The sequence below is a fragment of the Planctomycetota bacterium genome (assembly GCA_016207825.1).
GTDB lineage: Bacteria > Planctomycetota > MHYJ01 > JACQXL01 > JACQZI01 > JACQZI01.
The window spans coordinates 1-57,671 of record JACQZI010000007.1; the positions used below are offsets into that span (position 1 = coordinate 1).

The following is a 57,671-nucleotide window of genomic DNA, read 5'->3' on the forward strand; positions in this document are numbered from 1 at the left end:
GAAAGCTCCTATGTTAACGGCGCGGTGTTTTTTACCCATATAAATCCTCCTTATTTATTGTTTGATACTATAACTTTTATTAATCTCTTTGTCAAGGGCAATTTCATTTATTGCCAATATTTATTTTTCCTATGCCCAACCCCGACGCCCTGTCGGGATAAATAAAAAAGGGCAAGGAACTACTTGCTGGGTTTCGCCTTTCATCCGTCAAGACTCCAAGCGTGACCAGTGTCGCAGCCCCTGCCCAGAAGGCAGAGCCGCACACTTGGAGTGTGTCTCAAATGACGGATGAAAGTACTTTATTTTTACTTAGCCGGATTATATAAGTACAGCCTAAGATTGTCAACTAAAATATTGGCAGGTAAGAGAAAATAATTGCCTGTCTTTATTTCTCCTCAACCGTGATAATGTGGTCGACTGCGGTGGTCAGTTCCTCGACCTTTCCGCAGGGCCAGCGGACGGAAACGGAGACCGTGTCTACACCCTCGCCCAACCCGAAGTGCTGGACCAGAGAACTCTGGCAGGTGGTGCCCGTGCCGCCCTGGACTTCGCGGGTGTATTTCGCCTTGCCATTACTTATAGTCACGCGCGCGCCGATGGCGGACCGGTTGCAGTCTTTACCGACCAGTTTCACCTCCAGCCAATGCCGCTCGGGCAAAAGCTGTTTGGTCTCGTTGCGGAAAAGGAAGATACGATATCCCTTTTTATCTTTCTCCTTGTCCAGGACAATTTCCTTTCCTGACACCGCCAAATCCATATCGCCGTCGTTATCAAAATCCGCCCAGGCACAGCCCCAGCCGTCCATCAGTCTGGTGCCGGTAATCCAAGTGGCATCGATAAAGCGCCCGTTCTTTCCCTGCTTATAAAGGAAAGAAGTCAGCCCTTCATAAACGCACGTAATATATAAGTCAAGCAGACCGTCGTTGTCATAATCGCACCAGGCGGGATTGGAATGGGTTTCCTCGTAACGGATGCCGAGCGGTTGCCTAAAATCGCTGAATTTATAATCGGGCGCCCCGCTGTTCTTTAAAAGATAACTCATATTGGAAAACTCCATATATCTCGGATGCGCCAGGTTCCCGACAAAAAGGTCGAGGTTGCCGTCGTTATTGAAATCGCCGAAATCCGCACCGATGCCGTGCCCAAAATAACCATATTTACCGGCGACGCCTTCCGCGCCGGTTTCGCGGGCGACATTGGTGAAAGTGCCGTTGCCGTTATTCTTCCATAAGAAATCCGGGTCAAGCCGGTAATTGGCGACAAAGATATCCGGGAAGCCGTCATTATTATAATCGCCCCAGACCACCCCGCGCCCGCACATCGGCTCAAGCGAAACAGTTCCGGCATCCAGGGTGACATCCCTGAACCATTTGCCCCGGACGTTTTCCAGAAGCCTATCGGGCGTGCCCATAGAAAGCTGTTTTCCGGGCTTTTCATAATTCGCCATATAAATATCAACAAAGCCGTCGCGGTTATAATCGCCCCAGGCGGCGCCTTCGGTCAAGGCATTATCGTTGGCTATTTCGAGGTCCGCCGTGATATTCTTAAAAGTCCCGTCCCCGTTATTTTTCCAGGCGACATCGGGCCAGCCGGAGGAAAAGAAATCCAGCCACCCGTCATTATCGATATCCGCCCAAGCTCCGCCGCCGCAAGCCATATTGATTCCGGCTTTGGCGGCGACATCCTCAAATGTCCCGTCGCCTTTATTGCGCCATAAATCGCCGCCGTCGACCAGCAAATCCTGGAAGCCATCGTTATCGAAATCCCCCCAGGCAACGCGCCGTCCGCCGGATTTGGCCAGCCCGGATTTTTCGCTGATATCCACAAAGTAAGCCGTATCGTATCCGGAAGCGAACGCCTGGTAAAAATTCCCGGTCAATTCATCACCGGTCAGTTCGGTTGCCTGCGTCATCATCTTGGGAAGTATTTCCTTTAACGCCTCATGGACTTCGGGCATATCGCCCCGGCACATCAAAGAACGCGCCATGGCGTTAAGCGCGTCGCTTAAACGCCCGGTCGCCTGGTAAACCCTGCCGAGGTGGTACCACAAGACATCATTAAAATCGTTTGATTCCAATCCGCGTTTCAAGACCTGCTCGGCCTTTGCGTAATCACCGGACTTATAATACACCCACCCCAAAGCGTCGTAAGCCTGGTACAACATCACGGCATCCTTGTATTGCCATTCATCATACCATGAAGGCTTGGGGGTTTTATCGTTTTTTATAAGCCGGACGCACTCCTCGGCCCATTCCATCGCCTGCGGCAAATCTATATCCATTTCCGCATGAACACGGCTTGACATATAAAAAGCCATCGGGTCTTGCGGGCATGAAGCAATCCATTGCCGGCAGAGCGATTCCACCTTGGTTTTAATCTTAACGTCTCTCCAATAATAAGTAAGCGCGATGCGGTAAGCGGTGCCGGTCATTTTGTGATGGGGAAACTCTTTGACGAATATCTCGCAAAGCGGCGCCCGCTTTGAGAGCTCCGGGCTGACTCCAAGAATCCGCTCAAAGCTTTCCTGTCCGACATCATCCAGTTCCTTGCTTTTCGGGTAGGAAGAAATAAGCAGCTTTTTCATCTCGTCCGCTTTTGGGTAATCCTCCAGCTCCATAAAAACCATAAAAGCCATGCTGTATAATTTATCGCCGGGCGAATCCGTCTTGAGAAGCGATTCCAGCTTGGCTTTAACCTGTTTTTTGCGGTTTTCTTTTGATGCATCATCTTCGGCAACCGCCAGCATGGTATTCCAGAGCCCGTAATACGCCTCGTAGCAATCCGGGTGCTGGGCAATGATTGCGTTAAACCAGTTGATTGCATCCTCATTTTTCTCTATCCGGCGGTAAAGCCAGGCGATTTTCAGCTTGATTTCCGAATCGCGCGGCTTTGATTCCAAGGCCGATTGATAATGCATCAAAGCCCTTTGATGCTCCCGGAGATTCGCCATCTCGTCGCCGTTTTTGACCTCCTCTTTAGCGAACTCCAGATAACTGCAGCCGGCAATGATAAATATGCTTAAGGATAAAAATATTTTATACATGAACTATCTCCTTATATAAATGGGACGGGGTGATTATGCCCTTTTCCGTTATAAAGCCTTTAATAAATTCGGATGGAGTAACATCAAACGCCGGGTTGTAAGCCGGCACGCCTTTGGCGGCGACGGGTTTTCCGGCAATGCAAGTGACCTCCGTTTCCGGGCGGAATTCTATGGGTATTTCTTTGCCTGTTCTCAGCTTGAAATCAAAGGTGGATAAAGGCGCGGCAACATAAAAAGGAATACGATGATGATGAGCCATAAGCGCAACCTGATAAGTCCCTATTTTATTGGCGGTATCACCGTTTGCGGTTATGCGGTCCGCGCCGGTTACAACCAGTTTTATCTTTCTTTCAGACATCAATTTCCCTATCATATTATCGCATAACAAAATCACATCTAATTTATTCTGCTTCAATTCCCAGGCTGTAAGCCGGGCGCCTTGTAAAAGAGGTCGTGTTTCCGGTACATACACCTTAAATTTCCTGCCTTCTTTCTTAGCCTGATAAAACACCGCCAGCGCCGTACCGCTTCCGGCGGTTGCCAGCAAACCGGCATTGCAATATGTAAGGACTCCCATTCCATTCCTGATTAATCCGGAACCGCTTTTACCTATTTTATCACAGGTAACAATATCTTCACGGTGTATGGCTTTGGCTTCCAGCAATATTTGTTTCTTTATTTCGCTGACTGATGAACTATTCAGCTTATGGACTGATGAACTGATTCTATTGACCGCCCAGGCCAGGTTAACCGCCGTGGGTCTGGCAGAGATGAGCTTTTGCGCTATTATTTCCAGTCTTTTAAGAAATTCTCCCGGTGTTTTCGCCTTAATACACCGGGCACCCAGATACAAACCGTATCCGGCAGCTACGCCGATGGCCGGCGCACCGCGCACCGCTAAAGCTTGTATTGCCCGGTAAACTATATCCGTATTTTTACAGATTATATACCTGACTTTATGCGGAAGCAGGGTCTGATCAAGCAACTTTAAATACCCGTTTTCCCCTTTAATCCATTCCAGAGATTTAACTTTCATAAAATCAATAAAATCATTACACGATAACTTTAATGTGATTTTTAGTCGTTAGGGCTATAGTCCTATACCATAAATCATTATTATCCTAATCGGTCTAAAGTTTCAAGTAAAATCAACCCCATTAGAAATCACGAATAAGCAAAGATTACGCCTTGGTCATTCCATAATCAGTATTATAAGTGCGGATTTCTAACGGGGTAAACCGATAATATTAATAAGGAATAACTATTGACATTTGAGGGTTTCTTTCTATAATATTACATATTATGGGGTAGTTATATGAAATATATAGGGTTAGGGGGAAAAATGAGTAAATTGTTATGCGTGGGTTTTCTTTCATTGCTCTTATGCCCGATTATGGTTATTTTTACAGGCGCCCAGGAAAAGCAGCCGCCTACTTCGGATGAAGGGGTAACCATGGTAGTGGAAGGGGCAAAACTGAGCTCTTTGCTTGAATATATCGCCCGAAGAGAAAATAAACCGCTGGTCTATGATGACCGTTTCCCCAAGGATTTGCCTATCAACATTATATCGCCGAAAGGGGTAACCATTCCCCCTGACAGGCTACCGGACGTCATCGAATCCATTTTAAGAATGAAAGGATTCACTCTTATCACCACCGGGCCGGTTATCAAGGTGATCCCTGCCGCAGAAGCAAAAGAACACCCCACCGTAATCACTAGCGCGGATGACATAAACAAAGCCGAATGGGCAGATCGGATTGTCACCCAGATTATCCCGCTTAAATTCGCCAAAGCGCCTACGATGGTAAATCTATTGGTCCAACTAAAAAGTAAGGAAGGCAATATAATACCGGATACCGACACCAACTCTTTAATTATTACTGAATATGCTTCCAACATCAGGAAACTGAATACCGTTATCAAACAGCTTGATGAAGAACCGGCTGAATATAAAAGCACCACAAAACAACTGAAGTTCGCTTCCGCCGCAACAATGCGTGCTACCCTTACCGAATACCTTAATATAATGCAAGCAACCCGCCCGCAGAAGAATATAACAAGAAGGCCTTTTATCTATGCTGATGACAGAACTAATTCAATTGTCATTGTTGCTATAGAAGAAGACTTAAAACAACTAAGCGGTTTGATAGACACATTTGACACGGAAACGGGCAAAAAAGAAACAAGTGTTTACACTTACAAACTGTCAAATATCAATGTCGAAGATGCGGCAAAAATACTGGAATCTATTTTTGTAAAGCAAATAACGGCTATGCCCGCTTCTGTCAAAAAGCCTGAATTATCCATCACAACGGAAAAATCAACCAATGCACTCATTATCAACACCGCCCCTCTAATATATGCCGAAATAGAAAAACTCCTGAAAGAACTGGATGTCAAAAAGATACAGGTGTTAATAGAGGCGGCAATTGTAGAGCTTAACATGGAAAAAATGGTGGAACTCGGCATTGAATTAGCCACGGCGACAAACCCCACGGACAACGGAACCGGTTTCGGGGGGACGACTTTTGGGATGTCCACCACGACCACTGACGGGAAAATACCGCTTCAATCCGACCTCGGAGGCTTGACACTCGGCATCTGGAAAGGAAGCAACGGCAATATCCCATTCCTTTTACAAGCCGCCCAGAAAGACGGCGGGATAGATGTCAAAGCCGCTCCCAGATTGCTTACCAACGATAATTCCGCCGCTTCGATCAATATCTCCGACCAAATTCCCTATGACCAAAAAACAGTAGGACCGGACGGTACGGTAACAGGCATCACTTTCGGCGGATACCAGACAGCCGGCATTGAGTTAAAAATCACCCCTCATATAAGCGAGGATAATTATTTGCGCCTCGAGCTGGAACAGAAAGTTGGACAATTCTTTGACAGCGCCTATTCAGAAACCAGGCCATCTATAACAGACCGGACCGCCAAGACAACCGTAACCGTCCCAGACCGCCAAACTGTAGTAATCGGAGGGTTAACCAGGGATAATAAGATTAAAACAGTATCTAAAATCCCGCTATTAGGTGATATCCCTTTGCTCGGGTTATTATTTAGAAAGACCAAAGATGAGGTAAGAAAAACAAATATTTGTATCTTCATCAGCCCGAAAATCATGCGCCAGTTTTCCGAATTAGTGGAAGAAACTGAATGCCAGGATAAAGAAATAAGAGAACAAAAATAATATTTAAATTTATGGTTTCCAACAGATTACTTCCCAAAATAAACTGGATTTTCCTGGTATTGGCAATAGGAACCCTAATATTCGGAATAACATCTCTTGGCTCGGGCAATAACCCCCAAAACCTAGAGGTAAGAACCCCGACCGGCCTAGAAACGGACAACAACCCCAGCAGCACCAAACCGCTTGATTTTTATAAGAATATAATTTCCAACAGGAATATTTTCAGCCGGACCCCGGACCTGCCGCAAACCAAACCTGAACCGGAAAAACTTTTCCTGTTAAAAGGGATCATCTTTGACCCTAAAAACAAACTTCTTTGTTCGGCTATTATTAATTATCTCCCTCTTAACAAAGAGAAACCTTATTATGAAGAGGATGATATCTACGGCTGGAGCGTTAAACTGATAGAGAAAAGCAAAGTAATCCTGATTAATACCAGGACGAGAGAAGAATTGATATTAACTACGGCCTCGGATACTTTGGCCTCCGGATCAGGCAGCGGTAACACGCCTACCCCACTTAAACCAGAAGAATACAAAAGCTATCCGATAGACAGGGAAAAACTTTCCAAGATGCCGATGGAGCAGATAAAACAAGAAATAAAAACGATGCTGAAAGACTTGCCTCCGGAATTTATTTATGAGAAGATCGAAGAATTTACCGGCATCACCAAAACGGAAATCACACCAAATATAAAACTAGACGATTATGCCACCAACCTTTTCATGATAAGCCAGGGCGGCACTGTTCCCGGTGACGGGGAAAAAATAGTTTTCGGCGCACAGGTAAATCCGGACAATACCCCTCTAAACCAGTCAACTAATTTCAAAACCACCGACACCCGCATATACGCTTCATTCCCTAACCAGGGCGGGCTTGCCGGATTATCCAAAGTCATTGTCCGCTGGAGCAATACGACCGACGGGACTATCGCCTACCTAGGCACTAAACCGATTAATCCGAATAGCACCCATAATTACGTATACGTTGAAAAGAGAAAAGGCTGGGCAAAAGGAATTTATCTCGTAGAGTTATTCAAGGTTGACACAACCGAAAAAATCGCCCTGGGAAGATTTGAAATAAAAGATTAATCGAACTTCACCCCTTCATCCTAAAAACCATTTATACGGTAAATGAATTACCTTGACCGCGTGCTGTTTACCGCTATAATATGCCGATAATATATTTTGTACCTAGTGCCCACAGCATAAGAGAAAAAATAATCAAATGGAAACAAAAGATTTTAATTCGATAGAATCCAAATGGCAGGCGAACTGGGCAAAGAACGGGCTTTTTAACACACCCGCTTCGCCTAAGAAAAAATTCTACTTACTTGAAATGTTCGCCTATCCATCCGGAGATATCCATATAGGACACTTCCGCAATTATACTATCGGGGATGTATTCTGGCGATATCTTAAAATGAAAGGTTTTGATATTCTCCATCCTTTCGGGTGGGATGCTTTCGGCCTGCCCGCGGAAGAAGCCGCTATCAAACGCAAGCTGCACCCGGGTGATTGGACCATGAACAACATCAAAACATCCCGCGAAACCTTAAAACAACTTGCCATAAGTTACGATTGGGACAGGGAAGTCATTACCTGCACCCCGGAATATTATAAATGGACACAATGGGTATTCCTTACCCTTTATAAAATGGGGCTGGCTTATCGCGCCGGTTCCTCGGTCAACTGGTGCCCTTCCTGTAAAACTGTGCTTGCCAATGAACAAGTAGAAGGCGGTATCTGCTGGCGTTGCAAAAGCGAAGTCACCAAACGCAAACTCGAACAATGGTTCTTTAAAATCACCGATTATGCCGAACGTTTGCTTAATGATATCGATAAACTCAATGGTTGGCCTGAGAACATTAAAATCATGCAGAAAAACTGGATCGGGAAAAGTGAAGGGACTGAGATTAAATTCCAAATTCCAAACCCCAAATTACAAGTTTCGGTTTTTACCACAAGACCTGATACTATTTACGGCGTGACTTTTATGGTCATGGCTCCGGAGCACCCGCTGGTTAAAGAACTTACCACCCACGAACATAAAAAGGAAGTTGAAGAATATATAAGAAAAGCCGCTCTTAAATCTGAAATGGACCGGACAACTACCGGTGAAAAAGACGGGGTCTTTACCGGAAGTTATGCGATTAATCCCCTGTCGGGTGAAAAAGTCCAGCTATGGGTGGCTGATTATGTCCTATTACATTACGGAACGGGAATAGTCATGGGCGTCCCTGCCCATGACCAACGCGATTTCCTTTTTGCTAAGAAATATAATATTCCAATGAAGGTTGTCATCAATCCAAAAGACAAATCTCTTTCCACGGAAACCATGACCGAAGCATATAACGATCCTGGAACTATGGTTAACAGCGGTCCTTTTAACGGAATCAATTCTGTAGAAGGCATCAAGAAAATAACGGAATACGTTAAAGAAAAAGGACTGGGAAAAGCCACTACCCACTACCGTCTGAAAGACTGGCTATTATCACGCCAACGTTACTGGGGTGCGCCGATCCCAATGATACATTGCCCAAAATGCGGCGTGGTGCCGGTGGATGAAAAAGATTTACCGGTTCTTTTACCGCCTGACGTAAAAGATTTCATACCGAAAGGGCGCTCCCCACTGTCAGATGTGCCTTCGTTTATGAATACAACCTGCCCGAAATGCAAGGGGCACGCCCAACGCGATCCGGATACCATGGATACCTTTGTCTGCTCCTCATGGTATCATCTGCGTTACAGCGACCCTAAAAACAGTAACGCCCCTTTCGGCAAGGATAAAGTGAAAGAATGGCTGCCGGTTGATTTGTATATCGGCGGCGCCGAACATGCCTGCGGGCATTTGATATATTTCAGGTTTATAACAAAGGTATTACACGATGCTGGCTGGCTGACATTCGACGAACCGGCAAAGAGATTATTTAACCATGGAATGGTATTGGATGCAAACGGCGAAGTAATGTCCAAGTCCAAAGGTAACGTGGTTTCTCCGCGCCAACTGATGGAAGAATGGGGAATAGACGTTTCACGGTTTGCCATGCTTTTCTTTGCTCCTTCGGATTGGGAAATCAAATGGCATGAAAAAGGTTTAATCGGAGCCAAACGATTCCTCGTAAGGGTATGGAATCTCATTAATGCCAGCATAGAATCCCGCCAAGACGGAACAAACAGCAAAGAGGAAACGGCAAATAACAACCTGATTGCGTTAAAGAGAAAACTCCATCAAACCATTAAACGTGTGACAGAAGATATTGATCCTAAATTAGAATTCAATACTGCAATAAGCGCGATAATGGAACTGGTGAATGAGCTTTATGCCCAAATCCCAAATCCTAATTCTCCAATTCCAAACCACGGCGTTATTAAAGAAGCCATTAAGACCGTGGTTGTTTTATTAGCTCCGTTTGTGCCGCATTTGTCAGAGGAAATGTGGCAAAAACTAGGAGAAAAAAACAGTATCTTTACACAGCCCTGGCCTTTGTATGACGCCGATATGCTGGTGGCGGAAAAAATCGAGCTGGTAATTCAGGTCAACGGCAAGGTAAAAAGCAAGATAATTGTTTCCACGAATGCTGCGGAAGACGAGATAAAAACCAAAGCTCTTGAAGACGATAAGATAAAAGAATTGCTGGACGGAAAAACCCCTCGCAAGATGATTATTGTCCCCAAACGATTGGTGAATATAGTTCCTTGACCGGATTTTAGATTTTTGATATACTGTTCTTTTAAAATGGCAGGGTAGCTCAGCTGGTCAGAGCGAGAGATTCATAAGCTCTAGGTCGTGGGTTCGAGCCCCACCCCTGCTATTACTCATCAAGAAGGCATTTGGGAACGGATAATATACTTGAAAATTTTATCCTGGTCTTCGCGCGTAATCTCCTTGAATTTCAAGCCCAGTATACAAGTATGTGTTTTCTCGTCAATCGCCTCTATCCAGGCAACACGGGTGAGGGCCTTTAGCGGTTCCTGTTCGGTCGGCAACATCATATTAACCCCGATAACCGTTTTCTGCATTAACAAATCCGGTATCCAGTTGAAATCCGGCACCGGGCCTTTAAGCAATATTCCTCCTCCGCTGAGATTGGAAGTATACCCTTGGTGAATCTCTTCAAAGATTTTATCTTCCTTATAAGTGCATAAAAATTTATACCGGACTAGTATTTCTGTTTTTACCCGGACAAATTCACGGCGTTCGCTTTCATAAGCACCTGACATAGCTATCCTCCTAATTAAATATAATATTATGTATCTTCCTTACGGTTTTGGCAACGTCTTTATTCCCAACCGTAAAAGCCATATTGGTTTTCAAGGGGTTATAAGACATCATTTCCGGTTTTACGCCGAGCACGGGTAGGGCGGTGAATATCCGGCCGATTGCTTTCTGGTTATTTTTTATCCCTTCGCCTATAATACAGATAATGGCTTTATTTTTCATGCTATCCACGCGTGCAAATACTCCAATTTCTTTCAATGCCTTGTATAAGGATGGCGTTTCCGAACCCGCAATGAACGACACGCTTATTTCAGATGAAGTAAGAAGATGGAAAAACACGCCATGCAGGTTGAGTGTTTCAAATACTTTTGTCACGAAGCGCCGGTGGTGGAATATTTCCGGAGAAACCACATTAACAAGCACTGCATTCTTTTTATAAGCAATCGTTTTTATCTTTTTATCGTGCCTCCGGTTGGAAATAACCGTCCCAGGCTCTTTAGGATGCATGATATCCAATATCCGCACCGGTATCCCTTTATCAACGGCCGGTGCAAGCATATAAGGATGAAGCACACCGGTCCCGTAATAAACGAGTTCACTAGCTTCGTTAAGGGAAATAGATTCCACAACCGAAGCTTCTTTTACCAGGCGAGGATCGGCGGTCATGACGCCGGGCACATCGCGCCATATCTGGATTTCTTCCGCTTCAAGCGCTGCCCCGATAAACGAAGCGGTGTAATCGCTGCCGTCACGCCCAAGTGTGGTAATTTCACCGTTTGCATCCTTGCCGATAAATCCGGTGATGACGGGAACCGGCCGGACAGTCAGGCGCCATTTAAGCTTTTTGCGGATGGACCGGGCGGATGAATCCAAAGGGCGTGCGTTACCGAAATTGGAATCCGTCTTTAACCCGATATCGTAAGCATCAAGAGGAAATGTCGGGATATCCGCCTTCTCTGATAAATAACGAGAAAACAGCCGGGCCGCCATGCGCTCGCCGAACGACATGATATAATCAAGCGTCCTGGGAGTGAGCTCCTTCAACAGGGAAACGCCCCTACCGGCCATTTCTAGATCACGGGAAAGGTCGTCTAAAAAATACGGGTCAAGGCCGAGTTTTTTAAGCATACGTTCATGCTTGTGATAGACGGGAATAAAATTCACCTTGCCTGAGGAAACAGCCTGCAATGCAAAGCGTTCTAAGAGGTCGGTTACCCCTGCCAGCGCGGAGATGATAACCACGGGATTTTGAGGGAGCCTTTGTTTGATTAACCCGGCGATATGCCTGATGCGTTCAGGAGTGGCAAGCGCTCTGCCACCGAATTTCATTATCAGCATAGAAAAAAAGGTTATTAACCGGTTTATTTCAAGAAAACCGCTTTGCGATAACTTTCGGCCAGAGAAGAATTTGTCTCTGGCATGACAATATGATTTTCAATGGTTAGGACTATAATCCTATACCATTAATAACGAAAACTCAAGGCGAAAGAAACGCCATAACGCTCTTTTATTTCCTCTGTTTCCGTTCCGGATTCTATTGTTACTTCCTTATCTGCTTGGGCAACAGCTAAATCCAATTTAAACAAAAGCAGATTAATGCTTGTCCCGAGCGTATAAATCTTACCCGAACCGGAAATCGCCTTGTTTTGATACATACCGGCCCTGAGGAAAAGAAATCCTATCAGGTTTATTTCTGCGCCTAAGCCCATCATCTGGGATTCATAACCTTCAAGAACCTGGCTTTTGGTTTTGTTCAAATCGTAATCGAAAGAAAGTAACAAAAGAGGCACTTTAAGCGAAGCGCCGAACCTGTATTGCGGGTCCAATTTATAATCACCCGGGCCGTCCCAGGTAAATTTGGGACCATTGATATTACGGCCGGTTAAACCTAATTTAACCATCTCACCAACTTTATACAAAGCACCGACATCAAGCCCAAATGTAGTTGATTTTTTAGTGCTGTTATCATCTGTAAGTTCATTGAGGAAGTCACTGCCTTCCTCCATATCGTCAAAACGGTATAATTTGTAAACGGTTTCTCCCTGTAGGAGTTTCAGGTTGCCGCCTAAGGACATCTTACCATCCATTAATTTACGCCCGTAAGTTACGCCTAATTCCGTCACACTAATCCCGCTTACAAGGACGCCGGACGAATTGGTAGAAACCGTTGAACTGCCGGTTCCGGTAGTCGCGGTTGATTGCGCAATGGTGGTCAATGTGCTTTGGACTATCGGGTCGGACGTATTTACTCCGGCTAATTCCGCCTGGTAAACTAACTCTTCTGCCTGATTTTGCGTCCCGCCGGCGGTGGCAAATATCGTTGCAATCGAATCTGCCAAAGCCTGGCTTCCGGGATTGGTAAACACTCCTGAACGGTCATTACCGGCACCGACCAAGTTGTTTATTGAGCCTATAGCCGTGGCGCCGGCGTTAAACGACATCATTTCATTCACATTAACCGTTGGGTCAACTCCGATATTGCCTATTACATTACCGAACAAACCGATATTCCCACCAAACAATTCCGTTTGCCCCAATCCAATATTCAATCCGCCGTTTAAACTCAGGAGGAATCCCTCGCCTTCTTTATCCATGGCGGGAATCTTGGTTGTAAAAAGGTCAAGTGCGGTTTGCAATTCAGCCTGACTCAGCGCTGCTCCGGTATCCATTTTCGTGGATATGGAATTCCAATCAGAGGAATCAATAACATCGACAACCGCATCAACGTTCTCCATGATATCCCCTTCAGCGCCTATGGATGTCCCAAAAGGGATATACAAACCGAACTTGTCATTCAAGGTAATACCAGCCGGATTCCAGTAAGAAGCGGTCGCCCCATCCTCTATCGCTACGCCCGTACCCCCCATCCCTTGAGCCCTGGGACCGTATATCGTCCAGTCCTCGGCATAGCCAACTACTCCGGAAACCGAGGTGATTAACACTGCCATCAAAACCGTTTTTATCAGAATCTTCATATATTTCCTTTCTTATTAACTTATTATGATAGCTTATTATATAACATTAAATTTCTTAAAGGGTCAAGAGAAAATTACAAATAACTCCTGTATCATAAAATATTTACATAGAGTGCTGTTTAATGTATGATACTTGTATAATGATAAAATTACGGAACAGCAGTGGAGTCCCGACCCAATCGGGGAGAATTGTTTATTGGCTGACGGCCTTCCTATTTTCTCTTTCGTTTTCGGCCTTTTCCGATGATTACGAACTGGATGCCCGTGCATCGATCGACGAATCCGAAGGCGCTTATAATATAACCGTCAACATCAAATCCAGCCTGCCGGAAAATTCAGTGCTCGAAATAAGCGTCTGTTACATCAAGAAATATCTTATTCCTTCAAGCCTGCGCAAGCATGACCAACCCGAATACGAAACCGAGCCGGCTGAATTAATCACCGAAACCACCTCGCTGAATAACGGCGCATGCGTTCTAAAAGCTGGTAATTACAAAAGGAGGCCTTATGTAGGCGATTACCGGGTAAAAATAATTTTTAACCCGAATAGCCAGCCTGCCGGAGTAAAACAAAAGCTTCCGGCTGATATAAAACCTATTGAAAAGGAGATTTCTTTCGCCTACGGTAACCCCGATGAGCTTGAAGGACAGAAAAAGAATATCCGCAAAGAAATTTATATCGAGCTTGAAGAAATAAAGAAATTATACGATTCCCTGCGTGCCAAAACAGCTTCATACGCCAAGGAGGGTAAATTTGATCAGGCAGACTGGGAAAAATGGCAAAGCGATTTGAAGGTAAAAACAGATGAAATAAAAAAGGCCAATGAATCACGACTGGAAGGCTGGGTTTACCGGCTGGAAACCGTGGGCAAGCACTCCATAGATGCCATGTGCGCAGAGCTTATAAAACTCGCCGCGGATTACGAAAAACTTGCTTTATCAACCGCGGATATGCAAAAAGTATCTGCCGGGTTTGTCCCCTTTACTGACAGCTTTGACATGACATTTGATTATGAACTGCAAAGGCTGGGTTTCGGCTCCATCCCGGATAAGCCGCTGGTCAAATCAGCCGTAGAGGAAACGGAAAAGAATCTCGGCTTGATTGAGGTGCTATTTAGCGAAGCGGATAAAGAAAAGTGGGCGAAATTATCCGCCGAATATAAAGACGCCATCCAGAAAGAAATATTCAAGCTGTCCAACGCAACTTCGGAGTACATATATGCTACTTACCTTGCGCCGTTTACCCAGGATTTCGTTAAGTATATTGAAACCTGCTCTAAGGCCGTAGAAGAATCAGTTGAAGATAAAATGGTTAATCAGCTAAGCGCTAAGCTTAAGAAAACCATAAAAGAGCTGAAGGAAACACTGGAAATAGAATGAAAGCAATCATCCTTGATCGCGACGGAACGATTAACACCGGGCAAAATTATATCATCTCTCTTAAAAGAATCAGGATTTACCGCGACGCCCCCAAAGCGTTAAAGAAACTTCAGGATGCCGGCTATAAGCTGGTTGTTTTTACTAACCAGGCGTGCGTGGCTCGCGGGATAATTACAGAGAGTTTGCTCAAAAAGATAAACCAAAAGATTATTAAGCTATTCAGGGCCAAAGGCGTCAAATTAAGCCGGATATATTACTGCCCACACCATCCGGAGGCGCAAATCCTAAAATACCGGAAAACCTGTTCCTGCCGCAAGCCGGCAACCGGAATGCTCCGGCAGGCAAAGCGCGATTTCGGGATAGATTTCAGGAAGTCGTTTGTCATCGGCGATGCCTTAAAAGACCTTCGGGCTGGTAAAAAGGTCGGGGCAAAAACGATACTTGTCCTCACCGGAAATGGCAGGAAATCATTTAAGGAAATGGGCTCAAACACACGAAAACCGGCTGATTATATCGCGCCAAATCTATTATCCGCTGCGAAATGGATATTAGGCAAAGCCTGATTTCTTACGTCGAATACGGCTATGCCTGCCATCCTAACCAAGCGTATGTATGAAAATGCATACGGCGTATGTATAACCATACGATATTTATACGATTTTGACTGGTTTTAGCCCTCTCAATCCTTTCTTATATCGTATCTCCAACTCTAAGTAATTCAATCGATTAGCTAACAACTAACAACTATTATCTAAAAACTAATGAACCTGGCACGATATTTGCTATATATTCCTTAATGGAATAACGAAAGGACTAAGAAACAGAAGAACGGAAAACAGTTTGGTTTTAAGTTTATTAGTTTATAAGTTTTTCAGTTACTTTTAAGAAAGTAGTTGACAAACGGTAATTTATCGTTTATACTATTATGGAGGGGTGGAATATGAGAAACCATATAAAAGTAATTGCTGTATTTCTAGTCCTCGCCTCTGCTTGGCTGGTAATCGGAGCGAAGGGATGTTCGTGGTTTAATTCAGATAATGACGATGAGATTATAACAGGCAGTAGTGAAAGTAATGATGTTAAAATTTTTAATTCCATTGTTGTAGATACAACTAATAAAATACATATTAGTTTTGATGATACTACACACAGATTGCTCAAATACGCAACAAATATCACAGGCACATGGAATATCACAACAATTGATACGATTGGTGCCGCTGGTGGATTGAGCTCTCTTGCCATTGATAATAATAATAAAGTGCATATTAGTTATCAGCATTCCGATATTAAAAGTCTTAAATATGCCACGAATATTACGGGCACATGGAGTACTTATATAATTGATACTCCCGCCGAGGGTTTAAGAGGAACCAAAACTTCTCTCGCACTTGATACAAATAACAAAGTTCATATCTGCTATGTAGCGAATAGTGCTTGTGAACTCAGATATGCGACGAACATTACCGGTGCTTGGACTGTCACAACATTAGACGGTGGCATAATAGACCCTGATGGAGCAGCATCTATTGCATTGGATTCTAATAATAATATCTATATTAGTTATTGGAAAGGAAACGACCTTCGGTATGCTACTAACTTATCGGGTAGTTGGGTTAGTTCTGTGATTAATAGCGGACCAGCGCAGACTTCTGAGGGGAATAATATGGCTTCTATCGGGATAGATACAAATAATAAAGCACATATTTGTTATTTCGTAAACTTACCTTATAGTGATATTAGATATACAACTAATGTGTCGGGAGATTGGGTGTCGTCCACGGTCGACGGCACGGGAGATGTGGGCCGCTGGAATTCTATCGCTTTAGACTCTAATAATAAAGTGCATATTAGTTATTGGGAAGGATCGGATACTCACTTTCAGAGCCTTTCGACCAACCTTAAATATGCTAGCAATGTTTCAGGCAGTTGGCAAATTGATACAATTGATTCCCAAGTCGGTATGTGCAATTCTATTATGGTGGATACTAACAATAAGGTGCATATTAGTTACTTTGGTCTCACCAATAATAGCCCCAAATACGCTACTAATGCCTCCGGTTCCTGGGTTATTTCTACAATTAATCAATAGAACATCAAAATTACGGTTGTGCCCATCCAAATTTTTCTGCAATTACATCAAGTTTTTTCTCTACGGTCTTTGCTGATTGCCATTTGGTTTTCCATTCTGCTAATTCTTCTTCAGGCGTTTTGCGTTTTTGTTCTATCCAATCAAACTCGAATTCGTATGATTTATCGCCCAAATCCTTTAACGGGATAATAATCCCGTTTCCCAAGTCCATCTTGTAATCCTTGCCTTCCTTGAGACTGGAAAGGCATTTAACATTCTTCAAAGGGCTCCTTCCTAAACTGGTTTGACCCATAATCCTTGTTGTTACTTTCATTTTTATATCCTTCCGTCTATAATATTTTTCTGCAACGAACCGCCTAATTGGTTTTTACTTTATATATCCATATATCCAAATTTCTCTGGAACAACTGCCAGCGTTAGTTACTACTTTATACTCAATTATCTGATTAGCATCACATGCACAAATACAAGCGTTATAGTACCAACTGCCACCCGATGCCGCAACTACATTGCCCCATGTTTCGCTGCTCCCGTTTTTTCTTACCTCCAAATACTCGTAAGTTCCATTACCTTTTTCAGCACCGAGATTTAACAAAAGATATTTTGCGCCTGGAGCCTGTGCCGAAAAATCTAAATCAGCCCAATCTACTGACCCTCCGCTTGTATTTAATTTTAAAACGCCCGGTTCCAGCCAAGTTATCCGGTCAGTCATATTGGCAATGGGCAATTCGCCGGTAACAACACCTGCCCCGGATGACAAATCTAATTGCCCTGGTTTCCATTTAGAATTAGTGTTGTCCCAGATTAAAGGATATTTATCCGTTGGAGCAACTGAATCAACTGCTCTATTCTGTATTTTCGCCACGGTTGGATTTGGATAACTTCCGCTCAAATCCCCGCCGGCTGATTGACCTTTTCCAATCGCATCGCCATTATCAGTTACCGCAGGAAGGCCTTTAACCGTTTTGCTATTCTTAAACGTTAAATCGCCGTAAATCTCGCCGCCGATATCAAGCGGGTTAGGCGCAAATATGAAAGGCGCTTCTCCCATAACTAAACAGGCGCCATCAAAATAAGCATATACAGTCGTAGCACCTCTATCACAATGCAATTGAACATGAATGTTCTCGCCAGAATCTATGTCAGACGCGTCTGCTGTTACTGTTAATAATTCCCAATTACCGCTACCTGAATGATAGTTTGAGTAGGCAATAAAACCACCAGTCAAAGCTATTCTAACTTTATTAGCGGTATCGCATTTAGCCCAACAACTTAGTGAAAACTTTCCAACATATGGTTTAAAAGATGTAATCTCTTGGTGTAAATAATTATGCTCAGTAGCCCCAATTGGCACATTAAGAGCGGAACAATAAGAATCAAAAGTATGGACACCACCGCGTGAAACACTTGCGCCAATACTTTCAAGCGTCCAACTATCTGGAGCGGAAGATGTTCCGGCACTCCACGATTCAAAAGAACCATTTCTTAATAGATTTGCTGGATTTATCGTTTTAGATTCAATTTCCTCATTTAGAGAATCAGCCGCTGGGTCTTTTACTATAGCCATATTTTTTCTTCCTTTCCCCCGATGCGAAATCGGGATTCAAAGCAGAAAACAATCCGGGCGTAAAAACTGAAGCCACTCAATGATGCGAAATCAACCGGTGCGTACGGGTTCAACTTATTCAGGATAATTTTATCTTCTTACAGTATATAATAGCACTAGGGGGGGGCGTCAAGAAAAACAATATTTTATAGGATATTTTATTTAATGGACTTGACATTCGCTTAATATGCGGGTATACTTTAAGTGGGAGAGATTGCCCCGCTCCACTTTGTTTCGGGGACACCCGATAATCGGGACCTTCGGCAGAATGGGGCTTCGTCCCGCCCCGTTCCACGGGACCCCAATTAATAGGGAGTCCCCGAAGGGGGCAAAGCGGGACTCGCAATGACGCTAATAAACAGGAGAAAGATAAATGCCCGCGAAAAAGCCCAAGCCTGATTACGGCTACCAGTTCTTCCTCGAAGGCTTAAAGGAACTCTTCGCCGAGAATTACCAGGCCGCCGCCAAGTTATTCAACTCCGCTTTGTGCGATTACGAAACCTTCTGCCCGGCAAGCAAAAAAGATGAGACCGTCCATCTCTTTTTCCGGTTCTTTAAGGAGTGGACAAACGCCTTTGCCGATTACCGGGCAGGACGCCTTGATTCCGCCGAGAGCGGGTTTTCCCATGCCGTGGAAATCACCCTGGAATTACCCCAGCCCTTCCGCGAAGATTTCCTTTTCCCCGCCCAAATATTCCTGAAGCTGGTTCCTCTGCAGGACAGGCTGGAAGATGTCCTGGCGCAGTCCAAGGATTTCACCCAGCTTTCCGAAGAGCTGAATAATTTCATGGGGCCTTTGGGCGAGCTCCAGGATGAGATGGGACTGGAAAACGTTTCCGACACATTTTATATTATCCTGACGGCGCAGTTGAATATCTGCTTTGTGCTGTTATATCTCCTGGGCAAACTACCGTCGGCGGTTCTGGAGGGAATCATCCGCACCGGTCAACCGGCAAAACCGGGAACCGCCTCGCCCGCCCGTTTAGTCCAATGGGCGCTGGCGCAGGAGCAACTGTCCCTGATAGAAATCGGTTTTGAGCGCGCCGCGGAAATTATCCCCCAAGTAAGCCGGTTTGCCATGGAGCTCGTTCATGCCGAGGCGCCGGAGAAATTAAGCGCCATCAGCGCCGAGCGGCAAAAACAACTCCTGAAAATCCTGGAACCGTTCAACAGCTTCGGCGAGGCTTTCGCCCAATCCGAAGTCCTCAAACCCGCCGTGGAACATTCCATTGAGGCATTCAAGAATTTCCTCTGGGAATACGAAACGAAGTTAGGCGATATAGTCAAGAATTTACCCGGACTGCCCGGAAAAACAGACGCATCAATAAAATTCCCCGCGCCGTCCGGGGCAAAATGGGCTGATGTTATTATAGATTTTATCAATACCCATTGCGTCAAGATTACCATCGGTCCGGTTTCCAAGCAGTATAATTACGCGGAGCTGGGCTTTAAGAACCAGCGTAATGGACTGCCGGATTCGTCCTGGAAGCTCCTGTGGGATTTGGCGCACAGCAACGGCAGAATTACCTGGGATTCGCCTGCCGCGCGGCGCGGCTTGAAAATGGCAATTTCCCGTTTAGCCTTGAAACTTAAATCCATCATGAATATCCCATCCAGCCCCTTTTTCCATTATAAAGCAACCTATTCATATACCGCGAAATTCAGGATACTGCCTTCTTGCGCACAGGCAGGCGACGCGGAAGAACCGCGTTTCATGCCGCTTAAATTTGACCCGGAAGATCAGTCAAGCCGGGCGGATGGACCGGCAGGAAACACCTTTGAGAAAAGGCCTCCTGGTTATCCGGAACCAGATGACCCGGCGGGATAAATCCTGATACTCCCTGATTTAATCCCGCCAAACCCATATCGCCGCCTGTTCAAATCCGTATCTTCATCTTATTGGAGCTGTATTTTAATCCTTTCAAACCCATATTCCGGTTGCCATAGCCCCACACCCTGATTACTAATATGCCCCGATTTAATCCATTAAGGGTAATATTCTCATCCGCTTAAATCCATACTTTCATCAATACGCGCCGGTATTTTTATCCGTTTGGGGCGGCGTCCCGGCCATTTGGGGGCTATGCTTTAACCGGCACAGAGCCATGCCCACAATATTCAGGGGTAGCGCCCGCGGGGGTATCCCCCCTCTAAAAAGTGAATTAAGGATAGCGCCAATTGTAACCGCTCAAAGCCCAATTGTAACGGCTCGTTTGGAAAAACCAAAATCCCGTGAAAAATCAGCAAAATATTTTCTGCCCTAACGTCTTGAATTAATAGGCGTTATAAACACAGCCGCCAAGATTTCCGGAAAATCATGCTTTTCAATTGTAACCGTTACCATTATAGGGTGGAAGGCGCGGGTGAAAAACCCATGCGGGATAGGCGGGCGCTTAGGAGTTCCAGACTTACCCCGGCCAGGTAAGCACGGGACGGCAACCGCCAGGCTAACGCAAGGGATAAATCCCGCGCTTAACGAAAGGAGGTGACTAAGATGAGTATAGTAAGAAGCCATGTGATTCTGGCGGTGGATTTCCGCGTCACGGCGCCTTTGAGAGTCGTCCAGCAATGGGCGGATGGCTTAAAGGCAAACGCGGAGCGAATCAACGAGAAACGCAAGGCCCGGATTCCCAATGAGGAAAAGTTCCAGGCAAGAGTAGCCAAGATTTCCAATCTCTTCTACGCGCCGACGATGAACCCTTCGTTCATCAGCCGGGCGGGGTTAAAAGCCGGCGATATCGTTATCAAGCAGGGCGCTAATCTCAGGCGTTCATTCAGGAAATACAACGAACGTTTGGATTACGTCTTTGCCACGGTGGACGGTGTTCCGGCCAAGAGGTTCAAGGAACTGGTGGATCTCGCCCAGACGGATTTCTCGGAAGGAACAGCCGCACGGCTCCTGCCTTTCACCGGAGTTAAGGTGGAAGAATTAGGACCGGCGCCGATAACCGTTCTCTGGTTGACCGCGGATCCCACCACGGAAGACTTCATGCGCTCAGGTGACAAGATTCTGGAAGGCGGACCTTTCTTGATGACTATGCTGGAAAAACGCTCGGCCTTTAAGGCGGCGTTGGCCGGCCGGTTAATCCAGGCAGGCGCGGCGATTGTCCGGTCAAATTTTGACCCGATGGTAATCGCCCAGCAAAACGCCCTGACCAATTCGATTGTTCAGGGATTTGTGGACCCCGCGCTCGGTTTAGAATCTTTCACCACGGGCGGTGCTTCCAAGGTAGATTACATTATGCAGAATAATGATCTATACCTGGAAATCAAAGTCTCCCAAGTGTAAACCCAAGCCGGAAAAGGATTGTCCCCCGATGCCTTCGGTCGGGGGACGCCTTTTTTATTTATCCATCGTTACCTGATTCCGCCCGTTAGATTTGCTTTGGTACATAAGCTTATCCGCCCGCTTTATAAGAGAGCTTATTGTGTCATCGGGATGCGCAAGCGTCGCCCCGGATGAAATCGTTACCGTCAGGTTTTCCTTTTGAAGCTTGAGCCCTGATTTCTCAACCAAATGCCTCAGTTTTTCCGCAATTCCATATAACTCGTTTTTATCCACATTCACCGCTATTGCCACAAATTCTTCTCCGCCCCACCTCCCGAGGAAATCAAACGACCGCAAAGCGCTTGACATGGTCTTGGCAACCATTTTTAGAATCTCGTCTCCCGTATCGTGCCCGTAAGTATCGTTCACTTTTTTGAAGTGGTCGATATCGGAAAAAATCACCCCGAAGCCCCATTTATACCGCTTAAGTTCATCCAGTTTGGCGCGGATATTTATTTCCGTATAGCGCCGGTTGCCGATTCCGGTAAGCTCATCCAAGAAGGCAATCTGCTGAAGCTCCTGGGCCCTTTTCAAGGCAATCATCCTATCAGTATTATCGCTGAAGAGTTCGACCGCGCCGATAATTTTCCCTTTTTCATCATTAATAGGCGAAACACGCACTGAAACTGGAATCCGATATCCTTTTTTGTGGTGTAGATACACCTCATTGGAGCAGGCGCGCTTACAAGCCATGCATTCAGCCAGCGGACATAAACCCACACACAGGCTTTGCCCTTTTCCATCAACGTGCATCAGGATGTTATCCGAACACTGCTTACCGATAACTTCCTCTTCCGAATAACCGGTAATCTTTTGGGCGCCTTTGTTCCAGTAGGTTATTTTACGGTCGTTATCCACGAAATAAACGCCTTCGGAAAGGTTATCCAAAAGGTTCTTATAAAACTCTGCTCGTTCCATAGAGGAAGCTAATTTAATCAAAAACAATCGCCAAGTCAAGCTAAAGCGAATTACGTAACTTTCTATATTTATTTGACGATACGCCCTTTTTATCTAATAATACCTTATCTCAAAATGGAGGGTTTTTATGAGAAAGCATCTGGCTGTCATTTTGGGGCTCATTTTATTGGTCAGCGGATTGGTGACACGCGCAGAAGACAAACAAAACCAACCTGAAAAACCATCTGTCCAATGGAGCATACAGGATGCGGAGCCTTACTGCCCTGAATGCACCCTGACCGTAGAGATCGGAACAACCAAATGCCAGTATTGCTCTGCCGAATTTTCCTGGTCTGAACCAAAATTTGATAATAAGCCTGAGGGGGCATTATTCAAATTCCGCTGTTCTATAAAATCCAATAACATAAAACTCTTTAAGGAAGTTTCTGTTGAGGAAAAGATAGAAGCCTATAAAGATAGAACTCTGTCTCCCTGCGTAATCATAAAGACAGAAAAAGGCGATAACGACCAGAACATATCCCTCTATTTCGTGGTAAGTGAAAAAGAAGGATGCCGGCACCAAAAAGCAAGCCTTATAAAGGAGAATGAAACATGGAAGGTAGCGGCTATCGCCGATACGAAAGCGCCTAAAAGGTCAGACAGAATGGAAGCTAATGAAACAGTCGCTATCGGCAGCTTAAAAGCCATTCATGCTGGGGAAGCAACATGGAGACAAACCTCCATGTCCGGCACCGGCAAGACGGATTACTGGACCTATGATGTCTCAACATTATACCGCATGCTAAAAGGAGGAACCCCGTCTGCTTATATCACCCTTGACCTGGCAAAAGCAGACGTCAATTGCCATCCGGATGATTCAATTGCAAACGGTATTACACAGGATTGGAACGTAATCAAAAGCACTTGCGGACCAAAGGCAGGCTATTGGATCAAAGCCTTGAAAGAATACGAACCGGGCAAGCCTTATAACCAAAATTTCTATGCGGGAACCAATGTGGCTTGCGCCAATGATTATCGCTTTGGCTTCTGCGCTTTCCCTGCGGAATATGGCGTTTCCGGTATTCGTACTTTTATTCTTAATGAACAAGGCATAATTTATTATAAAGATCTCGGCCCCATCACCGAAACCAGGGTTAACAGGAAAGTAAAAACCACCCCTGAACAGGAAAAAGCCCTTAGCGCGCTTATCAAACAGTTGGGCGCTGATGACTGGGAAGTGCGTGAGAAAGCCCAGGAAACCCTGACTAAAATGGGAAAAACCGCCAGGGAATTATTAGAGAAAGAAAAGGATGCAAAAGACCCCGAGGTAAAGATGCGCGTTAACCTGATACTGAAAAACATAGCGGCGTTCGATAAAAAAGGAATCCCGGGAGGGATAGATTGCTGGCCCACGGCAGACCCAACTACAAAAGGATGGAAACCAAGCGGAAACTAACATAATATGATTCATCATTCGCAACCAACGATAACATTGCGTGATATCAAAGCCTCCGGGCGAGCGCTGAAAAGCGGATACTTGAGCCAGGGCAAAGTTACGGCTGAATTCGAAAAAGCCATGGCTCGATATATCGGAGTGAAATACGCCTGCGCGGTTAATTCAGGAACGAGCGCTTTACACCTGGCGCTGCTTTCTTTGGGAATAAAAGACGGCGATGAAGTTATCTTCCCCTCTTATGTCTGCACCGCGGTCCTTAATGCCGTAATTTATTGCCATGCCAAACCCGTCCCAGTTGATATCGCTTCTTCTGATTTCAATATCTGCATTGAATCTACCAAGCGGAGAATAACCAGGCGCACCAAGGCGATTATCGTGCCGCATATATTCGGCTTTGCCGCCAATATCCATAAATTCCTGCAAACAGGCATTCCGGTTATCGAAGACTGCGCCCATGGCATCGGCGCCGACTATGACGGCAAAAAACTCGGCTCTTTTGGGACGCTTTCCATTTTCTCTTTCTATGCCACAAAGATGCTGGCAACCGGTTACGGAGGAATGGTTATGACTAACAACAAAAAACTGGCGGAAAGGATAAAAAACCTGCGTGAGTTCGATAACCGCAACGACTACATCACACGTTATAATTACCAGATGGGCGATTGGCAAGCCGGGCTGGGCTTAAGCCAGTTAGCCCAACTGGATAGCTTCATTAAAAAGAGAAGGGAATTAGCCCGCCTCTATGATAACGCTTTGTCCGGGCATCCCGATATAATTTACCGCCAAGCGGTGCGCCGGAATAGCAATCCATCCTGGTTTAGGTATATCATAGGCATCAAGAACCAAACTGCTCTCTTCAGCCGCCTACGTAAAAAAGGCATAGAAACTAAACGCCCTGTTTTTAAGCCTCTCCACCGCTATCTGAGGCTATCACCCAAGCAATTCCCAGTAACTGAACATATTCACAAAACCGCTGTTTCCATCCCGATTTATCCGTCCCTAAACAACCAATCCGCCGCTTATATCGCAAAATCAATTTAGCCACGGAGACTCAGAGTTCACAGAGACAGAAATACTTTTATCAGCCATTTACTCCGTGCGCTCTGCGCCTCGGTGGCAAAACTTCCGCATGGTGATTTTACTTGACTTACGGCTTAATTTATATATTATATAAAACTTTCAAGAATATAAACAATCAATTCAAGGAGTTGATTATGGCAAAAGAAATTAAAGATATTAATTCAAAATTCGCGGTTATCAAGGATGGCGGCAAGCAGTATGAAGCAAAAGAAGGCATGAAGCTTAATCTGGAGCTTAAAAACGCCAAGCCGGGCGATGAAATAGAGCTTAAGGATGTGCTCCTTTATGCCGACGGCAACGATGTGAAAATCGGGGCTCCGCTGGTAAACGGCGTAACCGTAAAGGCAAAGGTGGAAGGCGAGATGCGCACACCCAAGGTCACCAGCATAAGGTTCCACAGGCGCACAGGAACAAGAGTGGAAAGAGGCCATCGCCAGAAATATACCACGGTCAAGGTTACCGGCATACTAACTGCGTAACACTATTTAAATGACCAGATTCCCGCTCATAGTCAAGCGGAACTTCTTCAATCTTTTAATCACATTAAGTTCTGTAGCTTTAATATCACTATCTCTGCCATTTTTCAGCGCTAATTCTCAGCCTAAAGCAGAGCAATTTAAGGATTACCAACAGGTTAACGCCGTGATTCACCTCCAAACACCGGTAAGCGGAGGAACCCGGACATTCGCAGACTATATCCGGTTAGCCAAAGAAAATAATATCCAAGTCCTGATTATTAACGACCACGATAACTTGAGTTATGAGTATTCCATATACCCTTTGCGCTGGCTGGCTAAAAAGACGGTAACAAAAAGTTCTGTCCTTACTTATGGAGCAGCTGATTACCTGGAATTATTCACTAAAAGCTCAACCGATGTCATGCTTGTTGATGGCGTTGAATCCACTCCTTTTTATTACTGGACGGGTTCATTCCAGATGAAAACGCTCGCCACGGCAAAGATGCCCGTTATATCCGCTCCGCGTGAACTGACACTGCATGACCGCGGCAAACACATGCTGGTAATCGGGCTTAACAAGCCGGATGCGTACGAGAAACTCCCGACACTGGCAAACGGGTATTCCTCGTTTGACGCCTATCACGGGAATATCGGCGACAAGCCTTACCAGGAAGTGATAGATTACGTCAGGCAAAACGGAGGCCTCACTTTTTGGGCACATCCTGAGGCAGAAGAAAAATGGAATACCGGCGGCGTGGCGATTGAGACCAAACCTTATACGGAATCGCTTCTCAACACGGTCGATTATACCGGCTTTGCCGTATTATCCGATGGCTACCAAAAAGTCGGCCGTATCAACGGCATTTGGGATACTGTCCTAAAAGAATATTGCGATGGCAAACGCAACTCACCTGCCTGGGCAATCGGCGAACTGGATGATTACGGCAATAAACAGATTGACTCTATCCAAACAGTGCTACTTCTCAAAGATAAATCCTATGGAGCAATTATCGACGCCTTAAAATCAGGCAGGATGTATACCGTTCTTAAGCCGCTTAAAAGTTCGACGCTCTCCCTGGAAAACTTTGCTGTTGAAGACACTAAAAACGAGTCAAAGGCCGCTTTAAGCGGCGGGGAATTAACCTGTCAAGGCAAACCAATCATCCGTATAAAAGTAAAATCACATAAAGCCGGACACATTACCGTAAAACTTATCTGTCAGGGCAAACTTATAAAAGAATATAACGAACCCTTGCCGTTTGAAAGCTCTTTCCGGGACGATAACGCCCCAGCCGGGAAAAAGATATATTACCGGCTGGATATCACGGATGAATTCGGAGGAAAAATCATCTCTAATCCGATATTTGTAATAAGAAAGGAATAAAAAACATGGCTATTATATTTAACGAGCAGAATGCATATCGCCTGCTAAAGCAACTTGCCTTCCCGCGCCTGGGCGGAACCAAAGAGGAAAAAGCCGCGGCGGATTTATTGAAGAAATACCTGAAATCCATCGGTTTAACCGCCAAAGAAGAAACTTTCCAGATGCAGACCTTCAAGGATATCTCCGCCTCATTGGAAGTGCTTACCCCATACCGCAAGAAATATAAGGTGTCCGTCATGGGAAACAGCGGCTCAACGCCGCGAGGAGGGATAAAAGCCGAATTGGCGCATTTTATCTCCTCCGCTCCGGAAGAATTAAAGAAAGCGAAAGGCAAAATCGCCATCACTTATAACGCCGTCACAAAAACCATTTACCAAGAGTTGCGGCAAAATAACGCCAGGGCGTTAATCCGCATCACCGGACCATCTGCCGCCCTGCAAAACCTTAAACAGAATGACCTTTTCACCAAGGCTTACGGCAGGATTCCATCTGTCCTCATTAACTACGAAGACGGGCTGGAAATAGTCCAAAAAGGCGCCAGGCTCGTGCACCTTATTTCCCTGCAGAAAGAGATGAAAGCCACCTCGCGAAATATCATCGCGACTATTCCGGGAACCGAATTCCCAAACGAAAAGATAATCCTCTGCGCCCATTACGACAGCGTCAATAAGTCCCCTGGCGGGGTTGATAATGCCGGCGGTTCGGTAACCATCGCGGATTTCGCCAGCCATTTCTCCGTGAACAAACCCAAGCGCACCCTTATCTTCATCTGGTTCGGCAGCGAGGAGATGGGCTTAAAAGGCAGCTGGGCGTATGCGGAAAAACATAAGAAAGAATTAGTTGCGCCAAAGCCGCCAATCTCCCTGAAAAGCGAAGAGATTAAACTCCTGATTAACCTTGATGTCGCCGGAACAGTCCTGGGTAATAATGGCGCGGTCATTTGCGGGGCTGAATCCATGGCTAATTTCATAGACTCATTTGCCAAAGAAAAAGGCATTCCAATGAATGTGCACCATTCCGCTTATTCCAGCGACAACATACCCTTTAACGAAAAAGGCATCCCTTCCTTCGCGCTTAACCGCCACAGCGGATATTCCGGTCATACACCGCTTGACGGCATCCATCAGATGGGCCCAGAGGGATTAAAAATCCTGGGGCAATTCGGTCTGGAACTTGTCAGCCGTATTGCCAACGCCGTGGAAATACCGTTTGAGCTTAAGATTCCGGAAGCCGATAAGAAATCACTCTATGAATACGTGGAACGTGCGAATCCGTTTTATAAGAGAAAATAGAACACGAATGTCACGAATAGAACGAATTCCCCATTTGATAAATAATTGACTCTATGGAAAAATCATTCCTCAAGCATTATGCGGAATGGTTCGGGTTAAACCGCAAACGACTAATCCGCCTAGGAATCTATTTTATCGCATTAATCATTCTGGTCGGAGGAAGAGGTTGGTTTATTGCACATTCTGTAGGCGGTTATTACCCATTCGCCAATTTCATAATCGACCTTATCGCCCTGTCATTGATTATTATCATACTTCGCTTGTTTAATTATGCTGTAAAATATCTATTAAAGAAAATAATTCCAAATAAGCAGATTGCTTATCGTATCATCCTGAGCGCCATACACATACTTATCATAACCATTATCGCCGGTTCTTTTCTTATCACTACTCTGCAATTGCATCCCCAGCGCATGGCTTGCAGGAAACCCATCCGAACTGGGATTGGATTACGAAGAAGTTGCCATCACTTCCGATGGACTCAAGTTGTCAGCCTGGTATATTCCAACCGCAGGTAAAACAAGACCGGTCGTTTTAGTAACTCATGGATTGGCGGCCAATAAGGAAAACTTTCTGGAGCCGGTTTTGCTTATGAACAGCCTTAATTATAACGTCATGATTTGCGATTTCAGGGGGCATGGCAACAGTGAAGGCCAATTCACCACTTTCGGCATAAAGGAAGCCGAAGACATAAAAGCCGTTTATGACTGGATTAAAATAAGGCATCCTCAAAGCCCCGTTTATGCGCTTGCCTATTCCATGGGCGGAGCTGCGGTTATCAGGGCGGCTGCGAAATATAATATATTTAATAAAATTGTCCTAGATTCATCGTTTGCCCGGAGCGAAAATGTCGCCAGGCAAACCATCTTAAAAATCTTCGGGCCTTTTAGCTCGGTCTTCTGGCAAATGGGGAGATTCTGGGGATGGGTCTGGACAGGAGTTGATATTGCCGACAGCCAGCCTGAAAGAGATATCACCTCATTAGCTAATCGCCCTATCATGATTATACACGGAACAAAAGACTCAATGATACCATATACAGAATCTTTACGATTATATGAGGCAACGGGTAAGCGAGCCAAACTATGGCTGGTTGAAAACATGGACCACGTCCAAAGCCTGATGAGCCCGGAATATAAAAAGAGGATAAAAGAGTTCTTTGAGGGTAATGACCAAAACACAAATAGCACGAATGAAACGAATTAAGAATTTTATTCGTGCTATTCGGTGTTATTCGGACTATTCGTGTTTTAGTGTTTGTAAAGAATTCTTGATTTTATAGGCTCGAAAATGTAGAGTATAAACTAATATGACAGATTTAGATATTGTAATACGTTTGCTCGTGGCAACGGTTTTAGGCGGGGTAATCGGATTAGAACGGGAAATCAATAACCAGCCCGCGGGCTTACGCACCCATATCATCGTTTGCCTGGGCTCGGCTCTGATAATGATTGTCTCAATCGAAATGGCAAAAGCAAGCGCAACGGTTGACCCGACAAGAATCGCCGCGCAGGTGGTGACCGGAATCGGATTCCTGGGCGCCGGCGCAATCTTGAGGTTCGGCATCTCCGTCCGCGGATTGACCACCGCGGCCTGCCTTTGGACCGTGGCAGGAATCGGTCTAGCTGCCGGAGCCGCTATGTGGCTGCCGGCGACCCTCGTAACCTTTATCTCGTTCTTCACCCTGTATCTCCTTGAAAAGCTGGAAAAGAGAATCATTATCGGCAGAATCTATAAAAAAGTATTCGTCACGGCAAAGGACGTCAAAGGCATCATCGGGAGCGTGGAAAAAGTCCTGCATGATTCCGATATCACTATCCATAATCTGGGCCTCAATAAGCTCATCGTGGAACACAAGGTCCAGCTAAACGCCCTGGTTACCATACCGGAAAAAGCCGATTTGGATAAGATTTCCAAGGATATGTCGGCGATTGACGGGGTGGAACAGTTCGAGATAGAATAGTTTTTTCACCACAGAGGACACAGAGAACACGGAGAATAAATGGAAAATACTAACAAGAAATTAACATCTATTAGTATGCTATTATTGGTAACTGCTATTTTATTTACAATAATAGTGGCCTTAAATATTCCTTGTAAAGAATCGGTAATACAAAAAGCAAGGGGATTAACACCTATAACATCAGTAATTCAATTAATTTCCATTATTCTTTTACCTATATTATTATTAATCGAAATACCTCTTTTTATAAAAGCTTATCTATGGATAAAAAAGAATAAAATACCTTCTGAATCATTAGAAATCAATTCGATCGTTTTTATTATTAGCTTCATATTATTCTTTTTTACTATTTTCATTCTCTTCACAGCATAGATAAAAACAACTATCTCTGTGTCCTCTGTGTCTCAGTGGCTATATTACTTCCCCTGCAATGCCAACTGTCCGCAGGCGGCGGCGATATCGGCTCCCTTGCTTTTCCTCAGCATAGCAATTATCCCGCGGCTTTTCAGGATATTCTGGAAGTCCTCGATGGTTTTATATGAAGGCGATTTGTAAGGCAATCCTTTAACTTCGTTATATGCTATCAGATTTATCTTACTCCACGATTCTTTGGCGAGTTTCGCGAGTTCTCCGGCATGGTCTTTACCGGTATTGAATTCGTCTATCATCAGGTATTCAAGCGTGACATCCTTGCGGGTCAGGGCGCGATATTTACCGGCGGCTTTGATTATCTCATTTATCTTAATCTTTTCCGCCATGGGAATGATTTCTCGGCGCAGTTCGTCATTCGGCGCGTGGAGCGATATTGCCAGGTTTGTCGCCACCTTCTCCCTGGCGAATTGGATGATTTTATCCGGTATGCCGACGGTCGAAACCGTGATACGGTTTAAGCCAAGCCCCATTCCCCATTCGGCGTTAAGGATAGTCAACGCCTTTATAAGGTTATCATAATTAAGGAACGGCTCCCCCATTCCCATTACTACTATATTATTCACCTTTATTTTATTGCTCAATGCTCCTTGCTCAATGCTCATTTGCTGTGCCAACAGTACCTGTTCCACTATCTCATTCGCCTCAAGCGAACGAATCAGCCCCTTTTGCCCGCTGGCGCAGAAATGGCACTTGACCGGGCAACCCGCCTGGGTGGAGATGCAGAGCGTCGTGCGCCCCGCGTCAGAAAGCACCACGGTTTCGATGCAATTGCCGTCTGCCAGTTTTACGAGGAGTTTTCTGGTCCCGTCTTTGGAAGCAAAGACCTGCTCTACCTTAGATGAAATAACCATAAAACTATCGGCAAACGTGGATTGGATTTCAGCGGAGAGATTGGTCATGGATTTGAAATCCGTCACGCCCTTGCGGTAAACCCAATCAAGTATTTGTTTAGCGCGATATTTAGGAAAACCCGATTTAACACACTCCGCCTCCAGTTCATGGAGGGTAAATGACGTAACCAAAGTCTTATTTTCCATAATGGTTCGTTTTCTATCTTTAATAAAATAAGAGGTTGGGGGAAAAGGCAGTAATCCTGTCCTACCCACCTATAGCACCCCCATAACAGCACTAATACACCTCCGTTATAACACAAACTCACCTTTATGACTATTTAATTCCTCCAGAGTAGCGGTTCAAATCCGCTGTTATTATGGTTTAAAATCTCCGCTGGCATGGTTCAAGATTACTATTATGCCGGTTCAAGACTACCGATGCTATGGCTCAAAGCCGCCTACGTAATGGCTCAAAACCACCGCTTGTATAGCTTAATATTACCGATGGCACGGCTCAATATTACCGTTATTATGGCAGCATATAATCATAATAGGACATGGCAAAACAACTCAAAGAACAATATAGTATTAGACAGTTATTTACTCGGTTCCCAAACGTATTTTCCGGTCTTGTCGATATAGCTTTTTTCATCGCCCCGACATAAAGTCGGGACTTCGCTACGCTACGCAGAGAACACGGAGAGGATTGATAGTTATTTACCTTCGGATTCAAAGCAGTCAATTAGCTCTTCAAACACCGGCGACCAGGAAGGATTGCTTCCCCTGGTTAATACCTGAACGCCAGAGCCATCTGCGTTCATCACCAGCACCCCCATATCGCCGCCCGTCCAGGAAAGAAAAGTAATCTTTTTGCCATCCGGGCTCCATGACGGGCCATTCCCATTAACCGGAGTTATCATTTTCTGGTTTTTCCCATCGGCATCCATGACATAAATCCGGCGGCTTAACATGTCTCCAGCCGTACCGTCCCGGTCTGAACAAAACGCGATCTTTTTGCCATCCGGCGACCAACTAGGATTCGAATTATCTCCGGCACTATCAGTTAACTTAACCGTCTTTTTGTCAGCAATATCCATAACATAAAGCTGGTATTGCTTGCCATCAGCTGCCTCATAAACAACTTTTTTCCCATCCGGACTCCATCGGCCGACACAACTATTATTCTGGTCGATTAGTTTTTGCTGGTTTTTTCCGTCCATATCCATTAAATAAACTTTAGTGGAGCCATCTTTATCCGAAGAAAAGGTGATTTTTTTTCCGCCCGGGCTGCAATCAGAGATGCCTTCATTAGCCGCATCATTAGTTAGTTGCCTCAAATTTTCGCCATCCACATCCATGATATAAACATCCTGATTTCCTTTTCGATTAGAAACGAATATTATTTTTTGCCCATCCCGGCTCCAAGTTGCAGCACTATTATTGGCTTCGGTATTAGTAAGCGGCTTCTTGTTTTTGCCGTCAGTATCCATTATCCAAATCTGATGCGGCTGGGTAGATGACGCAAAAAGAATCTTCGGCTTGACTCTTTCCCAGAGGGCGAGAAGAACTTGATTGGCACGGGCTTTCACCTCCTGGTCCTTATCCTGTTCGGCATCCTGCAACGCCTTAACCAATTTCTTGAAATCCGCTTTCACCGCCTGGGTATTTTTCTTGGCATAAAGGGTCTCCCAGTATTTGACGATTAATTCACTCCCGAGGGCGATTAGCCTTTTATGGGCTGACTCCCGTTTCTCCGAGAAACTGTCACCCAGTTGTTTGATTAATTCAGGCAGGTTATCCCGGGCGCCAATGCTATCCACCTTCACCTTAAACTTTTCCAGCGATTCAAGCGATTTTGTCGCGCTTTGATTCTCCGGGTCAATTACTAGCGTCATCATAAAAGCCTGGGCGGCAAAATAGCGGTATCCTTTATTAAGAGCAGTATTTCCCTGCGCCAAATATTTCTTGGCTCCTTCTGTTTTTATTTTAGCGAAAGTCTTCCCGAATTTATCCGACTGCTTGATTTTCTGCCTGACCGAATTAAGCGTTTTGGTTTCATCCGCTGTCGGGTTGCGTTTGTTTTCCAGTATTTTCAAAGACAGGCGATAGTATTTTGTCGCTTTGACGGATTCATTTAATTTCTCGCAAGCCTCAGCTAATTTCATGTATACGGGCAACGGATTTTCGGAGTTAACCAAGGTTTTCCTGAAATAGTCTTCGGCCTCCTTGAATTTCGACTCCGCAAGGCTTTTCTGCCCCAGCCCGTAATACAGGTTTTCCAGTTCTTTATTTACATTAGAAGAAACCCCTTCCTCTTTTTCCAGAGATGCAACCTGCTTCAACGAATCTTCTGCCACCGTAATACCGGAGTCGATTTTCAATACCAAGTTAAATATATCCGCAGCAATAAGATAATCCAGTTCTTCAATCGTTTCCTTTCCTAATAGCAACAATTCCGCCGTAATCTCCTGTCCGCATTTTACCAAAGCCTCCTCAAAAGCGCCAATCTGCTTTATTTTGATTTCCGCCTTATCTTTAATCTTAACTTCTTCATCCGATAAATCCTCTTTTATTTCCAATATTTGAAGGCACGTTTTATAGTATTTTAATGCGCTTATTTCATCTTTGAGGCATTCGCAGGTTTCTGCGGCTTTAACCAAAGCCTTCATAAAATCAGGAACATATTCCAACGATTTGCTGAAAAGATTCAATGCCTCATCGTATTTCTTCTCGTTGAATTTTTGCTCGCCCAATTTATAGAAATCTACCGCAATCTGCGTGTTTTTATCCGTCGGAGAGTCTTCGGCAGTGATTCTGACTCCAGTGAAACAAATAATACAAATCAAGTTTATTATTATTGTAGTAATGGTCGTGAACAAGTAATATTTAGGTGGGAAACAAATTTTCATATTGGTTCTTTTCTTTTAATAATATTTTAACTCAAAACGGGCATATTTGTCAATAGAAATACTTAATGCTTTATATGGTTTATTACCTTTCCAAAACATATTGAGCAAGGCAAGCAGTTTATTTTTATTGCCTTCAGTCAGTTTTAATGGTTAGATGATAATATTTCGTACACGGATTAAGCGGATGTGGTAGATAATAATTAACAAGTTTACTGTCAGTTAAATCCGCTTACTTTATTAATCTATATGAAAGTTTTAGTTACCGGTGGAACGGGTTTTGTCGGCAGTCACCTCGCAGAAACCCTGCTCAAACAAGGCGATGAGGTCTTTTGCCTGGTGCGTAAGCAAAGCAACCTGAGATGGCTTTCCAATCTCAAGGTCAACTACATCTACGGGGAGATGGCGGATAAGGATTCGCTCATCGAGGCGGTCAAATCCAAGGATATCATCTACAACGTCGCTGGAGTAATCAAGTCCCCCAACCGCGCCGAATACGAGAAAGGCAATTACATAGCCACAAAGAACCTGATAGAGGCAACCTTCCAACATAACCGCAATTTATCCAGATTCGTCCATATAAGCAGCTTAGCCGTGGTCGGCCCGTGCGCGGGGAACATCTGCCATACGGAAGATGCCAAGCCCTGCCCGATTACGGATTACGGCCAGACCAAGCTAAAAGGCGAGCTGGAGGTGACTAAATACAGGGATTTTATGCCCATAACCATCATCCGTCCGCCGGTGGTCTATGGGCCGCGCGATACGGGACTGTATTTCTATTTCCAGGCGGTGTCCATTGGCGTAAAACCGGTATTTTCCAAAACCAAGCACGTCAGCCTGATTCATATAGATGATTTGGCCAGAGGAATCATATCCGCCGCCGCGAGCCAGAAGTCAAAAGGCGGGATATATTTTATCGCCAATGAGGAACCGGTCAAGACCAATTACCTGGCAAACCTGACCGAGCAGGCAATCGGCAAAAAGGCCAAAACCCTGTATTTATCCGACCGGTTTTTATCCGCGGCGGCCACGGTTTGCGAAGCGGTGTGCGCTTTCAGCGGAGAAACGCCCATTTTCAACCGCCAGAAGGCAAGGGAACTGGCACAGATGCTCTGGGGCTGTTCGGCAGAGAAGGCCTACCGGGATTTCGGCTTTAAAGCATCCATACCGCTCGAGGAAGGCTTCCGTAAAACGGCCCTCTGGTATAAGGAAAACGGCTGGATTTGACACGCTAAAATTATGTTGACATCTCTGCTTCTATTAAGTAATATATATAATTTTGATATCTCCAAAAATACTATATTGAAAGGAACAAAATGGAATTAGCATCGGTCAAAGAATTAATTCAGGCAGGCGCCCATCTGGGGCATACGGTCAGCCGCTGGAACCCGAGGATGAAGCAGTTTATTTTCGGCAAGCAGAACAAAACCCATATCATCGATATCAAGCACACTTTGAAAGGTATGGTCATTGCCCAGCATTATCTGGCTGAAGTAGCCAAGAAAAACGGCATCGTCCTTTTTGTCGGGACCAAGCAGCAAATCAAGGCAATGGTCAAAGACGAAGCTACCCGTTGCAACATGCCGTATGTCAGCGAACGCTGGCTGGGAGGAACTCTCACTAATTTCAACACTATCCGTAGTAGGTTGAGCAAGCTGATAGAGTTGGAAACCATGGAAAAAGACGGCTCGCTTTCCAGGTATAACAAGAAGGAAATCTCGATGTTTAACAGGGAACTGGCAAAACTGAGGCGCAACCTTAGCGGGATAAAAAGCATGGCACGCCTGCCGGATGCCCTGATTGCCGTTGATTATAAAGACAGCAAAATACCCATCAGGGAAGCCAAAGCGATGAAAATAAGAACAATCGGATTAATCGATACGGACGGCGACCCGACCGGAGTGGATATCGTCATCCCCATTAATGATGACGGCATGCGCGCGATAAACCTGGTTTTAAAACAGATGGCGGATGCGATTATCGAAGGGCAAACAAACGCCAAGATTGAAAAAGTCACCCCCTTGGAAAAGGAAAAACCTAAGAAAGTAAAGGAGGCAAAATAATGGGCAAAGTTTATCAGGGAAAATTGTCCGGAGATAAGAAACGTTTCTGCATCATCGTCAGCCGCTTCAACGAACTCCTGACCAAGAAGCTTCTGGACGGGGCAATGGATAGACTTTTGCGCCATGACGTCAAGGAAACCGATATCGACGTGGTTTGGACCCCCGGCTCTTTTGAAATTCCCCTGGTTGCCCAGAAGATTTCCGGCAAGAAGAAATACGACGCGGTCATATGTTTAGGCGCAATTATCCGGGGAGACACGCCCCATTTTGATTACATTGCCAGCGAAACTGCCAAGGGAATTGCACAGGTAAGCCTGGTTTCCGGCGTTCCGTTGGAATTCGGGATTATCACGGCCGACACGCTGGAAGACGCCATCGAACGCGCCGGAATCAAGAAAGGCAACAAAGGCGCGCAGGCAGCCGAGGCAGCCATTGAAATGGCAAACCTCGTGGAACAGTTGTAACGATATTTTAGTAGTTTTACGCATCGCAAAGGAGATATAAAATGGCCGAAGTAAGCGCTCAATCCGTAAAAGAGTTACGCGAAAGAACCGGGACAAGCGTAATGGAATGCAAAAAAGCCCTGGTTGAAAGCAGCGGGGACATACAAAAAGCACTCGATTATTTAAAGCACCGCGGAGTAAAACTCGCGGAAAAGAAACAAGGTAAAACAACCACCGCCGGACGGGTCGGTTCTTACATACACTCCAACGGCAAAGTCGGGGTCCTTGTGGAACTGGGCTGCGAAACCGATTTCGTGGCTAATAACGAGGAGTTCAAGGAACTCCTGCATGAAATCTCCCTGCAGATTGCGGCCATGAATCCGATTTATGTCTGCCGGGAGGAAATACCGCCTGAAGTAATTACTAAGGAAAAAGAATATTTCCGCAAGGAAGTCCTGGAACAGCAGCAGAAAGAAGGCAAGGAAAAACCGGCGGCCGTTACCGAAAAGATAATTGACGGAAAAATAGAAAAGATATTTTACACCCAACGCTGCCTTTTAGAACAAGCATTTGTCAAGGACGATGCTAAAAAGATACAGGATTTAATCAAAGATAAAATCGCTAAATTCGGCGAAAATATCGTGGTAAAGCGATTCAGGCGGTTTGAAATAGGCAAGGAATAATCTCTCCATGCCCAAAAGCGCGAAGTTTAAACGGGTGCTTCTCAAAATTAGTGGAGAAGGTTTCTGTCACACCGGCGGCAAAGGCATTGATATCAACGAGATAAAATTCATCGCTCAGGAAATCGTTTCTGCGTCCCAGACCGGAGCCCAATTAGCCGTGATCGTAGGCGGTGGCAATATCGTACGCGGCTCTCAATTAAGCAAACTTGGCGTCACCCGGGCAACCGCAGATTATATGGGTATGCTCGGCACAATCATTAACTCACTGGCACTTCAAGACGTCATCGAAAAGATGGGGACCCCAACCAGACTCTTGACAGCAATCCCGATGGAAGTAATCGCCGAACCTTTTATCAGGAGGCGCAGCATCAGGCATCTGGAAAAAGGGCGGGTGATAATATTCGCGGCCGGCACGGGCAATCCCCATTTTACCACGGATACCACGGCGGCTTTACGCGCCGTGGAAATCAATGCAGATGTAATATTTAAGGCCACCAAGGTGGACGGCGTTTATGATGATGATCCGATGAAAAATCCGCAAGCCAAAATATATAAGTCACTCTCCTATATGAAGGTGTTAAACGAAGGGCTTAAAGTGATGGATTCAACAGCCATCACGCTTTGCATGGAAAATAAAATCCCCGTCATCGTATTCAACATGAAAAAACCCGGTAATATTCTGAATGTCGTCAAAGGCGGAAAAATCGGGACTGTTATTTCCTAAATATTGTGCGTATTTAAATAAGAGCTTGCTTCTTCTTGAACGTAACTACTTCTTTTCTTTCAGCTGGTTGACTTCTTGCTTGATTTGTTCGCAAATTATGGAATCGCCGGAATTCTGTTTCATGAAATCCTCAAACTCCTTGATGGCTTCATCGTATTTATTTTGGCTAACCAGCTCACGGTAAATTCTGGCACGCAATTCATTGAATTGCCTTGCGGGACTATTGGTCATTTGAATCAAGTTTTGAAGTTTTTCTGCCTCGTCAACAGCAAAGGTTGCTGCCTGAGTCCCGTTATACTTTTCAGCAAACGTTTTCAGTTTAGCCAAAACACCGCTGGCTTCATCAGTCCCGGCCGCATCGGCTTCGGCTTTTAACGGTTTCCACTGTAACTGCGCTTCTGTTTCACGCGCCATGCGCTTTTGCAAATCTTCCTGGGTTTCTTTTACCTTAGACGCAAGCTTTGAAGTCTTGTACCGTTCTAAAAACTTATCACAAAGCTCCAGCCCTTCCTGATAATTGCCTTTCTGGGAAGCTGTTTGTATTTTTTCGTATAATTCCTTCGTTTCTGATTTTGCGGGCGATTCCTCTTTGCCTTTATCTTTGGAGCCGCCCATCATTAAAACGGTTCCGATAATAACCACAAGAACCACCGCGCTTATTATGCCGATAAGGAGAGTATTCGATTTTTTGGGCTTGGCGACAGAAGAACCATTTTCTTCCGAATTATCATCACCGTTCGCTTTTCCTGTTTTAGTTTTCCTGGATGAAAGTGGTTTCCCCGGTTTCTTTAATCCGGATAACTTTGAAAAACTGGCGCCAGCGCCTTTTTTGGCAGGTATGGTTGAAGGCTTAACTGAGATAGGCGTACCAGCAGTCTTTACCCCGCCATTAGCCACAGAAGGCTTGCTGACAGTAGAAACAGCTTTAACGACAACAGCCGGTTTCACTATCACGGTTTGCTGGTGATCCATATCCGACTGAGCGACAGAAGCTGAAGTTTTTACAGGCACTTTGACAGGAGACTGGCTTGCCGAGGAACTTTCAGTGGCATCAAAAACTATCTGCACATCACCAACTTTTATCAGGTCTTTATCCTGTAAAACTCGTTCCTTTATCTTTTCGTTATTAACACGTGTCCCATTACCGCTATTTAAATCAACTATCTTATAGCCGGAAGGAGTTTTGACAATCTGGCAATGCGCTCTGGATATCTTTATATCCTTGAGAGGCAGGTTATTATCATCTGTACGACCTATAGTCGTGATGTCGTTTTTGACGAGAAACCCTGTTGTTTGCATTCCTTGGGTAATTATCAGTTTAGGCATAATAAAACAAAGATGTAATACAACGGAAATCTATTTTGGGTGAAGCCTCTTTATTTCAAATATTTCCCTACGCTGTTCGGGAGTCAAAACGGCATTTCCGAAAACCCTGGCAACCGCTGATTGAACGGCAAAATCGCTTTCCTGAATACCGTCTTTAAGAATCTTATACGTCTCAAGCGGGATAGACTCCTTGGTAAACCTGAATATTTCAGCCATAGCGTCGCAGGAAGCAATCCTGATTTCCGGTTTATTTTCCATATTATGAAAAACCCTGGTTAGCGGATCGATTGATTTTTTGTCTCCGAACCTGCCGATCGCTTTCAGGACCGGAATTCTGATTTCATCAGGACGCGATTCCAGCGAGCCGAGAAGTGCATCACTCGCACTTAGATAAGGATAAACGCAATTAACCAAATCAAGATTTGCAAGCGATTCAGCCGCAAGGCGGGCAATTTCTTCTGCCCTAGCTTTGCTATCACGCTGGGCCTTTTCGGAACTGAAAGCCTTGTTTAATTCTTCTTCCAAAATAACCCTGTCGATTGGCTTAACCAAATAAGCCTGCGCTTCTTCTTTAAACACGGAACGAACTGTTTCCACATTGTCTTTATCGGTCAGGAGAAAAACAGGAACGTCTTTAGTCCGCAAATCCTTTTTCAAGCTGTCAAACACTGTTTCAACAACCTCGGTCCCTAACGGCGTAACCACGGAAAAAGTGACCTGGTTGGCGATTTTGGCGTTAAGAATTATCAAGTCTTCTGAAGGAAACTTCTTGGCGCGTAAAAGACCGTCTTTGCCGGTCATTGTTTCAACAGGGAAACAATTCAATTTCAGTAATTCTTTCTTCAAACGTGCTCTTATCTCTTCGTTATCTTCAATAATAAGAACAACCCTGACTCCGGATTCACCTAGAGCTTCTAAAATCACCGGCATTACTTTTTCGTCGCCGGGGAAATGACGCCGCGGAGCGATTTTCAATATTAACCTGGCTGCTGCATAACGAATGCGTTTATCCTCATCATCCAAGGCTTTAACAAGTGAAGCACCCGGCTTACGCATGCTTTCCTGTTCCCACTGAGTGCGTTTTAATACCCAGGCGTTTTTTTCTTCCGGAGTCATTTTATTCAACTCCTCCGCTGTAGGCGTTTTAATCGGGGGTAGCGGCAAATCATCATCAGTTGCGCAACTATAAAGTGCGTCCACGCATGCCACTCCGATAAGGACATTTCTATCAGTCAAACAACGGGCTAACGCCTGATACAGATATTTACGCGAGCCCATGGCGCCAAAAAGCGAACCCAACTGGGACGGTTTTAAATCTTCCTTTAATTTGTTCATGATTTCTTCAGTAACTTCCCCTTGCTGGAGTTGTAATTGGGTAGCTGCAAGCCCTAAATCGCTTTCCACCAATTGTGCCATATTAACATTAATTAATAATGGGATTATTTTATCAAAGTTCTGGTCTAGTTTAAGGGCGTCATAACAGCATTCTTCAGCCAATTCTTCATTATAGGAAAATTCGGGAACATCCCGGGAAGTGATTTTATCCTGTTCAACATCCCAACGCCAGACAATATAAGTCCCGTAAAGATTGAGCATAACCGAAGGATGGCTATAGTAATACTCTTCGGCTAAAGAATAATACAGTTCCTTGGCAGAAGGAAGCGTTTCCGGATATTTGCCCGTAATTTTCTGGAGGGCATCGGCAACGTATGTTTTCACTTCGGATAATTCTTCCGGGTTCTCTAAAACCCTTTTTAATTCAGGCACAGCCCTTTTATCCTTGATAGTCCCTAATATGATAGTAGCATTTTGCCTGACCAAACGATTCTTGCTGTTTAAAGCCTCAATTATCGGCAAAACCGATTCAATCCCCATCTTTTCTAGGCAATGAATACTATTTGCCCGTAATCTGGCATTCAGCTCATTACCCAGGTTTTCGATTAAATAAGGGCAAACTCGTTGACCAACGCAGGCCAAGCGGTTAACCGCATCCCATTTTTTTGTAATGCTGTCCGTATCCAATGAATTAACCAGCGCCTGTATTTCTTCGGTAGAAAGAATAAGCGGTGTCAAAACTCCTTTAGCCAGTTGCATAATCCTCAAAGCAGTATGATATGTTTCGGGTTTGCTCAACATCTGGCGCAGGTATTCTTCCCCGAGTTCATCGCGCAAAAAACGCAGGAAATCTTCTGCGGGATTCATCCTGAGAGCCTGCTCACATTTTTTGTATGCCTCTTCATATTCTTCTTTATCCATATGCGTTTTCACTTCTTTGAAAAGCTGGCGAATCTGTTCATCCTGAGCAGCATCATCCTGAGATGTAGCAATCGGTAAAAAAGGCGTGTTAAACAAAGAAAACATAAGCAGGCAAAAAGCCCCTAAAATAAAATAACGTGATTTACCTAATAAACTTTCCATTTTAAAACTCCTTATAACTGAGGAGAAACAGGGTGACATTATAATAACCCTTTGTATACACTACTCTATAAAACCTGTCAAGTAATTTATTGTTATAGAATGGCTAACGTGCCGTTTTACATAAAAAGCAAAAAGCATGATTTAACCTCTTGCGTTTTTCCTTGCCAGAAAACCGCCTTTTAATTAAAATCATGTTTATGAATTTTATGGAACTGGTAAAAAAGCGTCAAAGCGTGCGCAATTATCTGCCGGATATAGTCCCCCGTGAAGCTATTGAAAGATGCCTGGAAGCCACTCGGTTGGCGCCTTCTGCCAGTAATTCACAACCATGGCGTTTTATCGTGGTAGAAAGTCCCGAATTGAAAACCAAGCTTGCTGAAGCAGCTTTTTCCGGAATTTATTTCATATCTGCTTTTGCCAAAACCGCGCCTGTCCTCATCGCGGCGGTCAGGAAGCCATCCGGCTATCTTGCGCGAATGGGTGGGTTTTTCAGGGGACTCCAATATAACCTAATTGATATCGGCATTGCTTGCGAACATCTTGTCATGCAGGCAACCGAAGAAGGCTTAGGGACATGCTGGATCGGCTGGTTTAATGAAAAAAAGTCAAAAAAGGTTTTGAACCTGTCTAAAGCCAGCCGTGTAGATATTATCATAAGCATGGGGTATGCTTCCTCCAAGGAAACCAGAAATAAAATACGGAAACCTCTTGACGAAATTAGGATTTACAAGTAAAATATTATTTTGTGATTGAGAAAATACTTGCTGAGCTTAACATCAATCCGAGGGAACTGATTACCCATTCCATCCTGCAAAGCCAGGAAGCGCTGGATGGAATAATTAAGTTTTATGAAAGGATAGAAACCCAATTAAGCAATCAGCCTGCTGGCGGGCAAAAGAGCCGGGAAAGTTATGCCTATGACCATATCGTTACTCATTCACGCAATGTAGCTTTTTATGCTACTGCCATCGCACGTGAGGCAAAAACTTCAGCGAAAGAAACGTATGAAATAGCTCTGGCCTCCTTTCTTCACGACCTTGAAAAAATATATTGGCCGCTGGATTTGCTTTATAATAAAACTAAGAATGCTTTCACGGAAAGCGATTGGAAACGCCTGACAGAACATCCGGTAGCCACGGCAATCTTTGTGGAAAGGCTTGCAAAAAACCAGATTTCCAAAGAAGTAATAAAAATGATAGAACAGCACCATGAAGACTACAACGGAGAAGGCTATCCGAACAATCTTGCCGGCGACGAGATATGCTTCGGGGCGCGTATTATCCGGGTGGCGGATTCTTTTTCATCTATGACTTCGTCCAGACCGTATAAAGCACATCCAGCCAGCCGAGAAACTGCCTTGAAAGAATTAAAAGCTACAGCCGGCATCATGTATGACCCTAAAACCATCGCCCTGTTTGAAAAAGTTATGGCTAACATTCCAATCCCAAAAAACGGCCTCGCCAAAAACTAAAGAAACATAAGAAAATAGTTGCCTTGCCTTTGATTATTAGTTATATTGTATCTCTTTATGGCAGATATATTTCAGAAATGCTTCAGTTTTACACGCGCTAAAGAAGCCAAAGAAGCCGGTTACTATCCATACTTCAAAGCCATCCAGTCCGGGGCGGACGTGGAAGTACTGATTGACGGCAAGAAAATGATAATGATTGGCTCCAATAACTACCTGGGCTTAACCCAGGACCCGCGCGTAAAGGAAGCCGCCATTAAAGCCATAGAAAAATACGGAAGCGGATGCACCGGCTCAAGATTCCTTAACGGCACGCTGGATATCCACGAAGAACTGGAAGACAAACTCGCCAAATTCATGAAAAAGGAAATGTGCCAGATTGTCTCCACCGGGTTCCAGACAAATCAGGCGGCTCTTTCCACCGTAATCGGTAAAAACGATACGGTTATACTCGACCGCAACAATCACGCCAGCATTATTGACGGATGCCGTTTATCTTTCGGCAAGCCTATCAAATACCGGCATAATGATATGGAAGACCTTGAACGCATCTTAAAAGGATTAGAGGATCCGGAAAGCGCGATGATTGTAGTGGATGGCGTCTTTAGCATGGAAGGCGATTTGGCTAACTTGCCGGAAATAGTCAAACTGAAAAAGAAATATAAATGCCGCTTGATGGTTGATGATGCCCACGGCATCGGCGTATTAGGCAAAAACGGGCGCGGCGTGTCAGAACACTTCGGCGTGGAAGATGATGTTGATATTATCATGGGAACTTTCAGCAAATCATTTGCCTCGCTGGGCGGATTTCTGGTCGGAGCGGAACCGGTTATAAATTATATCAAACATATTGCCCGTGCGCTTATATTTTCCGCCAGTCCCCCGCCGGCAAGCGTAGCAACCGTATTAAAGGCGCTGGAAATCCTCCAGAAAGAGCCCGAACGGCGCACCCGGCTCTGGAAAATCACCAAGAAAATGCACGCTGGTTATAAAAAACTCGGATTTAACATCGGACCAACCCAAACCCCGATTATCCCCCTTATTATCGGGGACGATATGAAAACCCTGTTTTTCTGGAAGGCATTATTTGAAAAAGGATTATTCTCTAACCCGGTTATCCCGCCGGCGGTTAATCCGGGCGGCTCTCTCATCCGCACCAGTTACATGGCAACCCATACGGATACCGAACTCGATAAAGTCCTGGATATTTGCGGGCATGTCGGCAAGAAGATGAAAATTATATAAATCAACTCACCAAATAAAGGAGGCTCTGATGAAAAGCATTACGTGGCTGGAAAAAGACACCAAAAAGAAGAATCACTTCCTTTTTAGTGAAGAGCATTTCGGGACCGAACCGCCAACCATAGTTTATGAAAAACGCCCTGTCATCGACCCAAAAACAGGCAATGAAGCCAAAGGGCTCTATACGGCATGGATTACGCTTAATAACCCCGCTCAATATAACTCTTATACCACCGGCATGGTAAAAGGCGTGATAGCCGGCTTCCAACGCGCCTCGGCGGATAACAGTATAGTAGCCGTGGTCTTTACCGGCGCGGGCGATAAGGCATTCTGCACCGGCGGCAATACCAAGGAATACGCCGAATATTATTCAATGAACCCGACCGAATACGGCAACTACATGGATTTATTCAATGCCATGGTTGATGGCATATTAAACTGCAAGAAACCGGTCATATGCCGCGTCAACGGGATGCGCGTTGCCGGCGGACAGGAAATCGGCACCGCCTGCGATATCTCGGTTTCATCTGATTTGGCAATATTCGGACAAGCCGGTCCGCGCCATGGCTCTGCCCCTGATGGCGGCGCCACGGATTTCCTGCCGCTCTTTATGGGTCTGGAAAACGGGATGTGGAGCTGCACCGCCTGCGAAATGTGGAGCGCCTATAAAGTCAAGCAACTTGGCCTTATTAGCAAGGTCGTTCCGGTTATTAAGGACAGCGGCAAATTCATCAGAAATCCGCTTGTCGTCACGGATAAATACGTGGAAAACGGGGAAATTGTCTATGGCGAATTCAAGAAAGGCGATGAAGCCGCAAAGGCAAGGGAATTCGTCAAAAATGCCAATACTGATTTTGAGTTCCTAGATAAAGCCGTTAACGAAATCATCTGGACTTTTACCAATCTGATGCCGGGATGTTTGATAAAGACAATTGATAGCGTCAGGATGAAGAAGAAATTCTATTGGGACCAGAGCAAACTCCCCAACCGTCACTGGCTGGCGGCAAATATGGCAACCGAGGCATTCATCGGATTCAATGCCTTTAATACCAAAAAGCAAACAGGCAAAGACGTCATCGACTTTATCAAATATCGCCAGCTCCTTGCCGAAGGGCATCACTTTGATGAAGAACTAATAAGCGAAGTTCTCCCTAAACCGAAATAGAAAATGATAAGATTAGATTCAATACGTAAAGAATACGACGACCTGGTGGCGGTCAAGAACTTAAGCCTTAATATCGCCAAAGGCGCTATCTACGGGCTGATTGGCCCCAACGGCGCTGGTAAAACTACCACCTTAAAAACCCTGGTCGGATTGCTCGAACCAACCCACGGCTCAGTGTTTATCAACGATATCAATATCAACGATAATCCCACTTCAATCCGCCGGATGGTCGGCTATATGCCGGATTTCTTTTCCCTTTATGACGACTTAAAGGTTTGGGAGTACCCGGATTTCTTTGCCGAGGCATACGAGATTAAGAATAAAGAAAACAGGTTAAAAGAAATACTTGCCATGACCGATTTGGAATCCAAGCGAGACGGGTTTATTGCCGGCCTTTCCAGAGGGATGAAACAACGCCTGCTATTCGGCAAGACCATCCTGCACGACCCGGAAATACTCGTGCTGGACGAGCCGGCAAGCGGTTTAGACCCAAAGGCGCGTATTGACCTCAGGGATACCCTAAAAAAACTGAGCGCCCAGGGCAAGACAACCATTATTTCTTCCCATATCCTTACCGAACTTTCCGATATATGCAACTCGGTCGGCATTATGGAAAAGGGCGTGATGGTGGAAACCGGCACTATTGACGAGATTCTTGCCCGCATTCAGACCAAGAAAATCATACATCTTGATATCATCGGGGAAAAACCGCCGGTCATGGATTTCCTTAAAACACTTGCCGGCGTGGATTATGCGGCGGAGAAAAACAACCTGATTGAAATCGGCTTTTCCGGCAAGCGCGAGGATATGCCGGCGCTTCTCAAGGCATTGGTCGCAAAAGATATCCAGTTGGTTTCTTTGCACGAACATAAGCAAAATCTTGAAGAGATATTTATGTCTATCTCTCATCATGAGGTATCGTAATGGCAGATATGCTTTTTAATAACCCGGAGATTATCCGCAATGTCCGGTCAAGGTTACGGCCCAGAACTCTTATAATCAGCGGGGTAATTATTTTTTCCCTATTCTTATTTATTGGCATCCTTGCTTTGGGTCCGGGCGAGTATAATTCACCGGAGCGAATTATCGAAAAATGGCATGCCCTGTTTATGATATATGCCGTTTTCGCACTGCTGATTGGTTTTATTTATGGGGCCGCAAGCACGGCATCATGCGTTGTGGGGGAAAAGGATAAAAATACCTATGACCTTTTATTCCTCACCCCGCTTTCTGATAAGTCGTTAACCATCGGTAAGCTAATCGGTTCAACCGCACACGCCTGGTTTTTGTTGCTACTTATCCTTCCTTTTATCCTTATATCAGGGCTTGCCGGTCATGTGGATGGCATCAGGCTTATTTCATTCCACCTTGTTTTAATATCAGGAACGCTGTTTTTCGCTTCACTAGGTTTATTGATCTCAATCAGCGTAAAGAAACCGTCAGAAGCAACCGGAGGCGCGGTTATATCTGTAATAATTATTATAATTATGAGCTCTGCCTTTCTGGATATAAAAGAAACCCGTTTCCTTTCTGCATTAAGCCCGATTCCTTTAATGCGTGAAATAGGGGAAGAGTTTTCCAGAGCAAATTACTACCGTTCTCTATATATAAATGAAGCCTCCTTCTTTGGGTTATCTACAAACGGGGCGTTGTTTACCATATTACTTTATCTCTATCTTACTTATTGGGCAATCATTGCCGTTGCCCGTAAAATCAGGAATCCTGCAGGAATATATTTATCTAAGCTACAGGCTATTATTTTCTTCCTGATATTTGAGATGTTTATGGTTGGGGCTATTTGGAAATATAGCCAACTTCCTCTTATGGATAATGTGCGTTATGAATATACATTTAATGCCGTTTTGTATGCTTACACATTTACAAATATCGTATTATTATTTGCGCTTATCTTTGGGCTCACGCTTTCTTATGATGACTATTTTGCCTATGTCAGGGCAAATGCAGAAAAACGTCCTTATAAACTATTCCATCAAAGGACCCCTTCTCATTTATTAGTTTTAATATGTCTTGTTATTATGATAGCAGGTTTTATTGTTGCAGTTCGTTCTTTTTCATTACAACAATCTCTCGTTTTACACTTGGTTGTTGCCCTTGAAACTGTCGCTATCTTTTATTTAGTAATGCAACTATTTAAAACACTAATGAAAAACTATGGGGCAATAGTATCATTTATTTTATTAATTATTGCTAACGGAATACCGCCTTTAGTCATAGCTGTATTTGATCTTCCTGCTCGATATCATCTTTATTTAAACCCTATCGCTTATTTAGCGCAGATAGACGATTATGTTTTTAAGTCAAATACCGAATATTTCACTTTACCTATTATATTGGGGGTTTTATTAATAGGGATGTCTATGCTTTTCATCAAGCGTCATTATACGATAAAGGAAATAGTCGTCCGCCGGATGCAAAAATAACAACCGCATATTAAATAGCAAAAAGCAAAATGCAAAGAGACAACTCAAAGTTTAAAGATGAGTTCAAGAAGAGATTATATGGCTTTACGCTGCGGCTTGTAGAGTTTTTGGATAAACTCCCGCACGACAATGTTTCAAGGAGGATTGGCGACCAATTGCTTCGCAGCGGAACGAGTATTATCGGGAATTATGTGGAGGGGCAGTCGGCCAGCAGTAAACGTGATTTTACTAATTTCTTTAACACTTCGCTCAAGTCAGCTAACGAGAGCAAATTATGGATTGCATTGCTACGCGATACAAAACGCGCTAACGCTGAAGATGTTATTTGGTTTATAAAAGAACTGAACGAAATCAGCAATATATTTGCATCCAGCATCTTAACCCTTAAAGGAAGGAGATAGTTTTACATTTTAATCTGTATTTTTGCTATTTGATATTTAATCTTTAATATGACAAAGGAGTTGCTATGATAGACCTGAAAGACAAAAGCGCCATCGTAACCGGAGGAAGCCTGGGAATCGGCGCGTCAATCGCCCTTGAACTTGCCAGGGCAGGCGCGAACGTCGCCATCAATTACAGGAAGCACGCGGACGAAGCCAATAAAATCGTCGCCGAAATAACCAAAATGGGCAGGAAAGGACTTGCCATCCAGGCGGATGTCTCCAAAGGCGCTGATGCTGATAAAATGGTCAAGGAAGTCGTTGCCAAATTCGGACGCCTTGATATCCTCGTCAATAACGCCGGCATCAACTGGGACGGCGTGGTCTGGAAAATGACCGAGGAACAATGGGACAGCGTCCTTTCCATCAACCTCAAAGGTTGCTTTAATTATATCAAGTCGGTTGCCTCCATATTTAAGGAACAGCAATCAGGCAAGATTATCAATATCACATCCATCAACGGCTTAAGGGGCAAGTTCGGGCAATCCAATTACTCCGCTTCAAAGGCGGGTATTATCGGCTTGACCAAATCCGTAGCGCGCGAACTGGGCAAATTCAGCGTCAATGTCAATGCCGTGGCGCCGGGACTGATTGAAACCGATATGATTAAGAACGCTCTGGAAGACGTCCGCCAGAAGGCATTAGCGGATATTGTCCTGGGCAGGATAGGAAAGCCCGAAGAAGTGGCTTATGTCGTGGCATTCCTTGCATCTGATTTAGCGCGCCATATTACCGGTGAAGTAATCAAAGTCGACGGCGGACAGTATATATAAGGAAGAAGGGACGGTCTTAACGACCGTCCCTCTTATCAGCCTATCAGCTTATAAACGTCTCCACGTTTATACCTGAGAAACTTTAACCGACAGAAACAACTGCCCATTCTCCTTGATAAAATCCAGGTGGCTCGCCCCGCCCGGAGTAAACGCCTCCAGCCCTAAAGACGGGTCAATGAATCCCTGAATAAGCGAATTATCCAGAGTATTCATATTATCAATCACCGGTTTGGAAAGCGAGGCGTGCATAATCGCCATTCCGCTTTGTATCAACCGTGAATTCACCAGCGACCTCAGTGAGTTCCGCTGTTCCACCTTGGTAATATTGAAAGGCTCGCTTGGGACGATTATCCTATCCGCCTGCCTGAGCAATCCCCTGCCTTTGGGGTCACCGGTCAACCAGTAAACCGCAATCCTTATCGGTCCACTTTCCAGGGATTTCAATCCGGTAAAGGCAAGCGTGCTTCCGCTTATCTTTTCCGCAAACGTATCTTCAGCGGCTTTGACGCTGTCTTTAAAGCGCTTTGCCGGGACGCCGTCAACGGTCTCAAACTGGTGGTTCCAGTTCCGTTTATACTTCTTCCAGGCGTTCTTGGATTTATAAGCCTGCGTGATGTTGATGCTGTTCAAATCCTTGCCTGAACGGCTGATAAAGGCAGGATTGAGCACACTGCGGAACGCCTGTTCCGAAGGCTCGGCTATCTTGGATAGATAGGTAACCTCATCAGGAATACTGTCTTTCCGGCGGTCGTTTATCTTCTCGGCATTATTTGCCAAACCGTCTGACCAGACTTTGCCAATCTTTGCGGCTGCCTCGGTCAGCGGGTTAATCGCTAGGATTAAATGTAACTTCGTCGTACTCATCGTACATTCTCCAATCTGCCACAGATTCATCACCCTCTCCCAACCTCACCCCTTGAGGGGGAGGAAAAGGAGAGGGGTATCCGTGGCTATATCTTTGTCGCACCCCGGAAGCAGTTGCGGTAAAAAGTTCACAGTACTTTCTACCGCCTATAACTGCCCCGAAGTAACGGTTATTTGTTAACTCGTTTACGGATGATATTCAGGACAATCTGAACGACAGTCCTGATAACACCCTTCCAGAATTTACTCATAGAAAGCTCCTTCCTTTAAACGAAATTCCTTCTTGCACAACCTATTAAGAGCCCCTTTTATTCTACGAATAATACTCATTAAGACCAAATCACCCTTCTTAAACTTCCCTTTTGTGATTGCCTTATAAGCCGCCAGATATGCTTCATCAAATGGGTCATACACCGGGATAAGGCCGTCGCAATAACGACATCCTAATGATTTTAGATTAGGGATTATTAATAATAAAAGATAGGAAACCGTAGATTCGGTTAAAGCAGGATGGGTTTTAATAATACTGACCAATCCTGCCACAATTTCATTCTTGATTGTATCGGCGCTGCTTTTAATATCCTGAAAACCCCAAACCGAAGTCTCGGCGTTGGGAAATCTGGCTAAAAGTGGTATTTGTTTCTGTAATTCCTTGAAAACGGAACTAAACCTCTCTGACTGAATCTTATCCCAAAGCGCACGGGTAAAATCATCCCTAAAATCTTTCCCCCCGCTCAGGCAATAACGACATTTTGCTTGTTCTTGCATAAATACCTCCTTTTTGACCCCCGATGAATTTCGGGTTGTCTTTCTGCCTATATATTATGCAATCGGGAGGAAGCCGGGAGGAATTTCGAGGAACCAGAGGGAAAAGAATTATCTACCTATATAAGGAATCTGTGTAATCTGTGGCTTAGTGTTATCTGACAGGGTCATCCCAATTAACAGGCACAATCAAACAGTATTTATATTTAGGGGGCGGGTTGAATTGAAAGACGGTATTTTCTGCTTTGCCACTGACGCTCTTAAAACATTTCCATTTGTAGCGCCCTTCTTTGAAATCTACCATAGCACGGGCTTCCTGGAAGTATTTTAAAGCAGTTAGCTCATCTTTCTTTAAGTGGTCTGGTGTACGTCTTCTTTGCATATGAGAGTTTTGAAAGGTTAAACTAAGAGACATTTTCGACTCCCAAACTCTTATTGCTATTAAATAATTTTCTTCTGTTTAACGTTTCGCTTTTAAGCAATTCCCTTTTTACTAAAACCTGTTCTTTACGGCCAAAGTATACGTCATTCGGCGTGACATTTCCTATGGCTTCATGATATCTCACCCCGTTGTAGAAATCAATAAATTTCTTGATTTCCGATTTCAGCTCTTCCGGAGATCCCCAAAGCACCAGGCTTACCCGTTCCTTGGCTGACCTGTGAAAGCGCTCTATTTTACCGTTAGTCTGCGGATGATGCGGCGATGCCTTTATATGCCCGATTCTCCTTGCCTTCAGGTATTCCTCAAAAGGCCTTGACATCAAAGCCGGTCCTCGGTCTGTCAAAAGCTTCACTATTTCCTTCTGTTCTATCGGAGCATACTCCAGCTTGGACTCCTGGCAGGCCATCTCCACTACATCGCTGAAAGCCTCATAATCCATGGACGCCTTTAAATCCCAGGCCATTATCCGGCGGCTGTAATCATCCAATACCGATATCAGGTAATACCATCCCCAGTTCTTGACAAGGAGATACGTCGCATCCGTCTGCCATTGCTGATTCGGCCTGACGGTCTTAATATGGTATTCCTTTAAAGCCGGAAAGCCGTTTTCTTCCTTGACCTTTATCCAGCCTTTCTTCTTTAAAATACGGTAAGCGGTAGCCTCGGATATCGTAAAACCGTAATTATCCGATATCCAGCAGGCTATCTGGCGGCAGGACCATTCCGGATACAGCGTGGCCACCTCAAACACCTTGTCCTTTTCAGCTTCCATCAGCGTGTTCCAAGGCTTGCCCTTATTGGCCGAGCTTTTATCCTGCAACCCTAACAGCCCATTTAAGCGCAACTTCTTCCTCCAACGGTAATAAGTCGCCTCAGACAGGTCTAATTTAGCGCAGGCTTCCCTTACCGTAAACTTAGAGCTTTCAATTGCATTTATAATAGTAAGCTTTTCTTCCAGGCTCATTCTTTTATACCTCCGGCTTACGACAAACCAAGCGTTTTTTTCAGTTTCTGGGTTTCTAAGACGCTCTCAGCCAAGGCGTATTTAAGGTCGTCATTTTCCTGCCTGAGAAGCTTTACTTCGTCCTCATTGGCATGCCTTTGGGTATCCCTTGGTAAGGCCGTTCTTGCCGGCTTCCAGGAAGTCCTTGCTCCAGCGGTAATATACCGCGGTTGATATGCCTTCGCGGCGGCATAGCTCGACAGCCGATATTTCGCCCCGTAACCCCTCAATGACAACCCTGATCTTTTCCTCGGCGCTATAGCGCCTCTTGGTAGCCCTTTTGATTGATGCTACCACATTGCCTGTGTTTTCCATAGCTGACTCCTTTCCGCAATAAGGTATTTATCGGAGTCGAGCCGAATTTTTTCAAGGGCTTTCTCCCCCCAAAGCCCTTGATATCCCTCTCTTAATTCCCCTTCTCTCTGTCTCTCAAATGCGCTGAATGAATACACGTTACGAAAACGCCTTATTCATTTCGGATAAAGAGGTTATAGAAAAATATCAGTCGGAATTCAATAAGCTTTGGAAAGAATAAAGGCTTTGCACCCCCATAGTAAACTGAAAACACTCCCCTACCCCCACCATCCCTCCCCCCGGTCAAATTATTTAGCCTAGACGCTGAAATGATTTGATTTAGGGGTCAAAAGCGTTTAATTAACCAGACTAATCTAGTTTAGCCTGCTTAAGACAAATCTTTAACCCACCCATCCCCACCAGACCCCCACCCCCCTATAATTATGTAATCCAGTCCTCCAAATCAGTTGAAATAGGGAGTCCAACGGAAAAACTTATTTGTATGCTATTTTATGCCGTTTAGCTTCTTGGCCGCCTTGACGGTATTGACCATAAGCATGGCAATGGTCATCGGACCGACTCCGCCCGGAACCGGCGTAATGGCTTTGGCCTTTTCCTTAACCTTCTCAAAGTCAACATCGCCGCAGAGCCCCTCAGGCAAACGGTTGACTCCGACATCAATCACCACCACCCCATCCTTTACCATATCAGCCGTAATGAATTTAGGCTTTCCGATAGCCGCCACCAGAATATCCGCCCGGCGGGTAACCGCTCCGATATCTTTGGTATTGGAATGGCAAATCGTTACCGTGGCGTTTTCCGACATGAGTAAAAGCGCGACGGGCTTGCCCACTATATTACTGCGGCTGACTATCACCGCTTCTGCCCCGTTTATCTGGATGTTGCTTCGCCGCAACAGCTGAATGATGCCATGCGGGGTGCAGGGCAGATACATCTGCTCGGCTTCTATTTCCTTCATGTTCTTTTTAGAAAGGAGTTTACCCATGTTGAGGAGATGGAATCCATCCACATCCTTATCCGGAGAAATCGCCAGGAGAACCTTATCCGCGTTGATGTGTTTGGGGAGCGGCAACTGGCAAAGGATGCCATGGACTTTCGGGTCTTTGTTTAACTGGCCAACGAGTTTAAGTAAATCGGCTTCTTTTGTGTCAAGGGGCAATTTATGGTGGTGGGAAGCGATGCCCATCTGTTCGCAGGTTTTTATCTTCTGGCCGACATAGACCTTGGAGGCCTCATCTTCGCCGACCAGGATAGTTGCCAGGCCGGGAATGATGTTTTTGGGCTTTAGCGCGGCAACCTCTTTTTTAACCTCATCCTTAATCTCTCTTGAAATATCCTTCCCCGAAATAATCTCTGCCATAACACTCCTTTTCCCGATTATATTTCCTATATTGCTTGCACAAAATATTCATGATAACTTGCGTAATTTCTTAATGCCAACAATAATAAATTTAAGCATGAAATATAAACCGCAATTCATAAGAATAAAGTATAAAGCATTTTGTGTATTCTTCTTGTATTGAACTGATCTTTTTATAGACTCAAACGATTTTTCTTTATTACCGGATAAAATATACTCTTTAGCCATTTTAAAATGCAGCTTACCAATAGCATTATTCTGCGCATTTTTAGATATCTCTGTTTTACTAGAAATCTTATTTACAACCCGTAAGCAAGCGCTTAAATTTTTAGTTGCATCCAGCGATACATTCGCCCCATGCACCCTGTATTTTGCCATTATTTCGTTAATCCCCCCTATTTTATACTTTTTGGAAATTCTAAGCCATAAGTCATAATCTTCAGCCGAACGAATTTGAACATCTTCGTCAAATACCCCAACGTCTTCCAAGCATTCTTTTTTTAACAAGACCGTTAAAATACCGATAAAATTACGTTTTAACAAACCGTCAAAAAGCCATCCTGTTTTAACATATTTAAGATGAGGAAATTCAATTCCTGAACTATCGGACTCCCCGAAAATCTCTGCTCGTCCGTAAACCAAGCCTACATCTTTATTTTCTTCAAGGAAATTTAATTGGCGTTCTAATTTAAACGGCAACCATATGTCATCAGAATCAAGGAAAGCAATATATCTCCCTGTAGCTTTCCTTACGCCTTCATTCCTCGAAGCGGCAATAACTCCATTATTCCTGAGTTTAAAATATTTAATCCGCGTATCTTTAAAAGAGCTGACGATTTTTTCGGTATTATCTTCGGAATAATTATCTATGATTATAAGTTCGATATTTTTATATGTCTGGTTTAAAACAGATTCCACGGCTTCCCCGATAAACTGGCCGTGATTATAGGTAGGCATGATTACGGTTACAAGGGGCACGTATTCTGGCACTAAATAAACTCCTTGCAAATAGCCAGTGTTTTATCGATTTCTTCTTCCATATTACCGCGCAACCGAAAACCTGTCTTAAGGAGCTTATTTATATTAAATTCAACTCGCCTGGTGTGATTTAATTCATTACGCCGACTACTAGTTTTAATAACAATATTATTCTTATTGTATTTTTCCTTATAAGCTTTGGCGATTCTTTTAGCAACCTGAAGAATTGACATGCTACAAGCCCCTCCTAAATTGTACAAACCGTCGCCCCATTTATCAGGAATATTAAAAATAAAATGGTGCACGGCACGAGAAACATCTTTTAATGCGATAAAATCCCTGTGCTGCTTACCAGAAGATTTTAAGACTATCTTGCCGGTAGTAACAGCTTGTTTACATAAATCATTAAAAACCAATGTCCAACGATTAACATTTCTATCTACAGGATAACCATAACTATTGGACAATCGTAAAACGAGCCCTTTTATATGATGATAATTTCTAAAATAATTAACAAAATCTTCGGCGACTCTATGAGTTATAGCATATGGGTGAAAAGGCCTCGTCGGGGTTTCCTCAGTAATTATTGAAGATTTTGGCATGCCATATACATGAAAAGTAGAAAAATAAATAAACTCTCTTACTTTGTTGAATTTTGCTTGGTCCAATAAATTATACGTCCCTTTTGCATTTATCTCCAAAGCTAATTCGGGATATCGCATCGAATCTATTTCATTTAATGCCGCCAGATGGATTATAGTATCAATATTTTTAAGCGCTAAGCCAATTGTTTTTTTGTCGGCAATATCGATCGGTACAAACTTATAATCTTTTGTCCATGCGGGTAATTTTTTATTGCCGTATCTTTTATCCGCGATAATAATATTAGAATCGGGTTCTGCTTTTTTGAGATAAGTTGCCACCCGACCGCCGATATAACCTAATCCTCCCGTTATCAAAATATTCTTCATCTGTTTTTTATTTTCCAATCATACGGAATTTTAGGGTCGAATGGATCAAGCCTTTCAATTTCAGAAGGGTCATGGGGAATAGTTGAACAATTAGCCACAATCGCCATTTCCTCCCCAATGCCTTTAAACCCGTTCCAAACCAGGGGCGGAATGATTGCCAGGCAATAATTATCCTGCCCCATAACAATCTCCTGAATCTCCCCTTTTGTCGGGCTATCAATCCTATCATCAAAAATGACTAATTTAATACACCCGCGTGGAACAGCGTAATTCAATGTCATTTTTTTATGTATATGCCACGCTTTAATCACACCGGGATAAACGCAGGAAAAATAAATTTCTCCGAATTGCCAAAACCACTTATCATCGCACCTGAGCATATGCATAACTTTCCCGCGCTCATCGGCAATTTGCTTAAGAGGAGTTATTTTAACGCCGTCTATCATTTTTCGCTGCCATATACATTTGTATCTGTTTTCGGGTCATCGCCAACGCTGGATTCCCCTCAAACACAGATTTATACCAAAGCGCTGTTTCTTTTATCGAGCGTTCAAAGCCCCATTTAGCGCTCCATCTTAAAATCTTCGCGGCTTTAGAGCAATTTAAATGCAATAAGGTTGATTCATAGAAATAATTTTTGGGCCTTTGGATTCTTATTTTCCCTTTGCCCCAGTAAAAAACTATTTTTTCAGCAACATCTTTAACTGTTTTTATATCTTTTCCGCTTGGCCCAAAATTCCATGAATCAGAATATTTTCGGGGGTTGTTATACAACATAGTGGCTAATGTTAAATAACCGGATAATGGCTCCAAAACATGTTGCCAAGGCCGGGTTGCCTCTGGACGGCGTAAAACTATCGGCTTATTATCCTGTAACGCCTTAATGCAATCAGGAACAATCCGGTCCGAAGACCAATCTCCGCCGCCAATTACATTTCCCGCCCTGGTGCTTGCCGCACCGAAACTCTTTTTCTCCGTGAAGAATGAATTATTGTATGCCGCAAAAACCATCTCGGCTGAAGCCTTTGAAGCGCTGTATGGATCGCGCCCTCCTAATTCATCAGACTCGCAATAGCCTCTCGTTAATTCCTTGTTTTTGTAGCATTTATCCGATGTTATATAAACCAACGTCCGTAAATAACCGCTCAAGCGGGCGATTTCAAGTATATTGACAGAGCCTCCGATATTCGTGTCAAAAGTGCGTTTTGCCTCCGCATAAGAAACACTAACTAAGGCTTGCGCGGCT

Annotated in this window: 50 protein-coding genes and 1 tRNA gene (1 of these 51 running past the window's edge); 30 read left to right on the top strand and 21 right to left on the bottom strand. The window is 44.5% G+C overall.

Annotation, left to right across the window (positions count from 1 at the left end; translation table 11 throughout):
* Nucleotides 1-385: 385 nt before the first annotated feature.
* Nucleotides 386-3,043, bottom strand: a complete 2,658-nt coding sequence (locus HY811_01730) for a VCBS repeat-containing protein (GenBank protein ID MBI4833526.1) — start codon at nt 3,041-3,043, stop codon at nt 386-388.
* On the bottom strand, nt 3,036-4,079 hold the full coding sequence (gene mtnA, locus HY811_01735) for an S-methyl-5-thioribose-1-phosphate isomerase (protein ID MBI4833527.1): 1,044 nt from the start codon (nt 4,077-4,079) through the stop codon (nt 3,036-3,038). Before mtnA ends, HY811_01730 begins: the two co-directional genes overlap by 8 nt.
* Before the next feature lie 306 nt (nt 4,080-4,385).
* Between mtnA and gspD the strand changes: the two genes are divergently transcribed.
* The 4 genes from gspD (at nt 4,386) to HY811_01755 (ending at nt 10,053) form a co-directional block, all read left to right on the top strand.
* Nucleotides 4,386-6,239 (top strand): type II secretion system secretin GspD, encoded by a 1,854-nt coding sequence (gene gspD / locus HY811_01740; protein ID MBI4833528.1) that lies wholly within the window; start codon nt 4,386-4,388, stop codon nt 6,237-6,239.
* Between the two features lie 11 nt (nt 6,240-6,250).
* A complete protein-coding gene (locus tag HY811_01745; GenBank protein MBI4833529.1) occupies nt 6,251-7,330 on the top strand; it encodes a hypothetical protein in 1,080 nt (359 codons plus the stop codon).
* Nucleotides 7,331-7,466: 136 nt separating this feature from the next.
* Nucleotides 7,467-9,941 (top strand): leucine--tRNA ligase, encoded by a 2,475-nt coding sequence (locus HY811_01750; protein MBI4833530.1) that lies wholly within the window; start codon nt 7,467-7,469, stop codon nt 9,939-9,941.
* A gap of 38 nt (nt 9,942-9,979) precedes the next feature.
* Nucleotides 9,980-10,053: transfer RNA gene (locus tag HY811_01755), tRNA-Met, on the top strand.
* A 7-nt stretch (nt 10,054-10,060) separates the two neighbouring features.
* Here the strand turns inward: HY811_01755 and HY811_01760 are convergent.
* The 3 genes from HY811_01760 to traF form a co-directional block, all read right to left on the bottom strand.
* Nucleotides 10,061-10,462, bottom strand: a complete 402-nt coding sequence (locus HY811_01760; GenBank protein MBI4833531.1) for a PilZ domain-containing protein — start codon at nt 10,460-10,462, stop codon at nt 10,061-10,063.
* 10 nt (nt 10,463-10,472) lie between these two features.
* Nucleotides 10,473-11,798, bottom strand: a complete 1,326-nt coding sequence (locus HY811_01765) for an aspartate kinase (GenBank protein MBI4833532.1) — start codon at nt 11,796-11,798, stop codon at nt 10,473-10,475.
* A gap of 125 nt (nt 11,799-11,923) precedes the next feature.
* Nucleotides 11,924-13,435, bottom strand: coding sequence for a conjugal transfer protein TraF (gene traF, locus HY811_01770; protein ID MBI4833533.1), 1,512 nt, complete (start codon nt 13,433-13,435; stop codon nt 11,924-11,926).
* 140 nt (nt 13,436-13,575) lie between these two features.
* Here traF and HY811_01775 point away from each other — a divergent pair, with 140 nt between their 5' ends.
* The 3 genes from HY811_01775 to HY811_01785 all read left to right on the top strand — a co-directional run bounded on the left by HY811_01775 (nt 13,576) and on the right by HY811_01785 (nt 16,906).
* The gene (locus tag HY811_01775; GenBank protein MBI4833534.1) at nt 13,576-14,814 is read left to right on the top strand and encodes a hypothetical protein; all 1,239 of its coding nucleotides are present in this window, start codon (nt 13,576-13,578) and stop codon (nt 14,812-14,814) included.
* Nucleotides 14,811-15,377, top strand: a complete 567-nt coding sequence (locus tag HY811_01780; GenBank protein ID MBI4833535.1) for an HAD family hydrolase — start codon at nt 14,811-14,813, stop codon at nt 15,375-15,377. Before HY811_01775 ends, HY811_01780 begins: the two co-directional genes overlap by 4 nt.
* 377 nt (nt 15,378-15,754) lie before the next feature.
* The gene (locus HY811_01785) at nt 15,755-16,906 is read left to right on the top strand and encodes a hypothetical protein (GenBank protein ID MBI4833536.1); all 1,152 of its coding nucleotides are present in this window, start codon (nt 15,755-15,757) and stop codon (nt 16,904-16,906) included.
* Between the two features lie 10 nt (nt 16,907-16,916).
* On the opposite strand, the gene HY811_01790 is transcribed toward HY811_01785, so the two are convergent.
* On the bottom strand, nt 16,917-17,219 hold the full coding sequence (locus HY811_01790) for a hypothetical protein (protein MBI4833537.1): 303 nt from the start codon (nt 17,217-17,219) through the stop codon (nt 16,917-16,919).
* Nucleotides 17,220-17,273: 54 nt separating this feature from the next.
* Nucleotides 17,274-18,473, bottom strand: coding sequence for a hypothetical protein (locus HY811_01795; GenBank protein ID MBI4833538.1), 1,200 nt, complete (start codon nt 18,471-18,473; stop codon nt 17,274-17,276).
* 412 nt (nt 18,474-18,885) lie between these two features.
* Here HY811_01795 and HY811_01800 point away from each other — a divergent pair, with 412 nt between their 5' ends.
* Together HY811_01800 and HY811_01805 are read left to right on the top strand one after the other, a co-directional pair.
* Entirely contained in the window at nt 18,886-20,340 is a 1,455-nt protein-coding gene (locus tag HY811_01800) for a hypothetical protein (protein MBI4833539.1), read from the top strand.
* A gap of 666 nt (nt 20,341-21,006) precedes the next feature.
* Nucleotides 21,007-21,801 (top strand): hypothetical protein, encoded by a 795-nt coding sequence (locus HY811_01805; protein ID MBI4833540.1) that lies wholly within the window; start codon nt 21,007-21,009, stop codon nt 21,799-21,801.
* A gap of 54 nt (nt 21,802-21,855) precedes the next feature.
* Here HY811_01805 and HY811_01810 read toward each other — a convergent pair whose 3' ends face one another.
* Nucleotides 21,856-22,758, bottom strand: coding sequence for a sensor domain-containing diguanylate cyclase (locus tag HY811_01810; GenBank protein ID MBI4833541.1), 903 nt, complete (start codon nt 22,756-22,758; stop codon nt 21,856-21,858).
* Between the two features lie 127 nt (nt 22,759-22,885).
* Between HY811_01810 and HY811_01815 the strand changes: the two genes are divergently transcribed.
* The 8 genes from HY811_01815 (at nt 22,886) to HY811_01850 (ending at nt 30,370) form a co-directional block, all read left to right on the top strand.
* Complete coding sequence (locus tag HY811_01815) at nt 22,886-24,193, top strand: DUF2950 family protein (protein ID MBI4833542.1); 1,308 nt, start codon at nt 22,886-22,888, stop codon at nt 24,191-24,193.
* Between the two features lie 6 nt (nt 24,194-24,199).
* On the top strand, nt 24,200-25,234 hold the full coding sequence (locus HY811_01820; protein MBI4833543.1) for a DegT/DnrJ/EryC1/StrS family aminotransferase: 1,035 nt from the start codon (nt 24,200-24,202) through the stop codon (nt 25,232-25,234).
* A 173-nt stretch (nt 25,235-25,407) separates the two neighbouring features.
* Complete coding sequence (gene rplU, locus HY811_01825; protein MBI4833544.1) at nt 25,408-25,752, top strand: 50S ribosomal protein L21; 345 nt, start codon at nt 25,408-25,410, stop codon at nt 25,750-25,752.
* Nucleotides 25,753-25,762: 10 nt separating this feature from the next.
* On the top strand, nt 25,763-27,115 hold the full coding sequence (locus HY811_01830; protein MBI4833545.1) for a hypothetical protein: 1,353 nt from the start codon (nt 25,763-25,765) through the stop codon (nt 27,113-27,115).
* Nucleotides 27,116-27,120: 5 nt separating this feature from the next.
* Complete coding sequence (locus HY811_01835) at nt 27,121-28,407, top strand: M28 family peptidase (protein MBI4833546.1); 1,287 nt, start codon at nt 27,121-27,123, stop codon at nt 28,405-28,407.
* A gap of 53 nt (nt 28,408-28,460) precedes the next feature.
* Complete coding sequence (locus HY811_01840) at nt 28,461-28,925, top strand: hypothetical protein (GenBank protein MBI4833547.1); 465 nt, start codon at nt 28,461-28,463, stop codon at nt 28,923-28,925.
* The gene (locus HY811_01845; GenBank protein MBI4833548.1) at nt 28,852-29,613 is read left to right on the top strand and encodes an alpha/beta fold hydrolase; all 762 of its coding nucleotides are present in this window, start codon (nt 28,852-28,854) and stop codon (nt 29,611-29,613) included. Before HY811_01840 ends, HY811_01845 begins: the two co-directional genes overlap by 74 nt.
* 103 nt (nt 29,614-29,716) lie before the next feature.
* Nucleotides 29,717-30,370 carry an MgtC/SapB family protein gene (locus tag HY811_01850; protein ID MBI4833549.1) on the top strand — a complete coding sequence of 218 codons (654 nt, stop codon included), beginning with the start codon at nt 29,717-29,719 and terminating at the stop codon, nt 30,368-30,370.
* 416 nt (nt 30,371-30,786) lie between these two features.
* Here HY811_01850 and rlmN read toward each other — a convergent pair whose 3' ends face one another.
* Nucleotides 30,787-31,839 carry a 23S rRNA (adenine(2503)-C(2))-methyltransferase RlmN gene (gene rlmN, locus HY811_01855; protein ID MBI4833550.1) on the bottom strand — a complete coding sequence of 351 codons (1,053 nt, stop codon included), beginning with the start codon at nt 31,837-31,839 and terminating at the stop codon, nt 30,787-30,789.
* A gap of 509 nt (nt 31,840-32,348) precedes the next feature.
* The gene (locus tag HY811_01860; protein ID MBI4833551.1) at nt 32,349-34,544 is read right to left on the bottom strand and encodes a PD40 domain-containing protein; all 2,196 of its coding nucleotides are present in this window, start codon (nt 34,542-34,544) and stop codon (nt 32,349-32,351) included.
* A 246-nt stretch (nt 34,545-34,790) separates the two neighbouring features.
* On the opposite strand from HY811_01860, the gene HY811_01865 reads away from it, so the two are divergent.
* From HY811_01865 to HY811_01885, 5 genes are all read left to right on the top strand, one after another.
* Nucleotides 34,791-35,768, top strand: a complete 978-nt coding sequence (locus tag HY811_01865; GenBank protein MBI4833552.1) for an NAD-dependent epimerase/dehydratase family protein — start codon at nt 34,791-34,793, stop codon at nt 35,766-35,768.
* Between the two features lie 89 nt (nt 35,769-35,857).
* The gene (gene rpsB, locus HY811_01870) at nt 35,858-36,604 is read left to right on the top strand and encodes a 30S ribosomal protein S2 (GenBank protein MBI4833553.1); all 747 of its coding nucleotides are present in this window, start codon (nt 35,858-35,860) and stop codon (nt 36,602-36,604) included.
* Nucleotides 36,604-37,068, top strand: coding sequence for a 6,7-dimethyl-8-ribityllumazine synthase (locus tag HY811_01875; protein ID MBI4833554.1), 465 nt, complete (start codon nt 36,604-36,606; stop codon nt 37,066-37,068). Before rpsB ends, HY811_01875 begins: the two co-directional genes overlap by 1 nt.
* A 41-nt stretch (nt 37,069-37,109) precedes the next feature.
* Nucleotides 37,110-37,730, top strand: a complete 621-nt coding sequence (gene tsf / locus HY811_01880) for a translation elongation factor Ts (protein MBI4833555.1) — start codon at nt 37,110-37,112, stop codon at nt 37,728-37,730.
* 7 nt (nt 37,731-37,737) lie between these two features.
* The gene (locus HY811_01885) at nt 37,738-38,454 is read left to right on the top strand and encodes a UMP kinase (protein ID MBI4833556.1); all 717 of its coding nucleotides are present in this window, start codon (nt 37,738-37,740) and stop codon (nt 38,452-38,454) included.
* 45 nt (nt 38,455-38,499) lie between these two features.
* Here HY811_01885 and HY811_01890 read toward each other — a convergent pair whose 3' ends face one another.
* Together HY811_01890 and HY811_01895 are read right to left on the bottom strand one after the other, a co-directional pair.
* Nucleotides 38,500-39,780, bottom strand: coding sequence for an FHA domain-containing protein (locus HY811_01890; GenBank protein ID MBI4833557.1), 1,281 nt, complete (start codon nt 39,778-39,780; stop codon nt 38,500-38,502).
* A 30-nt stretch (nt 39,781-39,810) separates the two neighbouring features.
* Nucleotides 39,811-42,198 carry a HEAT repeat domain-containing protein gene (locus HY811_01895; GenBank protein ID MBI4833558.1) on the bottom strand — a complete coding sequence of 796 codons (2,388 nt, stop codon included), beginning with the start codon at nt 42,196-42,198 and terminating at the stop codon, nt 39,811-39,813.
* A 206-nt stretch (nt 42,199-42,404) separates the two neighbouring features.
* Here HY811_01895 and HY811_01900 point away from each other — a divergent pair, with 206 nt between their 5' ends.
* The 8 genes from HY811_01900 (at nt 42,405) to HY811_01935 (ending at nt 49,727) form a co-directional block, all read left to right on the top strand.
* A complete protein-coding gene (locus HY811_01900) occupies nt 42,405-42,932 on the top strand; it encodes a nitroreductase family protein (protein ID MBI4833559.1) in 528 nt (175 codons plus the stop codon).
* An 11-nt stretch (nt 42,933-42,943) separates the two neighbouring features.
* The gene (locus HY811_01905) at nt 42,944-43,669 is read left to right on the top strand and encodes an HD domain-containing protein (GenBank protein ID MBI4833560.1); all 726 of its coding nucleotides are present in this window, start codon (nt 42,944-42,946) and stop codon (nt 43,667-43,669) included.
* A gap of 57 nt (nt 43,670-43,726) precedes the next feature.
* Nucleotides 43,727-44,911, top strand: coding sequence for a pyridoxal phosphate-dependent aminotransferase family protein (locus HY811_01910; GenBank protein ID MBI4833561.1), 1,185 nt, complete (start codon nt 43,727-43,729; stop codon nt 44,909-44,911).
* A gap of 28 nt (nt 44,912-44,939) precedes the next feature.
* Complete coding sequence (gene oah / locus HY811_01915) at nt 44,940-46,073, top strand: 6-oxocyclohex-1-ene-1-carbonyl-CoA hydratase (GenBank protein ID MBI4833562.1); 1,134 nt, start codon at nt 44,940-44,942, stop codon at nt 46,071-46,073.
* Nucleotides 46,074-46,076: 3 nt separating this feature from the next.
* Complete coding sequence (locus tag HY811_01920) at nt 46,077-46,997, top strand: ABC transporter ATP-binding protein (GenBank protein ID MBI4833563.1); 921 nt, start codon at nt 46,077-46,079, stop codon at nt 46,995-46,997.
* Nucleotides 46,998-47,182: 185 nt separating this feature from the next.
* Complete coding sequence (locus tag HY811_01925) at nt 47,183-48,514, top strand: ABC transporter permease (protein MBI4833564.1); 1,332 nt, start codon at nt 47,183-47,185, stop codon at nt 48,512-48,514.
* Between the two features lie 29 nt (nt 48,515-48,543).
* On the top strand, nt 48,544-48,915 hold the full coding sequence (locus tag HY811_01930; GenBank protein ID MBI4833565.1) for a four helix bundle protein: 372 nt from the start codon (nt 48,544-48,546) through the stop codon (nt 48,913-48,915).
* Between the two features lie 68 nt (nt 48,916-48,983).
* Nucleotides 48,984-49,727 (top strand): 3-oxoacyl-ACP reductase FabG, encoded by a 744-nt coding sequence (locus tag HY811_01935; protein MBI4833566.1) that lies wholly within the window; start codon nt 48,984-48,986, stop codon nt 49,725-49,727.
* Between the two features lie 66 nt (nt 49,728-49,793).
* Here the strand turns inward: HY811_01935 and HY811_01940 are convergent, their stop codons facing one another.
* The 9 genes from HY811_01940 to rfbG form a co-directional block, all read right to left on the bottom strand.
* Nucleotides 49,794-50,591, bottom strand: coding sequence for a hypothetical protein (locus HY811_01940; GenBank protein ID MBI4833567.1), 798 nt, complete (start codon nt 50,589-50,591; stop codon nt 49,794-49,796).
* A 243-nt stretch (nt 50,592-50,834) separates the two neighbouring features.
* Nucleotides 50,835-51,359 carry a hypothetical protein gene (locus HY811_01945; protein ID MBI4833568.1) on the bottom strand — a complete coding sequence of 175 codons (525 nt, stop codon included), beginning with the start codon at nt 51,357-51,359 and terminating at the stop codon, nt 50,835-50,837.
* Between the two features lie 401 nt (nt 51,360-51,760).
* Complete coding sequence (locus tag HY811_01950; GenBank protein ID MBI4833569.1) at nt 51,761-52,762, bottom strand: DDE-type integrase/transposase/recombinase; 1,002 nt, start codon at nt 52,760-52,762, stop codon at nt 51,761-51,763.
* A 123-nt stretch (nt 52,763-52,885) separates the two neighbouring features.
* Entirely contained in the window at nt 52,886-53,116 is a 231-nt protein-coding gene (locus HY811_01955) for a transposase (GenBank protein ID MBI4833570.1), read from the bottom strand.
* 484 nt (nt 53,117-53,600) lie between these two features.
* Nucleotides 53,601-54,476, bottom strand: a complete 876-nt coding sequence (gene folD, locus HY811_01960; GenBank protein ID MBI4833571.1) for a bifunctional methylenetetrahydrofolate dehydrogenase/methenyltetrahydrofolate cyclohydrolase FolD — start codon at nt 54,474-54,476, stop codon at nt 53,601-53,603.
* A 48-nt stretch (nt 54,477-54,524) separates the two neighbouring features.
* Nucleotides 54,525-55,466, bottom strand: coding sequence for a glycosyltransferase (locus tag HY811_01965; protein MBI4833572.1), 942 nt, complete (start codon nt 55,464-55,466; stop codon nt 54,525-54,527).
* The gene (locus HY811_01970; GenBank protein MBI4833573.1) at nt 55,466-56,425 is read right to left on the bottom strand and encodes an SDR family oxidoreductase; all 960 of its coding nucleotides are present in this window, start codon (nt 56,423-56,425) and stop codon (nt 55,466-55,468) included. The genes HY811_01965 and HY811_01970 overlap by 1 nt, the downstream gene beginning before the upstream one ends.
* Complete coding sequence (locus tag HY811_01975; GenBank protein MBI4833574.1) at nt 56,422-56,871, bottom strand: dTDP-4-dehydrorhamnose 3,5-epimerase family protein; 450 nt, start codon at nt 56,869-56,871, stop codon at nt 56,422-56,424. Before HY811_01975 ends, HY811_01970 begins: the two co-directional genes overlap by 4 nt.
* Nucleotides 56,855-57,671: the 3' portion of a CDP-glucose 4,6-dehydratase gene (rfbG, locus tag HY811_01980; GenBank protein ID MBI4833575.1), read on the bottom strand. 263 nt of this gene lie beyond the right edge of the window; 817 of the gene's 1,080 nt are visible here — the last part of the coding sequence; the start codon falls outside the window, past its right edge — the gene reads right to left on this strand; its stop codon occupies nt 56,855-56,857. The genes HY811_01975 and rfbG overlap by 17 nt, the downstream gene beginning before the upstream one ends.

Coding starts and splice junctions, on each gene's coding strand:
- HY811_01730 (MBI4833526.1), bottom strand. CDS start 3,043: ATGTATAAAATATTTTTATCCTTAAGCATATTTATCATTGCCGGCTGC.
- mtnA (MBI4833527.1), bottom strand. CDS start 4,079: ATGAAAGTTAAATCTCTGGAATGGATTAAAGGGGAAAACGGGTATTTA.
- gspD (MBI4833528.1), top strand. CDS start 4,386: ATGAGTAAATTGTTATGCGTGGGTTTTCTTTCATTGCTCTTATGCCCG.
- HY811_01745 (MBI4833529.1), top strand. CDS start 6,251: ATGGTTTCCAACAGATTACTTCCCAAAATAAACTGGATTTTCCTGGTA.
- HY811_01750 (MBI4833530.1), top strand. CDS start 7,467: ATGGAAACAAAAGATTTTAATTCGATAGAATCCAAATGGCAGGCGAAC.
- HY811_01760 (MBI4833531.1), bottom strand. CDS start 10,462: ATGTCAGGTGCTTATGAAAGCGAACGCCGTGAATTTGTCCGGGTAAAA.
- HY811_01765 (MBI4833532.1), bottom strand. CDS start 11,798: ATGCTGATAATGAAATTCGGTGGCAGAGCGCTTGCCACTCCTGAACGC.
- traF (MBI4833533.1), bottom strand. CDS start 13,435: ATGAAGATTCTGATAAAAACGGTTTTGATGGCAGTGTTAATCACCTCG.
- HY811_01775 (MBI4833534.1), top strand. CDS start 13,576: ATGATAAAATTACGGAACAGCAGTGGAGTCCCGACCCAATCGGGGAGA.
- HY811_01780 (MBI4833535.1), top strand. CDS start 14,811: ATGAAAGCAATCATCCTTGATCGCGACGGAACGATTAACACCGGGCAA.
- HY811_01785 (MBI4833536.1), top strand. CDS start 15,755: ATGAGAAACCATATAAAAGTAATTGCTGTATTTCTAGTCCTCGCCTCT.
- HY811_01790 (MBI4833537.1), bottom strand. CDS start 17,219: ATGAAAGTAACAACAAGGATTATGGGTCAAACCAGTTTAGGAAGGAGC.
- HY811_01795 (MBI4833538.1), bottom strand. CDS start 18,473: ATGGCTATAGTAAAAGACCCAGCGGCTGATTCTCTAAATGAGGAAATT.
- HY811_01800 (MBI4833539.1), top strand. CDS start 18,886: ATGCCCGCGAAAAAGCCCAAGCCTGATTACGGCTACCAGTTCTTCCTC.
- HY811_01805 (MBI4833540.1), top strand. CDS start 21,007: ATGAGTATAGTAAGAAGCCATGTGATTCTGGCGGTGGATTTCCGCGTC.
- HY811_01810 (MBI4833541.1), bottom strand. CDS start 22,758: ATGGAACGAGCAGAGTTTTATAAGAACCTTTTGGATAACCTTTCCGAA.
- HY811_01815 (MBI4833542.1), top strand. CDS start 22,886: ATGAGAAAGCATCTGGCTGTCATTTTGGGGCTCATTTTATTGGTCAGC.
- HY811_01820 (MBI4833543.1), top strand. CDS start 24,200: ATGATTCATCATTCGCAACCAACGATAACATTGCGTGATATCAAAGCC.
- rplU (MBI4833544.1), top strand. CDS start 25,408: ATGGCAAAAGAAATTAAAGATATTAATTCAAAATTCGCGGTTATCAAG.
- HY811_01830 (MBI4833545.1), top strand. CDS start 25,763: ATGACCAGATTCCCGCTCATAGTCAAGCGGAACTTCTTCAATCTTTTA.
- HY811_01835 (MBI4833546.1), top strand. CDS start 27,121: ATGGCTATTATATTTAACGAGCAGAATGCATATCGCCTGCTAAAGCAA.
- HY811_01840 (MBI4833547.1), top strand. CDS start 28,461: ATGGAAAAATCATTCCTCAAGCATTATGCGGAATGGTTCGGGTTAAAC.
- HY811_01850 (MBI4833549.1), top strand. CDS start 29,717: ATGACAGATTTAGATATTGTAATACGTTTGCTCGTGGCAACGGTTTTA.
- rlmN (MBI4833550.1), bottom strand. CDS start 31,839: ATGGAAAATAAGACTTTGGTTACGTCATTTACCCTCCATGAACTGGAG.
- HY811_01860 (MBI4833551.1), bottom strand. CDS start 34,544: ATGAAAATTTGTTTCCCACCTAAATATTACTTGTTCACGACCATTACT.
- HY811_01865 (MBI4833552.1), top strand. CDS start 34,791: ATGAAAGTTTTAGTTACCGGTGGAACGGGTTTTGTCGGCAGTCACCTC.
- rpsB (MBI4833553.1), top strand. CDS start 35,858: ATGGAATTAGCATCGGTCAAAGAATTAATTCAGGCAGGCGCCCATCTG.
- HY811_01875 (MBI4833554.1), top strand. CDS start 36,604: ATGGGCAAAGTTTATCAGGGAAAATTGTCCGGAGATAAGAAACGTTTC.
- tsf (MBI4833555.1), top strand. CDS start 37,110: ATGGCCGAAGTAAGCGCTCAATCCGTAAAAGAGTTACGCGAAAGAACC.
- HY811_01885 (MBI4833556.1), top strand. CDS start 37,738: ATGCCCAAAAGCGCGAAGTTTAAACGGGTGCTTCTCAAAATTAGTGGA.
- HY811_01890 (MBI4833557.1), bottom strand. CDS start 39,780: ATGCCTAAACTGATAATTACCCAAGGAATGCAAACAACAGGGTTTCTC.
- HY811_01895 (MBI4833558.1), bottom strand. CDS start 42,198: ATGGAAAGTTTATTAGGTAAATCACGTTATTTTATTTTAGGGGCTTTT.
- HY811_01900 (MBI4833559.1), top strand. CDS start 42,405: ATGGAACTGGTAAAAAAGCGTCAAAGCGTGCGCAATTATCTGCCGGAT.
- HY811_01910 (MBI4833561.1), top strand. CDS start 43,727: ATGGCAGATATATTTCAGAAATGCTTCAGTTTTACACGCGCTAAAGAA.
- oah (MBI4833562.1), top strand. CDS start 44,940: ATGAAAAGCATTACGTGGCTGGAAAAAGACACCAAAAAGAAGAATCAC.
- HY811_01920 (MBI4833563.1), top strand. CDS start 46,077: ATGATAAGATTAGATTCAATACGTAAAGAATACGACGACCTGGTGGCG.
- HY811_01925 (MBI4833564.1), top strand. CDS start 47,183: ATGATATATGCCGTTTTCGCACTGCTGATTGGTTTTATTTATGGGGCC.
- HY811_01930 (MBI4833565.1), top strand. CDS start 48,544: ATGCAAAGAGACAACTCAAAGTTTAAAGATGAGTTCAAGAAGAGATTA.
- HY811_01940 (MBI4833567.1), bottom strand. CDS start 50,591: ATGAGTACGACGAAGTTACATTTAATCCTAGCGATTAACCCGCTGACC.
- HY811_01945 (MBI4833568.1), bottom strand. CDS start 51,359: ATGCAAGAACAAGCAAAATGTCGTTATTGCCTGAGCGGGGGGAAAGAT.
- HY811_01950 (MBI4833569.1), bottom strand. CDS start 52,762: ATGAGCCTGGAAGAAAAGCTTACTATTATAAATGCAATTGAAAGCTCT.
- HY811_01955 (MBI4833570.1), bottom strand. CDS start 53,116: ATGGAAAACACAGGCAATGTGGTAGCATCAATCAAAAGGGCTACCAAG.
- folD (MBI4833571.1), bottom strand. CDS start 54,476: ATGGCAGAGATTATTTCGGGGAAGGATATTTCAAGAGAGATTAAGGAT.
- HY811_01970 (MBI4833573.1), bottom strand. CDS start 56,425: ATGAAGAATATTTTGATAACGGGAGGATTAGGTTATATCGGCGGTCGG.
- HY811_01975 (MBI4833574.1), bottom strand. CDS start 56,871: ATGATAGACGGCGTTAAAATAACTCCTCTTAAGCAAATTGCCGATGAG.